This window comes from Maritimibacter sp. 55A14, assembly GCF_003122205.1.
GTDB lineage: Bacteria > Pseudomonadota > Alphaproteobacteria > Rhodobacterales > Rhodobacteraceae > QEYE01.
This window is the reverse complement of sequence record NZ_QEYE01000004.1, coordinates 1-54687: the sequence shown is the minus strand read 5'-3', so window position 1 is coordinate 54687 and position 54687 is coordinate 1. Positions and strand designations below refer to the sequence as shown.

Annotated in this window: 60 protein-coding genes, 1 tRNA gene and 1 pseudogene (1 of these 62 only partly in view); 27 read left to right on the top strand and 35 right to left on the bottom strand. The window is 63.6% G+C overall.

What is annotated here, in order from left to right:
• On the top strand, window positions 1-2761 hold the 3' portion of the coding sequence (gene addA / locus DDZ14_RS04510; RefSeq protein ID WP_109423755.1) for a double-strand break repair helicase AddA. The gene continues 629 nt to the left of window position 1, outside the view; 2761 of the gene's 3390 nt are visible here — the last part of the coding sequence; its start codon lies off the left edge, out of view; its stop codon occupies window positions 2759-2761.
• A 70-nt stretch (window positions 2762-2831) separates the two neighbouring features.
• Window positions 2832-3152: a thioredoxin gene (gene trxA, locus DDZ14_RS04505; protein ID WP_109423754.1), complete on the top strand. Its 321-nt coding sequence runs from the start codon at window positions 2832-2834 to the stop codon at window positions 3150-3152.
• Window positions 3153-3243: 91 nt separating this feature from the next.
• Here the strand turns inward: trxA and DDZ14_RS04500 are convergent, their stop codons facing one another.
• The 3 genes from DDZ14_RS04500 to DDZ14_RS04490 are packed head-to-tail and all read right to left on the bottom strand — an operon-like array spanning window position 3244 to window position 6432.
• Window positions 3244-4518 carry a folylpolyglutamate synthase/dihydrofolate synthase family protein gene (locus DDZ14_RS04500; RefSeq protein WP_109423753.1) on the bottom strand — a complete coding sequence of 425 codons (1275 nt, stop codon included), beginning with the start codon at window positions 4516-4518 and terminating at the stop codon, window positions 3244-3246.
• Window positions 4515-5477 (bottom strand): acetyl-CoA carboxylase, carboxyltransferase subunit beta, encoded by a 963-nt coding sequence (accD, locus tag DDZ14_RS04495; RefSeq protein ID WP_109423752.1) that lies wholly within the window; start codon window positions 5475-5477, stop codon window positions 4515-4517. The genes DDZ14_RS04500 and accD overlap by 4 nt, the downstream gene beginning before the upstream one ends.
• 58 nt (window positions 5478-5535) lie before the next feature.
• Entirely contained in the window at window positions 5536-6432 is an 897-nt protein-coding gene (locus tag DDZ14_RS04490) for a CPBP family intramembrane glutamic endopeptidase (protein WP_146193088.1), read from the bottom strand.
• 118 nt (window positions 6433-6550) lie between these two features.
• On the opposite strand from DDZ14_RS04490, the gene ilvD reads away from it, so the two are divergent.
• The 4 genes from ilvD to DDZ14_RS04470 are packed head-to-tail and all read left to right on the top strand — an operon-like array spanning window position 6551 to window position 10150.
• Window positions 6551-8314: a dihydroxy-acid dehydratase gene (ilvD, locus tag DDZ14_RS04485; RefSeq protein ID WP_109423750.1), complete on the top strand. Its 1764-nt coding sequence runs from the start codon at window positions 6551-6553 to the stop codon at window positions 8312-8314.
• Window positions 8295-8963, top strand: a complete 669-nt coding sequence (locus tag DDZ14_RS04480) for a hypothetical protein (RefSeq protein ID WP_146193087.1) — start codon at window positions 8295-8297, stop codon at window positions 8961-8963. The genes ilvD and DDZ14_RS04480 overlap by 20 nt, the downstream gene beginning before the upstream one ends.
• 4 nt (window positions 8964-8967) lie before the next feature.
• Window positions 8968-9741, top strand: a complete 774-nt coding sequence (locus DDZ14_RS04475) for a DUF6478 family protein (protein WP_109423748.1) — start codon at window positions 8968-8970, stop codon at window positions 9739-9741.
• A 13-nt stretch (window positions 9742-9754) separates the two neighbouring features.
• Window positions 9755-10150: a hypothetical protein gene (locus DDZ14_RS04470; protein ID WP_109423747.1), complete on the top strand. Its 396-nt coding sequence runs from the start codon at window positions 9755-9757 to the stop codon at window positions 10148-10150.
• Between the two features lie 25 nt (window positions 10151-10175).
• Here DDZ14_RS04470 and DDZ14_RS04465 read toward each other — a convergent pair whose 3' ends face one another.
• Complete coding sequence (locus tag DDZ14_RS04465; RefSeq protein ID WP_158275461.1) at window positions 10176-10622, bottom strand: DUF4396 domain-containing protein; 447 nt, start codon at window positions 10620-10622, stop codon at window positions 10176-10178.
• Window positions 10623-10740: 118 nt separating this feature from the next.
• Here DDZ14_RS04465 and DDZ14_RS04460 point away from each other — a divergent pair, with 118 nt between their 5' ends.
• On the top strand, window positions 10741-12774 hold the full coding sequence (locus DDZ14_RS04460) for an NADPH-dependent 2,4-dienoyl-CoA reductase (protein ID WP_109423745.1): 2034 nt from the start codon (window positions 10741-10743) through the stop codon (window positions 12772-12774).
• An 11-nt stretch (window positions 12775-12785) separates the two neighbouring features.
• On the opposite strand, the gene DDZ14_RS19850 is transcribed toward DDZ14_RS04460, so the two are convergent.
• From DDZ14_RS19850 to DDZ14_RS04420, 9 genes are all read right to left on the bottom strand, one after another.
• Window positions 12786-12938 carry a hypothetical protein gene (locus DDZ14_RS19850; protein WP_199221289.1) on the bottom strand — a complete coding sequence of 51 codons (153 nt, stop codon included), beginning with the start codon at window positions 12936-12938 and terminating at the stop codon, window positions 12786-12788.
• A 59-nt stretch (window positions 12939-12997) separates the two neighbouring features.
• A complete protein-coding gene (locus DDZ14_RS19630) occupies window positions 12998-13168 on the bottom strand; it encodes a hypothetical protein (protein ID WP_158275460.1) in 171 nt (56 codons plus the stop codon).
• A gap of 68 nt (window positions 13169-13236) precedes the next feature.
• Complete coding sequence (chrA, locus tag DDZ14_RS04450) at window positions 13237-14439, bottom strand: chromate efflux transporter (RefSeq protein WP_109423743.1); 1203 nt, start codon at window positions 14437-14439, stop codon at window positions 13237-13239.
• Between the two features lie 35 nt (window positions 14440-14474).
• The gene (gene pcaG, locus DDZ14_RS04445; RefSeq protein WP_109423742.1) at window positions 14475-15095 is read right to left on the bottom strand and encodes a protocatechuate 3,4-dioxygenase subunit alpha; all 621 of its coding nucleotides are present in this window, start codon (window positions 15093-15095) and stop codon (window positions 14475-14477) included.
• 3 nt (window positions 15096-15098) lie between these two features.
• Complete coding sequence (pcaH, locus tag DDZ14_RS04440) at window positions 15099-15818, bottom strand: protocatechuate 3,4-dioxygenase subunit beta (RefSeq protein ID WP_109423741.1); 720 nt, start codon at window positions 15816-15818, stop codon at window positions 15099-15101.
• A complete protein-coding gene (pcaC, locus tag DDZ14_RS04435; protein ID WP_109423740.1) occupies window positions 15815-16213 on the bottom strand; it encodes a 4-carboxymuconolactone decarboxylase in 399 nt (132 codons plus the stop codon). The genes pcaH and pcaC overlap by 4 nt, the downstream gene beginning before the upstream one ends.
• 53 nt (window positions 16214-16266) lie before the next feature.
• Window positions 16267-17436: a 4-hydroxybenzoate 3-monooxygenase gene (gene pobA, locus DDZ14_RS04430; RefSeq protein WP_109423739.1), complete on the bottom strand. Its 1170-nt coding sequence runs from the start codon at window positions 17434-17436 to the stop codon at window positions 16267-16269.
• Between the two features lie 63 nt (window positions 17437-17499).
• Window positions 17500-17880 carry a carboxymuconolactone decarboxylase family protein gene (locus tag DDZ14_RS04425; RefSeq protein ID WP_109423914.1) on the bottom strand — a complete coding sequence of 127 codons (381 nt, stop codon included), beginning with the start codon at window positions 17878-17880 and terminating at the stop codon, window positions 17500-17502.
• A 4-nt stretch (window positions 17881-17884) separates the two neighbouring features.
• The gene (locus tag DDZ14_RS04420; protein WP_109423738.1) at window positions 17885-19339 is read right to left on the bottom strand and encodes an aldehyde dehydrogenase family protein; all 1455 of its coding nucleotides are present in this window, start codon (window positions 19337-19339) and stop codon (window positions 17885-17887) included.
• A 180-nt stretch (window positions 19340-19519) separates the two neighbouring features.
• Between DDZ14_RS04420 and DDZ14_RS04415 the strand changes: the two genes are divergently transcribed.
• The 9 genes from DDZ14_RS04415 (at window position 19520) to DDZ14_RS04375 (ending at window position 30706) form a co-directional block, all read left to right on the top strand.
• A complete protein-coding gene (locus tag DDZ14_RS04415) occupies window positions 19520-20368 on the top strand; it encodes a flagellar motor protein MotB (protein ID WP_109423737.1) in 849 nt (282 codons plus the stop codon).
• 100 nt (window positions 20369-20468) lie between these two features.
• A complete protein-coding gene (locus DDZ14_RS04410) occupies window positions 20469-21770 on the top strand; it encodes a flagellar hook protein FlgE (RefSeq protein WP_109423736.1) in 1302 nt (433 codons plus the stop codon).
• A gap of 34 nt (window positions 21771-21804) precedes the next feature.
• Entirely contained in the window at window positions 21805-23262 is a 1458-nt protein-coding gene (gene flgK, locus DDZ14_RS04405) for a flagellar hook-associated protein FlgK (protein ID WP_109423735.1), read from the top strand.
• A gap of 3 nt (window positions 23263-23265) precedes the next feature.
• Complete coding sequence (locus DDZ14_RS04400) at window positions 23266-23745, top strand: hypothetical protein (RefSeq protein WP_109423734.1); 480 nt, start codon at window positions 23266-23268, stop codon at window positions 23743-23745.
• Entirely contained in the window at window positions 23742-24272 is a 531-nt protein-coding gene (locus tag DDZ14_RS04395; protein WP_109423733.1) for a flagellin, read from the top strand. The genes DDZ14_RS04400 and DDZ14_RS04395 overlap by 4 nt, the downstream gene beginning before the upstream one ends.
• Window positions 24273-24276: 4 nt before the next feature.
• A complete protein-coding gene (locus DDZ14_RS04390; protein ID WP_109423732.1) occupies window positions 24277-25386 on the top strand; it encodes a flagellar basal body P-ring protein FlgI in 1110 nt (369 codons plus the stop codon).
• Window positions 25387-26299: 913 nt separating this feature from the next.
• Window positions 26300-27184, top strand: coding sequence for an MBL fold metallo-hydrolase (locus DDZ14_RS04385; protein ID WP_109423913.1), 885 nt, complete (start codon window positions 26300-26302; stop codon window positions 27182-27184).
• Window positions 27185-27207: 23 nt separating this feature from the next.
• Window positions 27208-28881, top strand: coding sequence for a bifunctional protein tyrosine phosphatase family protein/NAD(P)/FAD-dependent oxidoreductase (locus DDZ14_RS04380; protein WP_109423731.1), 1674 nt, complete (start codon window positions 27208-27210; stop codon window positions 28879-28881).
• Window positions 28882-28972: 91 nt separating this feature from the next.
• Window positions 28973-30706, top strand: a complete 1734-nt coding sequence (locus DDZ14_RS04375) for a SulP family inorganic anion transporter (protein ID WP_109423730.1) — start codon at window positions 28973-28975, stop codon at window positions 30704-30706.
• 4 nt (window positions 30707-30710) lie between these two features.
• Here the strand turns inward: DDZ14_RS04375 and DDZ14_RS04370 are convergent, their stop codons facing one another.
• The 4 genes from DDZ14_RS04370 to dapF form a co-directional block, all read right to left on the bottom strand.
• On the bottom strand, window positions 30711-31319 hold the full coding sequence (locus DDZ14_RS04370) for a glutathione S-transferase (protein ID WP_109423729.1): 609 nt from the start codon (window positions 31317-31319) through the stop codon (window positions 30711-30713).
• Entirely contained in the window at window positions 31319-31603 is a 285-nt protein-coding gene (locus DDZ14_RS04365) for a hypothetical protein (RefSeq protein WP_109423728.1), read from the bottom strand. The genes DDZ14_RS04370 and DDZ14_RS04365 overlap by 1 nt, the downstream gene beginning before the upstream one ends.
• Window positions 31604-31730: 127 nt before the next feature.
• Window positions 31731-32990, bottom strand: coding sequence for a tRNA (N(6)-L-threonylcarbamoyladenosine(37)-C(2))-methylthiotransferase MtaB (mtaB, locus tag DDZ14_RS04360; protein WP_109423727.1), 1260 nt, complete (start codon window positions 32988-32990; stop codon window positions 31731-31733).
• Window positions 32987-33805 carry a diaminopimelate epimerase gene (dapF, locus tag DDZ14_RS04355; RefSeq protein WP_233252479.1) on the bottom strand — a complete coding sequence of 273 codons (819 nt, stop codon included), beginning with the start codon at window positions 33803-33805 and terminating at the stop codon, window positions 32987-32989. The genes mtaB and dapF overlap by 4 nt, the downstream gene beginning before the upstream one ends.
• A 143-nt stretch (window positions 33806-33948) precedes the next feature.
• Here dapF and DDZ14_RS04350 point away from each other — a divergent pair.
• From DDZ14_RS04350 to DDZ14_RS19345, 3 genes are all read left to right on the top strand, one after another.
• Window positions 33949-34024 (top strand) — tRNA-Lys (locus DDZ14_RS04350).
• 740 nt (window positions 34025-34764) lie between these two features.
• A complete protein-coding gene (locus DDZ14_RS04345; protein ID WP_146193086.1) occupies window positions 34765-35088 on the top strand; it encodes a hypothetical protein in 324 nt (107 codons plus the stop codon).
• 1 nt (window position 35089) lies between these two features.
• Window positions 35090-35428 carry a hypothetical protein gene (locus tag DDZ14_RS19345; RefSeq protein ID WP_146193085.1) on the top strand — a complete coding sequence of 113 codons (339 nt, stop codon included), beginning with the start codon at window positions 35090-35092 and terminating at the stop codon, window positions 35426-35428.
• 220 nt (window positions 35429-35648) lie between these two features.
• Here the strand turns inward: DDZ14_RS19345 and DDZ14_RS04340 are convergent.
• A pseudogene (locus tag DDZ14_RS04340) lies at window positions 35649-35882 on the bottom strand (transposase); the annotation flags it as partial.
• Window positions 35883-36219: 337 nt separating this feature from the next.
• On the opposite strand from DDZ14_RS04340, the gene DDZ14_RS04335 reads away from it, so the two are divergent.
• From DDZ14_RS04335 to DDZ14_RS19340, 5 genes are all read left to right on the top strand, one after another.
• Window positions 36220-36414 (top strand): AlpA family transcriptional regulator, encoded by a 195-nt coding sequence (locus tag DDZ14_RS04335; RefSeq protein WP_109423725.1) that lies wholly within the window; start codon window positions 36220-36222, stop codon window positions 36412-36414.
• A gap of 319 nt (window positions 36415-36733) precedes the next feature.
• Window positions 36734-38044, top strand: coding sequence for a hypothetical protein (locus tag DDZ14_RS04330; RefSeq protein ID WP_109423724.1), 1311 nt, complete (start codon window positions 36734-36736; stop codon window positions 38042-38044).
• Window positions 38045-38448: 404 nt separating this feature from the next.
• The gene (locus DDZ14_RS04325; protein WP_109423723.1) at window positions 38449-39057 is read left to right on the top strand and encodes a hypothetical protein; all 609 of its coding nucleotides are present in this window, start codon (window positions 38449-38451) and stop codon (window positions 39055-39057) included.
• Window positions 39058-39164: 107 nt separating this feature from the next.
• On the top strand, window positions 39165-39473 hold the full coding sequence (locus tag DDZ14_RS04320; RefSeq protein ID WP_146193084.1) for a hypothetical protein: 309 nt from the start codon (window positions 39165-39167) through the stop codon (window positions 39471-39473).
• Between the two features lie 84 nt (window positions 39474-39557).
• A complete protein-coding gene (locus DDZ14_RS19340; RefSeq protein WP_146193083.1) occupies window positions 39558-39899 on the top strand; it encodes a hypothetical protein in 342 nt (113 codons plus the stop codon).
• A 451-nt stretch (window positions 39900-40350) separates the two neighbouring features.
• Here the strand turns inward: DDZ14_RS19340 and DDZ14_RS04315 are convergent, their stop codons facing one another.
• The 10 genes from DDZ14_RS04315 to DDZ14_RS04280 form a co-directional block, all read right to left on the bottom strand.
• Entirely contained in the window at window positions 40351-40782 is a 432-nt protein-coding gene (locus DDZ14_RS04315; RefSeq protein WP_109423721.1) for a hypothetical protein, read from the bottom strand.
• A 16-nt stretch (window positions 40783-40798) separates the two neighbouring features.
• Window positions 40799-41302 (bottom strand): hypothetical protein, encoded by a 504-nt coding sequence (locus tag DDZ14_RS04310; RefSeq protein WP_109423720.1) that lies wholly within the window; start codon window positions 41300-41302, stop codon window positions 40799-40801.
• Between the two features lie 76 nt (window positions 41303-41378).
• Window positions 41379-41642, bottom strand: coding sequence for a CopG family transcriptional regulator (locus tag DDZ14_RS04305; protein ID WP_199221288.1), 264 nt, complete (start codon window positions 41640-41642; stop codon window positions 41379-41381).
• On the bottom strand, window positions 41635-42249 hold the full coding sequence (locus DDZ14_RS04300; protein ID WP_109423719.1) for a ParA family protein: 615 nt from the start codon (window positions 42247-42249) through the stop codon (window positions 41635-41637). The genes DDZ14_RS04305 and DDZ14_RS04300 overlap by 8 nt, the downstream gene beginning before the upstream one ends.
• A gap of 6 nt (window positions 42250-42255) precedes the next feature.
• Window positions 42256-42456, bottom strand: coding sequence for a hypothetical protein (locus tag DDZ14_RS19335; RefSeq protein ID WP_146193082.1), 201 nt, complete (start codon window positions 42454-42456; stop codon window positions 42256-42258).
• A gap of 133 nt (window positions 42457-42589) precedes the next feature.
• A complete protein-coding gene (locus DDZ14_RS04295; protein ID WP_109423718.1) occupies window positions 42590-42838 on the bottom strand; it encodes a ParB N-terminal domain-containing protein in 249 nt (82 codons plus the stop codon).
• Window positions 42839-42930: 92 nt separating this feature from the next.
• A complete protein-coding gene (locus tag DDZ14_RS04290; protein WP_109423717.1) occupies window positions 42931-44139 on the bottom strand; it encodes a site-specific integrase in 1209 nt (402 codons plus the stop codon).
• A 225-nt stretch (window positions 44140-44364) separates the two neighbouring features.
• Window positions 44365-45495, bottom strand: coding sequence for a tyrosine recombinase XerC (gene xerC / locus DDZ14_RS04285; protein ID WP_109423716.1), 1131 nt, complete (start codon window positions 45493-45495; stop codon window positions 44365-44367).
• Entirely contained in the window at window positions 45480-45653 is a 174-nt protein-coding gene (locus DDZ14_RS19625; RefSeq protein WP_158275459.1) for a hypothetical protein, read from the bottom strand. Before DDZ14_RS19625 ends, xerC begins: the two co-directional genes overlap by 16 nt.
• 16 nt (window positions 45654-45669) lie before the next feature.
• Window positions 45670-45909 (bottom strand): hypothetical protein, encoded by a 240-nt coding sequence (locus DDZ14_RS04280; protein ID WP_109423715.1) that lies wholly within the window; start codon window positions 45907-45909, stop codon window positions 45670-45672.
• Between the two features lie 109 nt (window positions 45910-46018).
• Here DDZ14_RS04280 and DDZ14_RS04275 point away from each other — a divergent pair, with 109 nt between their 5' ends.
• From DDZ14_RS04275 to DDZ14_RS04265, 3 genes are read left to right on the top strand one after another with little or no spacing between them, the layout of a single operon-like run.
• Entirely contained in the window at window positions 46019-46474 is a 456-nt protein-coding gene (locus tag DDZ14_RS04275; RefSeq protein WP_233252478.1) for a helix-turn-helix domain-containing protein, read from the top strand.
• 3 nt (window positions 46475-46477) lie between these two features.
• Entirely contained in the window at window positions 46478-46768 is a 291-nt protein-coding gene (locus DDZ14_RS04270) for a hypothetical protein (RefSeq protein ID WP_109423713.1), read from the top strand.
• Window positions 46769-46803: 35 nt separating this feature from the next.
• Window positions 46804-47703: an HNH endonuclease gene (locus tag DDZ14_RS04265; RefSeq protein ID WP_109423712.1), complete on the top strand. Its 900-nt coding sequence runs from the start codon at window positions 46804-46806 to the stop codon at window positions 47701-47703.
• A gap of 568 nt (window positions 47704-48271) precedes the next feature.
• Here DDZ14_RS04265 and DDZ14_RS19330 read toward each other — a convergent pair.
• The 7 genes from DDZ14_RS19330 to DDZ14_RS04230 form a co-directional block, all read right to left on the bottom strand.
• A complete protein-coding gene (locus DDZ14_RS19330) occupies window positions 48272-48634 on the bottom strand; it encodes a hypothetical protein (protein ID WP_146193081.1) in 363 nt (120 codons plus the stop codon).
• A 126-nt stretch (window positions 48635-48760) separates the two neighbouring features.
• The gene (locus tag DDZ14_RS19325; RefSeq protein ID WP_146193080.1) at window positions 48761-49912 is read right to left on the bottom strand and encodes a hypothetical protein; all 1152 of its coding nucleotides are present in this window, start codon (window positions 49910-49912) and stop codon (window positions 48761-48763) included.
• The gene (locus tag DDZ14_RS04250) at window positions 49896-50978 is read right to left on the bottom strand and encodes an adenylosuccinate synthetase (RefSeq protein ID WP_109423709.1); all 1083 of its coding nucleotides are present in this window, start codon (window positions 50976-50978) and stop codon (window positions 49896-49898) included. The genes DDZ14_RS19325 and DDZ14_RS04250 overlap by 17 nt, the downstream gene beginning before the upstream one ends.
• The gene (locus DDZ14_RS04245) at window positions 50957-52852 is read right to left on the bottom strand and encodes a ribonuclease H-like domain-containing protein (RefSeq protein WP_109423708.1); all 1896 of its coding nucleotides are present in this window, start codon (window positions 52850-52852) and stop codon (window positions 50957-50959) included. The genes DDZ14_RS04250 and DDZ14_RS04245 overlap by 22 nt, the downstream gene beginning before the upstream one ends.
• A gap of 131 nt (window positions 52853-52983) precedes the next feature.
• Window positions 52984-53589 carry a mobile mystery protein B gene (locus tag DDZ14_RS04240; protein ID WP_233252491.1) on the bottom strand — a complete coding sequence of 202 codons (606 nt, stop codon included), beginning with the start codon at window positions 53587-53589 and terminating at the stop codon, window positions 52984-52986.
• Window positions 53586-54047 (bottom strand): mobile mystery protein A, encoded by a 462-nt coding sequence (locus DDZ14_RS04235; protein ID WP_109423707.1) that lies wholly within the window; start codon window positions 54045-54047, stop codon window positions 53586-53588. The genes DDZ14_RS04240 and DDZ14_RS04235 overlap by 4 nt, the downstream gene beginning before the upstream one ends.
• Before the next feature lie 151 nt (window positions 54048-54198).
• Window positions 54199-54528, bottom strand: coding sequence for a hypothetical protein (locus tag DDZ14_RS04230; RefSeq protein WP_233252477.1), 330 nt, complete (start codon window positions 54526-54528; stop codon window positions 54199-54201).
• Window positions 54529-54687: the final 159 nt, after the last annotated feature.

Genomic DNA, 54687 nt, shown 5'->3' with positions numbered 1-54687 from the left:
CGCCTTCGGGCTGGAGCCGGATTTCGACGCCGGTGCGTTGCTTTCCGGCGTGTTCCTGGGCGGGGAGGCGGCGCTGATCGCACGGGCGGTGCCGGTGCTGATCGCGGGCGGCGGCAATGACGAGAAGGCGGCCCGCAAGTTGCAGGGGATCGACCTGGCCGCGCCCACGCCGCAGACCGTCGCCGAACTGGAGAATGTCTTCCTCCACGGTAGCGATACCAAGACCGCGCCGGATGCCGCCCGGATCGGCGCGCTGCCGAAGAAGGCCACACAGCCCGCATTCGCCCATCTGCAACCGGCATTCGACGAATTCATGTCCCGCGTGGAGTGGGCGCGGCCCCTGCGCCGGGCGCTGGAAGCCGCCGAACGCGCGCTGGCGCTCCACCGTTTCGCGGGGCTCTTCGTGGTGGAGTACGAGGCCCGAAAGCAGGCACATGGCTGGCTCGATTTCGACGATCTGATCGGCCGGGCGCGGGCGCTCCTGTCCACCTCGGACGTGGCGCAGTGGGTGCTCTTCCGGCTCGATGGCGGGCTGGACCATATCCTCGTGGACGAGGCGCAGGACACCAGCCCCGAACAATGGGAGGTGATCTGGAAACTGGCCGAGGAATTCACCGCCGGCACGGGCGCGCGGCCGGAGGTGGAGCGCACGATCTTCGTCGTCGGCGACGAGAAACAGTCGATCTATTCCTTTCAGGGCGCAGACCCGGCCGCCTTCGCGCGCATGAAAGAGCATTTCGCGGCGCATCTGGACGGAATCGGCAAGGCGCTGGAGACCAGCGATCTGCATTTCTCGTTCCGGTCCGCCGAGGCGGTTCTGCGCGCGGTGGACTGCACCTTCAGCGGCGAGGCGGCGCAGGGTGTCGCCCGGCAGGTCACGCACCGGGCCTTCAAGACCGACCTGCCGGGGCGTGTGGATGTCTGGCCTTTCGTCCCGAAATCCGACAGCGCGGAACCACCGGCCTGGTATCAGCCGGTGGACATGCCCGCCCAAGATGACCCGGCGATCACACTGGCGGGCCGGATCGCGGATGAGATCCGCGACATGCTCGACCGGGGCGAACGCATCACCCGGCAGGATCGCGAGGGCATCCATACCCGGCCGGTTACGCCGGGCGACATTCTGATCCTCGTGCAGCGCCGGTCGGAGCTGTTTCACGAGATCATTCGCGGGCTGAAGGCCGCGGGGCTCCCGGTCGCGGGGGCCGACCGGCTGCGGATCGGCGGCGAACTGGCGGTCAAGGATCTCACGGCGCTCCTGAATTTCCTGGCCACGCCGGAGGATGACCTGTCACTGGCCGCCGCCCTGCGATCGCCGCTTCTGGGGTTCTCGGAACGCGAGCTTTTCAGCCTTGCCCACGAGCGGCCGGGTTATCTCTGGCGTGCCCTGCAGGATCGCGGGGCGGCGTTTCCCGAAACGCTCGACATGCTGACCGACCTGCGCGACGCGGCGGATTTCCTGCGCCCCTTTGAGCTTCTGGAACGCATCCTGACGCGGCATGGCGGGCGCGCCCGGCTGCTGGCGCGGCTGGGGATGGAGGCTGAAGACGGCATCGACGCGCTTCTGGCACAGGCGTTGGGCTACGAGCGGGCCGAGGTGCCTTCGCTCATCGGGTTCCTGGGCTGGCTGGCCTCCGACGAGGTGGAGATCAAGCGCCAGATGGACAGCGCGGGCGATCAGGTGCGGGTGATGACCGTGCATGGCGCCAAGGGGTTGGAGGCCCCCGTGGTGATCCTGCCCGACACGGCCAAGCGGCCCTTCAGAATCAGCCAGCAGCTCTACCCGCTGGGTGATGGCGTGGCGCCGGGCTGGCTGCAATCGGTGGGCGACGCGCCGCCGATCCTGACGGAGGCGCGCGAGGCGCTGAAGGACCGCCAGATGGACGAGCGGATGCGGCTCCTCTACGTCGCGATGACGCGGGCGGAAAGCTGGCTGATCCTCTGCGGTGCCGGCGATCCGGGCAAGGAGGGCGAGAGCTGGTACTCGATCGCGCGCCGCGGCATACGAACCGCCGGCGCGGTAGAGGCCGAGATGCCCGGCGGCACCGGACTGCGGCTCGCGGCGGGCGACTGGCCCGAACCGGGGCAGGCGACGGGCGCGGCCAGGCCCGCGCAGACGGCGCTGCCGGATTGGGCCGGGCGGCGCGCGCCGGTGCCGCCGCGCCCGGCGGAGCCGCTCTCGCCCTCCGACCTGGGCGGCGCGAAGGCCCTGCCGGGGGAGACCGAGGGGCTGGATGAGGACGCCGCCAAGCGGCGCGGGCGGCAGATCCACCTGCTGCTGGAGATGCTGCCGGATCGCCCGCGCGCCGACTGGCCCGCGGTGGCCGAGGCCTGTCTCGCGCATGGACCCGATGCCGCCGCGCCCGAAACCCGTGCCGCGCTTCTGGCCGAGGTGACGGCGCTGCTCGACGCGCCCGCGCTGGCCCCGATCTTCAGGCCCGGCAGCCTGGCCGAGGTGGGCATCGCCGCACCGGATGCCGCGCCCGGCGGGGCGCCGATGCTGGGCTATATCGACCGGCTGATCGTCGAGCCCGGCCGGGTTCTGGCCGTGGATTTCAAGACCAATGCGGTTGTCCCCAACCGGCCCGAGGACACGCCCGAGGGTATTCTTCGGCAGATGGCGGCCTATCGCGCGGCGCTGGTGCGGATTTATCCCGGCCGCGAGGTGGAGGTGGCGATTCTCTGGACGGCCGCGGCCAGCCTCATGCACCTGCCGCACGACATTGTGAGAGTTCCGCCCATCGCGCCCCCCGCGTCTTGACCATTCCGGGGGGCGTCCATAGGTTCACGCTCAACTGACAGACAGACCCGATGCCCTCAAGGAGGCCCCAATGGCAACCGTTGCAGTAACCGACGACACTTTCGACGCCGAAGTCACCCAGTCCGACATCCCCGTGATCGTGGATTTCTGGGCGGAATGGTGCGGTCCGTGCAAGCAGATCGGCCCCGCGCTGGAAGAGCTTGCGGCGGAATATGACGGCAAGATCAAGATCGCCAAGGTGAATGTGGACGAGAACCCGAATTCGCCCGCGCAGCTTGGCGTGCGCGGTATTCCGGCGCTTTTCATGTTCAAGGGCGGTCAGGTTGTGTCCAACAAGGTCGGCGCGGCGCCCAAGGCGGCCCTGCAAAGCTGGATCGACGAGACGATCTGAGCCCCCGGCCCGGCCGGACGGATTGACGGGGCGCCCGCCGGGGCGCCCCGATTTCGTTTCCGGCCTTGGTTGCTGCGAGCGGCCCGCCCGCTCAGCCGTTCTCCCGCAGCACCCGCCCCGCGAGATAGAGCGAGCCGCAAATCAGGATGCGGGCCTCAGGCGCCTCCGCGGCGATCGCGGCCACCGCGTCGTGCAGCGATCCGGCCTCGGCCGCGTCGTGCCCCGCGGCGCGGGCGGCGGCGGCGGTCTGCGCAGCGCTCAGCGTGGCAGCCTCGCCGGGGATCTCCACCGCGTAGAGCCGCGCGGCGCGCCCCGCGAGCGGGCGCATGTAGCCGCCGACATCCTTTGTGTTGAGCATTCCGCAGATCATGTAAGTGGGGCGCGCGGGCAGGCGGCCCAGCGCCTCTGCCAGCGCGGCCCCGGCGGCCGGGTTGTGCCCGCCGTCGAGCCAGAATTCCGCCCGCGGTGCGGCGTCTGGCAGCGGGCCGCGTGTCAGGCGCTGCATCCGCGCGGGCCAGTCCGCGCGGACCAGCGCCGCCTCGCAGGCCGCGTCGTCCATGCCCAGCATACGCAGCGTGGCCAGCGCCACGCCGGCATTGATCACCTGATGCGCCCCGATGAGCCGTGGCAGCGGAAGGTCGAGCAGCCCGCGCTCGTCCTGATACACCAGCCGGCCGCGTTCCTCGGCGACGTGCCAGTGCTGGCCGTGGACCATCAGCGGCGCGCCCAGCGCCGCCGCGCGCGCCTCGATTGCGGCCAGACCGGCCTCCTCCTGCGGGCCGACGACGCAGGGCACGCCACGCTTGATAATCCCGGCCTTCTCGCCTGCGATCTCGGCCAGTGTCTCGCCCAGATATTGCTGGTGATCGACCGAGACCGGCGTGATCGCCGTGGCGGCGGGCCGGTCCACCACGTTGGTCGCGTCGAGCCGCCCGCCAAGCCCCACTTCCAGCAGGCACCACTCGGCCGGAGCGCGGCTGAAGGCCAGCAGGGCGGCGGCGGTCGTGATCTCGAAATAGGTGATCGGCGTGCCGCCATTGGCGGCCTCGCATTCCTCCAGCACCGCCGCCAGGTCGGGTTCGGAAATCAGCGCGCCGGCCAGGCGGATGCGCTCGTGAAACCGCGCCAGATGCGGCGAGGTATAGGCGTGGACGCGCCCGCCCGCGGCTTCCAGCCCGGCGCGGATCATCGCCAGCGCCGAGCCCTTGCCATTGGTGCCCGCGACATGGATCACCCGCGGCAGGCGACGCTCCGGATGATCCAGCGCCGCCAGCAGGCGCCAGACCCGGTCCAGCGTCAGGTCGATGATCTTGGGGTGCAGAGACATCATCCGTTCCAGGATGACGTCGCTATGTCCGGCGCTCACGGTTCGGCGCTCTTGTCCGGTTGGGGCTTCGGCTTCCGCTCCTTGGCATCCGCTTTGGGCGCCTCGGCCGCGGGCGCCTCGGGCTTGGGCAGATCGCCCGACACCGCGGGCGGCTCACCCAGCAGCATGCGGGTGATCGAGATAAGCTCGTCCCGCAGCGCGCGCCGGTCGGTGACCCGGTCGAGCATTCCGTGGTCGAGCAGGTACTCGGCGCGCTGGAAGCCTTCGGGCAGTTTCTCGCGGATCGTCTGTTCGATCACGCGCGGCCCGGCGAAGCATATGAGCGCGCCGGGCTCGGCAATATGCACGTCGCCCAGCATCGCGTAGCTCGCCGTGACGCCGCCGGTCGTGGGATGGGTCAGCACCACGATATAGGGCAGGTCGGCTTCACGCAGCATCTCCACCGCGACGGTTGTGCGCGGCATCTGCATCAGGCTGAGGATGCCTTCCTGCATCCGCGCGCCGCCGGCGGCGGAAAACAGGATCAGCGGCCGCTTGAGCTTCACCGCGCGCTGCGCGGCGGCGATGATCGCGTTGCCCACATACATGCCCATCGAGCCGCCCATGAAGCTGAAATCCTGAGCCGCCGCGACGATGGGCGTGCGCCCGATTTCGCCCTCGGCGACCAGCATCGCCTCCTTCTCGCCCGTGGCCTTCTGGGCCGCGCGCATCCGGTCGGGATATTTCTTCTGATCGCGGAAATGCAGCGGATCGGCGTTCGGCGCGGGGACCGGCACTTCGGCGAAGACGCCGCCGTCGAAGAGCGCATGGAACCGCTTGCGCGGAGAAATCGGCATGTGATGACTGCAATTGGAGCAGACATGCAGGTTGTCGGTCAGTTCGCGGTGGAACAGCATGGTCCCGCAGCCCTCGCATTTGGACCACAGGTTCTCCGGCATCTCGCGGCGCGAGAAGAGCGAGTTGATCCGGGGCCGGACATAGTTCGAAATCCAGTTCATGCGGGGCCTTTCACGACAGGAACGCCCGACAAATAAGCGGCGTGCGGGCGAAATGCAATCAGCGACGGATCGCCAGACGGCAGAGCGCCCAGGCCAGGATCATCATCAGGCCGTCCTGGATCAGCATCGGCCGCGTGACCATTACCTCGTCGGCGGAAAAGGGCGTCAGGTAGAGGCTGAGCCCGGTGATCGTGCCGTCCACCGCGACGATCAGCACCGCAAAGACGTTGTTGGCCAGGTGGAACCCGATCGCCGCGCCCAGATTGCCCGATTGCGCCGTCAGATCGGCGGCGATCAGGCCAAAGAGCGCCGCCGCGCCGACGATGACCCAGGCATTTGCACCGGCGTCCATCGGGTTGAAATGCGCCAATCCGAAGACCGCTGCGGGCAGCACCATCCAGACAAGGGGCGAACGGAAGCGCGCCGCAAGTTGGGTCTGGACGTACCCTCGGAAGATCATCTCCTCGGCGCTGACCTGAAGGATAAGCAGCGCGAAGGCTGGTGCCAGCCAGAGGAGCCAGGCCGAAAGCGGCAGGTTGGGTTTGAAGTCCATGCTTGCCGCCGCGATCACAACCGAGACCGTGAGCACAGCGAAGACCACCGCGAAGCACCGCAGCGCGTCGCGGCGCGTGCGCGCGGGATCTGGGCCGAAAAGCGTCGCCGCCCGGCGCTTGTGCAGCAGCCGCGCCGCCGCCGCCGTGCCCAGTGCGAGCCCCGCGAAGGTGATCAGCAGCACCAGCGTCTGCGGCGCCGATCCCTTGCCGGTGGCGCCTTCGAAGAACCAGCGCAGCGCGTCGGTGCCGCCGAAGACCCAGCCGCTGCCCGCGGCCAGCGCGATTACCGCCGCATAGATGGCCGCGGCCAGGATCAGCCCCACGATCAGGCGCCAGATTTGCGGGCGCAGGCGGGCCGGCGCGACCATCGCGTCGAAACGGGGCGGCAGGGGTCTTGTCATCGCGTTCTCCTCGGTCGCCAGGGACGCTACCCCGCCTGCGGGAGGCCTGCAATCGCGCTTGTGCCGCGCCGCCTGCTCGCCTATTCCCTGTGGGGTATTCTCGACTACGGAGGCCCCGATGAGCCAGAGCCGCTTCGACAAGTCCCGCCTTCCCTCCCGCCATGTGACCGAAGGCCCGCAGCGCGCCCCGCACCGGTCCTACTATTACGCGATGGGCATGACCGAGGAGGAGATCCACCAGCCGCTCGTGGGGGTCGCCACCTGCTGGAACGAGGCCGCGCCCTGCAACATCGCGCTGAGCCGTCAGGCGCAGGCCGTGAAGGGCGGTGTGAAGGAATCCCACGGCACCCCGCGCGAATTCACCACCATTACCGTGACGGACGGGATTGCGATGGGGCATGAGGGGATGCGCTCGTCTCTGGCCAGCCGTGACGCGATTGCCGACACGGTGGAGCTGACCATGCGCGGCCATTGCTACGACGCGCTCGTGGGGCTTGCGGGTTGCGACAAGTCGCTGCCGGGCATGATGATGGCCATGGTTCGGCTCAACGTGCCCTCGGTCTTCATCTACGGCGGCTCGATCCTGCCGGGCAAGGCGCCGCAGCTCGACGAGATACCGGAGGATTTCCGCACCCGTGACCTGACCGTGCAGGACATGTTCGAGGCCGTGGGCCGGCACCAGAACGGCACCATGTCCGACAAGGCGCTGGAGATGCTGGAGCGCGTGGCCTGCCCCTCAGCGGGCGCCTGCGGCGGGCAGTTCACCGCCAACACCATGGCTTGTGTGTCTGAGGCGATCGGCCTCGCGCTGATGAATTCGTCGGGCATGCCCGCCCCCTATGAGAGCCGCGACCAATATGCCGAAGCCTCGGGCCACGCGGTGATGCAGCTTCTGGAAAAGAACATCCGCGCCCGCGACGTGGTCACGTTGAAATCCTTGCAGAATGCGGCGCGGGTCGTGGCCTGCACCGGGGGCAGCACCAATGCCGGGCTGCACCTTCCGGCGATTGCTCATGAGGCGGGGATCGACTTTTTCCTCGAAGATGTCTGCGACATTTTCCGCGACACGCCTTATTTTGTCGATCTCAAGCCGGGCGGAGCGTATGTGGCCAAGGATCTCTATGATGCGGGCGGCATTCCGGTGGTGATGAAGGAGCTGCGCAAGGCGGGTCTGATCCACGAGGATTGCATGACCGCGACCGGCAGAGCCATCGGCGAGGAACTCGACCTGATCGAGCGAAAGGCCGATGGCAAGGTGATCCATCCGATCGAAACGCCTATCACCAAGACGGGCGGCGTTGTCGGTCTCAAGGGCAATCTGGCACCGACCGGGGCGATTGTGAAGGTTGCGGGCATTGCGCCCGAGCATCAGGTCTTCACCGGCCCGGCGCGGGTGTTCGAATGCGAAGAGGACGCGTTCGAGGCGGTCAAGGCGCGCCAGTACGAGGAGGGCGAGGTCATCGTCATTCGCAACGAGGGCCCGGCGGGCGGTCCCGGCATGCGCGAGATGCTGTCGACCACGGCGGCGCTGTCGGGTCAGGGCATGGGCAAGAAGGTGGCGCTGATCACCGATGGCCGGTTCTCCGGCGCGACACGCGGTTTCTGCGTGGGGCATGTGGGTCCGGAGGCCGCTCAATGCGGACCCATCGCGCTGCTCAAAGACGGCGACACGATCACCATCGACGCCATCAAGGGCGAATTGTCCGTCGATCTTTCGGACGAGGAACTTGCCAGCCGCAAGGAAGCCTGGGCCGGCCCGCGCGAGACGATCTATGCCTCCGGCGCGCTCTGGAAATACGCGCAGCTCGTGGGCGCGACCTACAAGGGCGCGGTGACACATCCGGGCGGCAAGGCCGAGGCCCATGTCTACATGGATATCTGAGACGCTCATGCGGCCGGTTCTGGCCGGCGCGATCCTGCTGGGGCTGGCCGGATGCCTGCCCGGCAACGCGGTGGAGACCACGACGCTCAACGTGGCCGACCGCAATGTCGTCGTAACCGGGCCGCCGGGCTTCTGCATCGACCCGTCCGCGACCCGCGCCGGGCGGGAAAGCGCCTTCGTTCTGCTGGGTAACTGCGCCGCCATTGCCGGGGTGCCGGGTATCCGGCAGCCGGAACTGCGGGCGCTTCTGGCGGCGACCATCGCGCCGGGCGGCGCGCCCGGTGTCGTGTCGGAGGCGCTGCCGGAACTTTCGGCCTTCTTCCGCTCCCCGGCCGGGCGCGCGGCGCTTAGCCGGTCGCGCCGGGCCGAGACGGTGAGCATCGTGGAGAGCTTCAGCCGCGACGGCGTTCTCTACATCCATGCGCGCGACCGCTCGGAAGCCTTGGCGCCGGGCATGACGGACGATTACTGGCGCGCCTATTTCGAACTGGACGGGCGCATCGTTTCGGCCTCGGTGCTGGGCTTCCGCGCCGCTCCGCCCGGAAAGGAACACAGCCTGGCCACGCTGCGCGCCTTCGAGAGCCGGATGCGCGCGCGCAACCCGGTGCGAGACGGCGCTGGACAGGCCCCGTCCGGCGGGTCAACCTGACGCCATGCTGGACCGGCTGAAACTTTCGCTTTCGGGGCTCGTTCACCGTGCGGCCCTGCGGCGCTGGGATCGCGCCATCCGAAGCGCCGAGCGGCTGGAGCCGGAACGGCTGCGCCGGCTCCGCGCCCGCGCGCGCCAGTTGCGCCACCGCACCGACAAGCTGACGCAAATCGCCGACAGCCGCCTGACCCTGCCGCTGATCGGCTCCAACGCCATCCAGAAACCTGCTGGCAGCGACTGGGGCTACCGCCCCGAACTGTGGCGCGGGCCGATCACGCCGCCGGGCGCCGCGGGCGTCGAGACACGCACGAAATTCGGGGCGGAGGCGACGCTCTTCCACGATTGCGCGATCTCCGAGATCACCATGCGCCAGATCCGCAACACGCGGCCGGAGGACCTGGCCCCGTTCGGCTTCCGCCTCGACGTGTTCCGGTTCGATGGCTCCTTCCTGTCGCTGGTCCTGGACATGCCGCCCGAGGCCGTCGAGGGGTTGAAGCGAAACTACCTGGTGCGGCTCGACACCACCGTGGAATTCGAGAAGCCGCTGGAGATGTTCGTGCGGCTCAACATCCGCCACGGCCCCAATACCGAGCAGATCGTCCGCGAACTGCCGCTGGGCGCCCGCGAGGTGATGGTGGAATTCGACCTCGCCTATACCAACCTGAACGAGAAGCGGATCGAACGGATGTGGCTGGATCTGATCTTCGAGGGACCGGAGATGAACCAGATCATCCTGCGCGACGTGACCCTGTCGCGCCGCCCGCGCGCCGCGCTGTGAGGGAGCGAGTGAGATGAACGAACAGAGCGGGCAGAGCCTGACCCTGACCAAGACCCGGATTCACGCGGGCATCTACGAAGGCGTTCTGGCCGATAGCAGCGGCGGCGAGGGAAAACCGCAGGTCATGGTGCTGCACCAGAGCCTGCCGCTGGACGGGCTGGTGCTGACCGAGCATCCGGACCGGGCACGCTGCTGGTATCTGAGCGTCCCGATCCCGGCGGAGGTGCTGGGCGACGGGGTGCAGACCTTCCTGGTGAAGGAGGAGACGACGGGCGACACGCTCGACGTCTTCAGCATCGTCACCGGTGCGCCGCTGGAAGACGACATCCGCGCCGAGGTCGAGTTGCTGCGTGCCGAACTCGACATGCTCAAGAGCGCCTTCCGCCGCCATTGCGTCGAGACCGCCTGAGGTCTGCGCGGACACCGCTCGGCGCTCAGTGATTGTGATGGCCGAGACCGCGGCGGATCATCATGTAATTGACCGGCAACGCCGCAGCGAAGCCCACCGGGATCGCGGCCAGCAGCGACCACCAGAAGAGCGGTACGAAGATGCTCGTCACCGAGGCGCCGCCGAGCAGGTAGTCGGCAGCGTTCATCGCCAGTTCCATCGCGGCGATGGATGTTGCCTCCCCCAACCAGATCATCCGGAAGGCGCGGCGGAGCGGAATGGACCGGCGCCGGGCCAGCGGCACCGTCGCCAGGCTGAGCCCGGTGACGAAAGCCAGCGCCGTGGCCAGACCCATCGACAACCAGGCGCCCAGCCCGAGCGAGATGCCGATGGCCAGCCCCGCCAACTCGCCGATGACACAGCCCAGCGTGCAATGCAGCGTGGCGTGCAGCGCGGTGCCGAACATTCCGCCCTGTTCCGTGTCATGTTCCATACCGTGCCAACCCCTTGCAGCCGTTTCGGGTTCCGTTTCCCGCGCTGACGCCGCGTCGGCGGGTGACAGGGGCGTCAGGATCGCCCATTCTGCACCGAACCGCGACCGGAGTCCGACCATGACCGACACGTTCTATCCGCATCTTCTCGCCCCGCTCGACCTGGGCCATGTGACGCTTCCCAACAGGGTGCTCATGGGCTCCATGCATACCGGGCTGGAGGAAACGAAGGACTGGAACCGGGTGGCGGAGTTTTATGCCACGCGGGCGCGCGGCGGCGTGGCGCTGATGGTTACCGGCGGCATGGCGCCCAATCCCGAAGGCGGCGTCTTCCCCGGTGCGGCGGGGCTTTACACGCCGCAGGATATCGCCAATCACCGCACGGTCACCGACCGGGTGCATGCGGCGGGCGGGCGCATCGCGATGCAGATCCTGCATGCCGGGCGCTATGCCTACAGCCCCGACTGCGTCGCGCCCTCGCCGGTGAAGTCACCGATCTCGCCGTTCCCGCCGCAGGAACTGGACGAGGCCGGGATCGAGAAGCAGATCGCCGATATCGCCACCGCCGCTGCCCGCGCCCGCGAGGCCGGCTATGACGGGGTGGAGGTGATGGGGTCCGAGGGATATTTCCTCAACCAGTTCCTCGTTACCCATACCAACAAGCGCACCGACCGCTGGGGCGGCGCCTATGAGAACCGGATGCGCCTGCCGCTGGAGGTGATGCGCCGGGTGCGCGATGCGGTCGGCGAGGATTTCATAATCATCTACCGGCTTTCGATGATCGACCTGGTGCCCGGCGGCTCGACCTGGGAGGAGGTTGTGCAACTCGCCCGCGAGATCGAGGCCGCGGGCGCCAGCATCATCAATACCGGCATCGGCTGGCACGAGGCGCGGGTGCCGACCATCGCCACCTCGGTGCCGCGCGCGGCCTTCGCCTGGGTGACGAAGAAGCTGATGGGCGAGGTCGGCATTCCGGTCATCACCTCCAACCGCATCAACACCCCCGAGGTGGCCGAGCAGGTTCTGGCCGAGGGCTGCGCCGACATGGTGTCGATGGCCCGGCCGTTCCTGGCCGATCCCGATTTCGTGGCCAAGGCCGCGCAGGGCCGCGCCGCCGAGATCGCGCCCTGCATCGCCTGCAACCAGGCCTGCCTGGATCACACCTTCTCGGGCAAGCTCTCGACCTGCCTGGTGAACCCGCGCGCCTGCAACGAGACCGAGTTGGTCTATGCACCTGCGGAGGCACCCAAATCCGTGGCTGTGGTGGGTGCCGGTCCGGCCGGGCTGATGACCGCCATCGTGGCGGCGGAGCGCGGGCATGCCGTGACACTCTTCGACAAGGCCGACCGGATCGGCGGGCAGCTCAACATGGCACGGCGGATACCGGGCAAGGAGGAGTTCCACGGCTTCGTGGACTGGTTCGGGGCGATGGTCCACCGCTCCGGCGTCACGCTCCGTCTCGGTCAGGCGGCGGATTCGGCCGCGCTTGCCGGGTTCGACGAGGTGATCGTGGCCACCGGCGTCCTGCCGCGCGATCCGGGCATTCCGGGGCAGGACGGACCGAATGTCCTCTCCTATGTCGATGTGCTGTCGCGGGGCGCGAAGGTCGGCCGCAAGGTGGCGATCGTGGGGGCGGGCGGCATCGGCTTCGACGTGGCGGAATTTCTGGTTCATGAGGGCGAGAGTCCGACCGAGGATCTGGACGCCTGGCGGCAGGAATGGGGGATCGGCGATCCGGCCGAGACGCGCGGTGGGCTGGCCGCCGCCGGGCCGCGCCCCGCACCGCCGGCGCGCGAGGTGGTGCTCTTGCAGCGCAAGGCCGAAAAGCTGGGCCGGGGCCTGGGCAAGACGACCGGCTGGATACACCGCGCCGCGCTGAAGATGAAGAATGTGCAGATGATCGGCGGCGTCAATTACGAACGGATCGACGCCGAGGGGCTGCACATCTCCTTTGGCGCGGCGCGGGAGAACCCGCAATGCCTGGCGGTCGATACGGTGGTGCTCTGCGCCGGTCAGGTGTCCGAGCGCGGCCTCGCCGACGCGCTGGCTGCCGACGGGATCACCGCGCATGTGATCGGCGGCGCGGATGTCGCCGCCGAACTGGACGCGAAACGCGCGATAGATCAGGGCGCGCGGCTGGCCGCGGCGCTCTGACCCCCCGGCCTTCAGGAGCCTTGCGGGCAATCGGGCGGACGCACATCCTGCACCGGATCGGCCGGGCCGCATTCATCGCCGCTGAGCGGATAATGTTTCTCGTCCGCGCAGCCCGCGACGGTCATCAGGGCGGCGAGCGCGGCCAACAGGGCAAGGCGTTTCATGAGTCACTCCTCTTTCTTGCTCCGGCCCGATATCGGTGCGCGCCGAATTCCCGAAAGCTCTAGGCGCTGGCGTGGGCGGCGGCTTTGACCTCGATCAATTTCGCGGAAATGGACGGCAGGTCAGGCAGATGCCCTTGATCGCCAGTTCCTGAAATCGCTTTTTGAAACCCGAAACCCGAAACCCTGGCCTGCCGGAGGAAGCGCCAGCGCCTGCCCTGCACGATCACCAAAACGTTGCGTCCAGCGACGCACTCCTGCCCGTACTGCACCGGCTTGCGGGCCCGCGGGCCGAGGTGCCTCAGACAAGCGCCAGCGCCGCGCCGCCGGCGGCCGCAAAGACGACCACCGCCCAGGCCGGAACTTTCCAGACCGTCAGCAGCAGGAACGCCGCCAGCGCCAGTGCGAAATCGGCCTGCCCCCGTACCGCGCCGATGAAAACCGGATCGTAGAGCGCCGCGCCCAGGATGCCCACCACCGCCGCGTTCCCTCCGCGCATCGCGGCCTGCATGGCGGGCCGGGTGCGCAACGCGTCCCAGAAGGGCAATACACCGACGAGCAGCAGAAAGCCCGGCAGAAAGATCGCCGCCAGCGCCAGCAGCGCGCCCGCGGCATGGCCGGGGCCCGGCGCCGCCAGCGCGCCCAGATAGGCGGAGAAGGTGAAGAGCGGCCCCGGCACCGCCTGCGCCGCGCCATAGCCCGCGAGGAAGGCGTCGGGCGTCACGAAACCGGGCCGCACGAGCCCCGCTTCCAGGAGCGGCAGCACCACATGCCCGCCGCCGAAGACCAGCGCGCCCGCGCGGTAGAAACTGTCGAAGAGCGCCAGCGCCGCGCCCCCGCCCGCCAGAAGCGGCAACGCGGCGAGGAGCAGGAAGAAGAGCGCCAGCGCCAGCACGCCGGCGCGCCGGGAGACCGGGAAGCCCACATGCCCCGCCACCGGCGCCCCCGCGCCGCGGCAGAGCGCCAGCCCCGCCAGCGCCCCCGCCGCGATGGCGCCCACCTGCCCGCCCGCGCCGGGCAGGGCGGCGACCAGCGCCACCGCCCCCAGCGCGATGGCGGCCCGCGGCCGGTCGGGGCAGAGCGCGCGCGCCATGCCCCAGACCGCCTGCGCCACGATTGCCACGGCGACGATCTTGAGCCCGTGCAGCGCGCCCGCCGCCAGCGGTCCCTCCAGCGAGGCCGCGCCGAGAGCGAAGGCGAAAAGCAGAAGCGCCGAGGGCAGGGTGAAGGCGGTGAAGGCCGCCGCCGCGCCCCAGGCCCCGCCGCGCCACAGCCCCATTGCGAAACCGACTTGGCTGGAGGCCGGTCCGGGCAGAAACTGGCAGATCGCGACCAGATCGGCATAGCCTTCTTCGGTGATCCAGCGCCGCCGCTCGACCAATTCCTCGCGAAAATATCCCAGATGCGCGATCGGCCCGCCAAAGGAGGTCAGGCCGAGTTTCAGGAAGGCCGCGAAGACCTCCGCGGCGCTGCCCGCGCCCTGGTGCGCTTCGCTCTGCTGCATGCTCCAAGCCCCCGTTTCCGCGATTGCGCCGTGCGTCAGATGTCGAGAAACACCGTCTCACCCTCGCCTTGCAGGCGGATGTCGAAACGGTAGGCGGGAACCTCGCCGGACTCCGTGGACGCGGCGATCAGCGTGGCGCGCCGCGCTGGTTCGGCTATCGCGCAGAGCAGCGGGTCGGTTGCGTTGGCCGCTTCCTCATCCCCGAAATAGAGCCGCGTGGAGAGCCCAAGGTTGATCCCCCGCGCCACGATCCAGAGATTGAGATTCGGCGCCCGCGGGCTGCCGTCCGGGCCCTCGACCGAACCGGGCTTGATGGTCTCGAAGGCCCATTCGCCGGTCTCGAAATCGCAAGCGACGCGTCCGAACCCGGTGAAGCCCGGCGCGGCCTGTGCGTGGCGCGGGTCGTCCGGATGGGGATAGATGCCCGCGGCGTCGGCCTGCCATATCTCGATGATCGCGTCGCGGACCGGGGTGTCGTCCGCGTCGATGATGCGCCCTGCAATCCGGATGCGGCGGCCCGGCGTGTCCGGCCCGGCGATCTGCTGTCCAAACTCCCGCGCATAGGGCGCGAAGCCGGCGGCGGAGGGGCTCAGCCCGATATGGAGATAGGGGCCGGCGGTCTGCGACGGGGTTTCCTTCAGGTCTTGCGCGGTCATGGCTCAGGCCCCCTCCCTGCGGTTCTCGAAGTGGGTCTGCGTCCGGCCACGCAGCACGATATCGAAACGGTAGGCGAGCATTTCGAAATCGACAGCGTTCTCCATGTCGAGCCGGGCGATCAGGCGCTCCACCGCGCGGGCGTCGGGGATGGTCGCGACAATCGGGCATTTCGCGATCAGCGGGTCGCCTTCGAAATACATCTGCGTGATGAGCCGCTGCGCGAGCCCGCTCCCGAAGACCGAGAAATGCACGTGCGCGGGGCGCCATGCGGGCTCGTGGTTCTGGAACGGGTAGGGGCCGGGCCGGACTGTGCGGAACCGGAACTGGCCCTCGGCATCCGTGAGGCACCGGCCGCAGCCACCGAAATTCGGGTCGAGCGGTGCGAGGTATCCATCCGTCTTGTGCCGGTAGCGCCCGCCCGCATTGGCCTGCCATATCTCCACCAGCACATGCGGCACCGGGCGGGCGTCCTCGTCCAGCACCCGGCCATGCAGCAGGATGCGCTCGCCCACCGGCGCGTCGGCGCCGGCGAAATTCCGCAGCAGGTCGCCGTCCAGCGGCCCGATGGCGTCCGCGCCGAAAACCGGTCCGGTCAGCTCCGACAAGCCCTGGGGCACGGCCACCAGCGGATGGCTTGGCGCGCGGGCGAGTGAGGATCGGTAACTCGGCGCGCGGGCCGGCGGGTGCCAGGCGTGGTCACGGGGGCGGAAGGGTGCGGTCATTGTAACGGGTCCTCCCCGGTCTCCTGCGCCATGGCGGCATAGGTTTCCCGCGCCATCCGGATCGCCGTGTTCGCCTTTGGCACCCCCGCATAGACGGCGACATGGCGGAACGCCTCCATCACGTCGCGGGGGCTGGCCCCGGTCCGGGCGGTGGCGCGGATATGCATCGGGATCTCGTCGAAGCTGCCGGTGGCGGCCAAGAGCGCCAGCGTCAGCATCGAGCGTTCGCGGCGCGGGATCGCGTCGCTCGCCCAGAGCGTGCCCCAGGCGCCTTCGGTGATCATCTCCTGAAAAGGCGCGTCGAACGCGGTCTTCGCGGCCTCGGCGTGATCCACGTGAGCGTCGCCCAGCACCTCGCGCCGGATGGCCATGCCGGTGGTGTAGCGGTCTGGCATCTAATTCTCCTCTGTCGCGGACCATCAAAGCGCAGCAGCGGCGCGCGGTCCAGTCAGTAGGGCAAGCCGACGTAATTCTGCGCCATCGCGGCCTGTGCGTCGGAATTGTCGCGCAGGAAGGCCAGTTCGGCGCGCTGGATGCGCAGGTCGAACCCGGTCTGTTCGGGGAAGCGGTGCAGCATGTTGGTCATCCACCAGCTGAAGCGCTCGGCCTTCCAGACCCGCGCCAGCGCGCGCTCGGAATAGGCGTCGAGCCCCGCGTCCTCGCCGTCCTCGTAATGTTCCATCAGCGCGTGATAGAGGTAATGGACATCCGAGGCGGCGGTGTTGAGCCCCTTGGCCCCGGTCGGCGGTACGATATGGGCCGCATCCCCGCAGAGAAAGAGTCGCCCCCAGCGCATCGGCTCGCAGACGAAGGAACGCAGAGGCGCGATGGATTTCTCGACCGAGGGGCCGATGACCAGGGTCTCGGCATGTTCCGCCGGCAGGCGGCGGCGCAACTCGCCCCAGAACATCTGGTCCGGCCAGTCGTCGGGCGTGTCGGAGAGCGGGCACTGAATGTAATAGCGGCTGAGCGCCGCGTTGCGCATCGAGCAGAGTGCGAAGCCGCGCGGCGAGTTGGCGTAGATCAGCTCGTGATGGATCGGAGGGGTTTCCGACAGGACGCCGAGCCAGCCGAAGGGATAGACCTTCTCGAATTCCCGCCGCCGCGCGACCGGGATTGTCTGGCGGCTGACGCCGTGGAACCCGTCGCAGCCGGCGACGAAATCGCAGTCGATCCGGTGCTGCGTTTCGCCTTGCCGGAATGTCACATGGGGGCGGGTGCCCTCCACATCCAATATCTCGACATCCTCGACCTCGAAATGGATCGGCGCGTCCGCCGCCTCGCGCGCGTCATAGAGGTCACGGGTCACTTCGGTCTGGCCATAGACGACAACCGGCACTCCGGTCAGGGCTTTGAAATCAATGCGGAACTCTTCGCCGTCGCTGGCGATGCAGGTGCCGTCATGGGTGATCGCCTCGCGCTCCAGCCGGGCCGATAGCCCGGCCTCGCGCATCAGTTTGACCAGGCCCTGCTCCAGGATGCCCGCGCGGATGCGCGAGAGCACATGCGCGCGGGTGCGCCGCTCCAGCACCACGGTGTCGATGCCCCGCCGGTGCAGGAGATGGCCTAGGAGCAGCCCCGAGGGCCCGCCCCCTATGATGACGACCTGGCTTCGCATGTTCCGTCCTCCCCGCCGGCAGATTGGCGGGACCGACGCGGAAAGTAAATCTCCGGCTTGCGGTCAGCCCTCGTCCAGCACCCGCCGCGCCACCCGGAAACATTCCAGCGCCTGCGGCACGCCGCAATAAATGCCGACGGCATGGATGATCGCACGGATTTCCTCTCGGCTGACGCCGTTCGTCACGGCACCACGGCAATGGATCTCCCATTCGTGCATCTTGCCCAGCGCCCCGATCATCGCGAGGTTCATCATCGAGCGCGTCTTGGGGTCGATCACATCGTCGCCCCAGCCGAAGCCCCAGCACCAGGCGGTCATCGCCTCCTGGAAGGGCCGGGTGAAGTCGTCGGCAGCCGCGAGGTTTCCTTCTACGTATTCCGCCCCCAGCGTCGCCTTGCGCTGTTCCAGCCCCTTGAGAAACAGGTCTTCGTCGAAGACGCTCATCATCCTATCCTTTCAGCCGTATCGCCACGTTCTTGGTCTGCACGTAATTCCAGAGCGCCTCGCGCCCCTTTTCGCGGCCGTAGCCGGATTTGCCATAGCCGCCGAACGGGGTCTCCACGCCGCCCGCGAACCACTCATTGACGAAGACCTGCCCGGCGCGCAAGCGGCGCGCGGCGCGGGTGGCGCGGTCGAGATCGCGGGTGAAGACGCCGCCGACCAGCCCGTATGGTGTGCCGTTGGCGATCGCGATCGCCTCGTCCTCGGTCTCGAAGCGCATCACCGACAGGACCGGCCCGAACACCTCCTTGTTGGCGATCGCCATCTTCGGGGTCACATCGGCCAGCACGGTGGGTTCCAGGAAGGCGCCGGGGATGTTCATCCGGTGCCCGCCGGTGACGAGGCGCGCGCCCTGCCCGGCGGCGTGGGCGACCATGCTCTCGGCCCGGTCGCGCTGCTTGTCCGAGACCATGGCGCCCATGTTCATTCCAGCCTCGCGCCGCTCGATGCCGGGGCCCACCGACATCGTCTGCGCTACGCCCGCGACCCGCTCCACCAGGTCGTCATGCAGGCTCTCGTGCACGATCACCCGGCTCATTGCCGAACAGACCTGTCCCGCGTTGAAATAGATGCCCCAGCGCACGTCGTTCATGAAGGCGTCCAGATCCGCGTCGTCATGCACGATCGCGGCAGACTTGCCGCCCAGTTCCAGCACGCAGGGCACGACATTCTGCGCCGCCGCCGTTGCGATGGCGATGCCCGTGGGCACCGAGCCGGTGAAGACGATCTGGTTCACGTCCGGATGCGCCGCCAGAGCCGCGCCGGCCTCATGCCCCAGTCCGCAAAGGATGTTGACCGCCCCAGCGGGCAGGCCCGCGGCCTCGGCGGCACGGGCTAACCAGGCGTTCGAGAGAGGGGTGAGTTCGGGCGTCTTGACCACGCAGGCATTGCCGGTCGTCAGCCCCGCCGACAGCGACCGCGCCGTCATCTCGACGGGATAGTTCCACGGGATGATCTGTGCCGAGACGCCATAGGGCTCGTGCATGGTGAAATCGAAATAACCCGCGCCGAGGGGGATCGAGCGACCCTCCACGGTTTCCGCCTGGTTGCCGTAATACTCGAAATAGCGGGCGGCGCCCTGCACCTCGCGCCGTGCCTCCCAGAGCGGCTTGCCCTGTTCGGAGGTCAGCACCGGAGCGATCTCGTCGATATGGTCCAGCAGGTAGCGGCCCATCGCCTGCACCATGCGGCCGCGTTCGACCGGGCGCAGGTCGGTGAGCGCTCCTGAAAGATGCACCCGCCTGGCCGCCTGCACCGCGCGGTCCACATCCGCCGCGTCCGCCAGCGCATGTTCGGCGAGCGCGGCGCCGCTGCCCGGATCGGTCACCGTCAGCCGGCCGGCGCCGCCATCCGTCCAGTGCCCGTCCACGTAATTACGCCAGTAAGGTGCGATCCCAGCCATTTCCGGCCTCCCTGAATGATGGCCCTGTCCCAACATGAGGCGCAGACCCGGTCCCGGTCCGCTTTCGCCCCCCGCGACATGGCCGGGCCGGTCCCCGACGCGGACCGATCCCGTTAAACGGTGATTCACTCCCCGCTGCTATCGAGTCTGCAGGGAGTGGCTTATTACGAGGGTAACCGGATGAGCGTGGGGGACAATAGCCGGCCGATCATCATCAAGCGCAAGAAGGTGTCGGGCGGAGACGGCCATCACGGCGGCGCCTGGAAGGTCGCCTATGCCGACTTCGTCACCGCGATGATGGCCTTCTTCATGCTGATGTGGCTGCTCAACGCCACGACCGAGAAGCAGCGCAAGGGCCTAGCAGACTACTTCAACCCGACCATCTCGGTGAACCGGGTCTCAGGCGGCGGCGACGGTGCCTTCAGCGGCGACAGCATCTTTACCGAGGAAACGCTGGTGCAGACCGGCACCGGGGCCAGCGCCAGGCATCCGACTGAGATCGACAAGGCGCGCGGCGCAACGGGCTCCGACCCGCTGGCCGATGGCGGGGTTGCGCTGCAGGACGCCGCACTCAAACGGGTCGAGGAGGCCCTGCGCGGCAACAGCGGCGAGAGCCAGGTGGAGGACGAGTTGCTCGTGCATGTGCGCACGCGGGTCAGCGACGAAGGGCTGATCGTGGAACTGTTCGACCTGCCGGGCCAACCGCTCTTTCTGGATGACGGCACCGGCCCTGCGCCGGTCCTCAGGCAGTTATCGGCCATGCTCGCGGAGGTTTTCGCGCTGGTCAGCAACGATGTCGCGGTTGCCGCGCATACGCGCTCGCGCGCCATCGTGCTGCTGGAGAACCCGATCTGGGATCTCTCCGCCGGGCGCGCGCAGGAGATGCGCCGCCTGCTGGAGGGCGACGGCTTCCCGCCCGCGCGCGTGCAGCGGGTGACGGGGTGGGCGGATCGCAGACTGACCGATGCCGACCCCATGGCCGGCCGCAACGACCGGCTGGAGGTGACGCTGCTGCGCGCGGATCGCTGAGGCCGGAATTTAGCGCGGATTTTATCTGTTAGCGCGCTGTTAAGCCTGGCCCCGGATAGTCGGCTCCGACCATGCGGGACTTTGCACAGAAAGGCGCAAGATGACGATTTCCTCCTCGCTCAATTCCAGCGTTGCCGGACTCAACGTGAACGCCACCCGGCTAGCCACCATCTCCGACAATATCGCGAATTCCGGAACCTTCGGGTACCGCCGGGCGGTGGCCGATTTCCAGTCGCTGGTCAATGGCAGCGTGAACGGTTCCTTCTCGGCGGGCGGTGTGCGCGCCACGACGACCCGGATCGTCGATCAGGGCGGCTCGCTGGTCACCAGTAACAACCCCACCGACCTGGCGATCGGCGGGCGCGGCTTCCTGCCCGTGACTGCCGCCAGCGCGGTGGGCAACGCCGGTGGCCCGCTGCCGGTGATGATGACCACGACCGGATCCTTCCGGCCCGACGCGAGCGGCGTGCTGCGCACCGAAACCGGGCTGGTCCTGCTGGGCGTTCCAGCCAGCCCGGACGGCACCATCCCCGCTTTCCCGCGCGATTCCTTCGACGGGCTGGAGCCGGTGCGGGTCAGCCTCAACCAGTTCGCCGGAAACCCCACGACCGAGGTCGGGCTGGGCCTGAACCTGCCCGCCACCGCGACCGAGGCCGGCGCCACCGGCGCGCCCTTCGACCTGTCGGTGGAATATTTCGACAATCTGGGCACCTCGCAGTCGCTCGACCTGACCTTCACCCCGGCCGTGCCCGCCGCCGGCAGTTCCAACCAGTGGACCCTGACCCTTGCCGACAGCGCGTCCGGCGGCGCCGTGGTGGGCGAATATACCATTGACTTCGACCCGAACCGGGCCAGCGGCGGGACCATCGCCGCGGTCACGCCTGTGACCGGCGGCCCCTACGACCCGGCCACGGGGCTCTTCACCGTCAACGCTGCGGGCGGGCCGATCGACGTCAGCATCGGCCAGCCCGGCAGCCCGGACGGCCTGACCCAGCTTTCCGACAGTTTCGCGCCGGTCTCGATCACCAAGAACGGCTCGCCCGTGGGCAATCTCAGCGGGGTGGAAGTGGATGAGAACGGCCTTCTCCACGCGATTTACGACAGCGGCTTCACCCGCACGATCTACCGCATCCCGCTGGTCGACGTGCCCAACTCCAACGGCCTGATTTCGCTCAGCAACCAGACCTACCAGGTCTCCCCCGAAAGCGGCGCCTCCTTCCTGTGGAATGCCGGCGACGGACCCGTGGGGGACCTGATCGGCTTCGCGCGGGAGGAATCGGCGACCGACGTGGCCGGGGAACTGACCCAGTTGATCCAGACGCAGCGCGCCTATTCCTCGAACGCCACGGTGATCCAGACGGTGGACGAAATGCTGCAGGAAACCACCAATCTCAAGCGTTGATCCGCGCCGCGGTTCGGTCTGACGGAGCCAAAAGATGAGTTTCAGCACTGCCCTATCCAACGCCCTCTCGGGGCTCACCGCGACAACGCGGACGATCAACGCGATCTCCTCCAATGTCGCCAACGCCTCGACACCGGGCTACGGGCGGCGCGAGGTGCTGCTGTCCAGTCTCGCCATCGGCGGGCTGGGCGGCGGCGTGCGCGTGGACGGCGTCGCGCGGATCACCGACCAGGCCGCGATCGCCGACCGGCGCGCGGCGGATGCGGCGCTGGGCGACGCGGCGCTGCGCACCGATTTCCTGGCGCGGGTGGAGGACGTCACGGGCATTCCGGGCTCGGGCGGTTCGCTGTCGGACCGGTTCACGACGCTGGAGGTGGCGCTGGTCGATGCCGCCGGCCGCCCCGACCAGCCCAGCCGGCTGATCGCCATCCGCGATGCCGCCGTGGCGCTCGTCGGGCAGTTCAACCGTATCTCCGACGACATCCAGGCCCAGCGCGCCGCCGCGGATGCCGGGATCGCGCGCCAGGTCTCCGACCTCAACGGCGCGCTTGCGCGTGTCGCCGATCTGAATTCGGCGATCCGGGCGCGGCAGGGTGCCGGAACGGATACCGGCGCCCTGGCCGACGAGCGCCAGCGCCTGATCGACGGCATCTCCTCCATCGTGCCGGTGCGCGCGGTGGCGCGAGACGGCGCGCAGATCGCGCTTTACACGACAACCGGCGCGGCGCTGGTGGATGGAAGCGCCTCGCGGCTGGACTTCTCACCCGCAGGGTTCATCGACCCGGCAATGACGCTGGCGGGCGGCGCGCTTTCGGGTCTAGCGCTGAACGGCAAGCCCGTTGCCACGAGTGGCGAGCGCGCGACGTTCGCGGGTGGCGCGTTGGCCGCGAATTTCGCGCTTCGCGACGATCTGGCGGTTTCGGCCAATGCCGGGCTGGATGCGCTGGCCCGCGACCTGATCGAGCGTTTTGCCGATCCGGGCGTAGATCCCACGCTTGCCCCCGGTGCGCCGGGGCTCTTCACCGATGCGGGCGCCGCCTTCGTGGTCGGGACCGAGCCCGGCCTGGCGGGCCGCATCGCCTTCTCCGTGCTCGCTGATCCGGCCAGCGGCGGCGACGTGGCGAGGCTTCGCGACGGTCTCGGCGCCGCCGCCCCCGGGCCGGTCGGCAATTCCGCGCAGCTCACCGCCATTGCCGCTGCGCTCGCCGCCCCGCGCGTGCCCGCCAGCGGAGGCTTCGGCGGCATCGCGCGCTCCGCCCCGGAACTTGCGGCGGATTTCCTTTCCCGCATATCCACGGCGCGGCAGGCTGCCGAGACCGACCGCAGCTTCGCCGCGGCCCGGCAGCAGGCCTTCACGGCCGAGGAACTGCGCGCCGGTGTCGATACCGACCAGGAACTCCAGACCCTCCTGGTCGCCGAACAGGCGTTTGCCGCCAATGCCCGCGTGCTCCAGACCATAGACGACATGATGGCCACCCTGCTGAGGATCTGATCCATGCCCCTGACTTCGATCGGCGACCTGGCGCAGAGCCACCTGCTGCGCCTCAACAATACCCGGCTCAAATCGGCGCTCGACGGCTTGACGGGCGAACTGGGCAGCGGCCGCAAGGCCGATATCGGCAAGGCGGTGCGGGGGGATTTCCGGCCGCTGGCCGCGCTCGACCGATCCATCGGTCTGCTGGACCGGTTCCAGCAATCCGTTTCCGAAGCGAGGCTGCGCGCAGGCACCATCCAGACCCTCCTCGGCGGCCTGCAGGAGGCGAGCGACCGGTCGGCGGGGGCGCTGACAACCGCCGGAACGCATGGGGGGGGCCGGAACTGGCCGTCGCGTCGCGCGCCGCGCGGGGAGATTTCTCTGCCTCCGTCGCGGCGCTCAACACCCGCGTTGCAGGCGCGGCGCTTTTCTCCGGTCTGGCCACGGACCGTCCGGCGCTGCCGGATGCCGGCACCCTGCTGGCCGAACTCGGCACGTTGACGGCGGGCGCCACGACCGCAGCGGATGCCGCCGCAATCGTCGAGGCCTATTTCACCGCGCCGTCCGGAGGGTTCGAAGCGGCGTATCTGGGCGATCCCGCTTCTCTGGACCCGGTCTTGCTGGGCGAGGGGGAAAGTGTCGATCCGGGCCCCACCGCGCTTGCGCCGGAATTGCGTGCGGCGCTTTCAGGGCTGGCGATGGGCGCGCTTCTGGACGGCGATCTTCCGGGTCTGGCCGGGTCCGAACGCGGGGCGCTGGCACGCCGCGGGGGCGAGGCGCTTTTCGGTGCCGCGGCCGGGCTGGTGACGCTGCGCGCGCAGACCGGCGTGGCGGAGGAACGGATCGAGCGCACCGGGGCCGAGAACGCAGCGCAACGCACGGCGCTGGAAACCGCGCGATCCGGGATCACGGATGCGGATCCGTTCACCACCGCCACGGAACTGGAGTCAGTGACGGCGCAACTCGAGATCCTGTTTTCGCTGACCGCGCGCGTGTCGCAGCTCTCCCTGTCCAGTTTCCTGAGGTGATCCGATGCGCCTGTGCTGGTATGCCGGCCTGATCTTCTGCCTGACCTTCTGGGCTGGCGGCCTGAACGCTGCACCGATCCGGATCAAGGACCTGGTCGCCTTCGACGGCGTGCGCGGAAACGACCTGGTGGGCTATGGTCTCGTGGTGGGTCTGAACGGCACCGGCGACGGCCTGCGCAACGCGCCCTTCACCGAAGAGATCATGACAAACCTGCTGGAACGGCTGGGCGCCAATGTCACGGGCGAACAGTTCCGCCCCAAGAATGTCGCCGCCGTCTTCGTCACCGCCCATTTGCCGGCCTTCGCGCGCTCGGGCAGCCGCATCGACGTGACGATATCGGCGATCGGCGATGCCAAGAGCCTTCTGGGCGGCACGCTTGTGATGACGCCGCTCAACGCGGCCGATGGCCAGATCTACGCGGTGGCCCAGGGAACTGTGCTGGCCGGGGGGGCGACCGCGTCCGGGGATGCCGCGGAAGTTACCCAGGGCGTGCCGACAGCGGGCGGTATCCCCGCGGGCGCCTATGTCGAGCGCGAGGTCGCCTTCGCTTTTGGCGACATGACGTCTGTGCGCCTTGCGCTCAGGGAGCCCGATTTCACCACCGCGCTGCGGATCGAGGAGGCCATCAACGGCGCCTTCCCCCGCCCGGTCGCGCGGATGCTGGATGCGGGGACGGTACGGCTGGATATCGCCGCCGCCCGCCAGCCGTCGCCGGCCCATGTCATCAGCCGGGTGGAGAACATCACCGTCCAGCCCGAACAAAGGGCGCGTGTTGTGGTGGATCAGCGCTCGGGCACCATCGTGATGGGGGCGGATGTGCGGATATCGCGCGTCGCCGTAGCCCAGGGGAACCTGACCCTGCGTATCCGGGAGACCCCGATCGTGGTGCAGCCCAACCCGTTCTCGGAAGGCGAAACCATCGTGGTGCCGCGCAGCGAGGTGGCGCTGGAGGAAGAGCCGGGCCTGGGCCTGGCGGAGCTTTCGGACGAGACCTCGCTGTCGGACGTGATTGCGGGGCTCAACGCGCTGGGTATATCGCCGCGCGATATGATCGACATCCTCAAGACGATCAAGGCCGCGGGCGCGCTGCACGCGGAGTTCATCGTGCGCTAGTGGGGAGGGGTCGCGCCTCGGCCGGTATTCGCGCCGGCAGCGCTTTGAATCCCTGCCGATGTGCTGTGCGCGGTGCGGCTGGAAGCGGCAGTCGCAAGGGGAACGGGGGCTCCGCCCCCGGACCCCCGGAGTATTTTTGGGAAAGATGAAGGAGGCCGTGTTTGTGCCACTGAAGTGGCGTCTGTGACAAGTACGGAAGGCCTGGATAAGGGCCAGCGACCCGGCAGGGACGAGGTGCGGGGCATCTTGAGAGCGTCCTCGGGCGAGCCGGACCCATGAGCAGGGGTGACGTGAAGGCCGGTACCTTGGTTCCGGCGGCCTCCCTGAGTTCCGCGGCGGTACGGGTCCGGGGCCAGGTGGAGCAGTGCCTTCGGCGGGAGCGCGATCGCGACATTGCGCCCGCGCGACGGCCCCGCCCGCGTGGGGCGCCATCCGGCGTCGGGCTTTCGGGGCAGGGCATATTTCGGCCGCAATCTGTAGAAAAAAGCGCATCTCCGGCCGCAAACAGGCGGCCACCGCCCCGGAATCCGTTCGAATTCTGCTGCCCGACGAGGGCTGGCAGGCGTGTAATTCGCCCGGTCGAAGTATGATTCGACACCTTTCGGAGGCTGCGAGGCGCTGGCGGTTCACATCCATGCGAGAGGGGACGGAACTGGACGGTCCGGCATGTCACCGGTCCCTGTCGCACCGGGCCGCGCCGCACCCGCGGATGCATTTGGTGACTTTGTCACAGAAGCGATCTCACGGGAATGTTATCTCTTGACGCAATTCCCGGAAGGCGGCCGGCACGGACAAGGCGCCATGCCTCCGGTCGCGGAGCCAAGCGGCGCGTCCCGCAGACCATGGCCGCCCATCCGGATCATACCGTCAACAGATGCGGGCATGCCCGCATTTCATGGATGCGGAGGAAACCATGAAAGACTACCCGATCGCTATGGACGTCAAACCGCAGGTCAAGGCGTTCTTCGACCCCGACACCAACACGATCAGCTATGTCGTGAAGGACCCCGAATCCGATGTCTGCGCGGTGGTCGATTCGGTGATGGATATCGACTATGCCGCCGGGCGGATCACCTATGACCATGCCGACGAGATCATCGCCCATATCCGCGAGAACGGCCTCTCGCTGGAATGGCTGATCGAGACCCATGTTCACGCCGACCACCTGTCCGCTGCACCCTACATCCAGGAAAAGCTGGGCGGCAAGATCGGCATCGGGGAAAACATCCTGATCGTGCAGGACACGTTCGGCAAGGTCTTCAACGAGGGCACCGAGTTCCAGCGCGACGGCAGCCAGTTCGACCGGCTGTTCAAGGATGGCGACACCTACACCGTCGGCGGCATGACCTGTTTCGCGATCCACACGCCGGGGCACACGCCCGCCTGCATGACCCATGTGATGGGCGACGCGGCCTTCGTGGGCGACACGCTCTTCATGCCCGATGGCGGCTCAGCGCGGGCGGATTTCCCCGGTGGCGATGCGGGGACGCTCTTTGACAGTATACAGAAGGTTCTGGCGCTGCCCGACGAGACGCGGCTCTTCATGTGCCACGATTACGGCCCGAACGGGCGCGACATCCAGTGGGAGACCACGGTGGCCGAGGAGAAGGCCCACAACATCCATGTCGGCGGTGGCAAGACCCGCGAGGAGTTCATCAAGTTCCGCACCGAGCGCGACGCCACGCTGGACATGCCGCGGCTGATCCTGCCCTCGCTCCAGGTCAACATGCGCGCCGGCGAGGTGCCCCGCGACAAGGACGGCAATCCGATGCTCAAACTGCCGGTCAACGCGCTTTGACCGGGCGCGGGAAAGGAACCGACATGGATATCAGGACCATTTCCAAGGCGCTCGGGGTCAGCCCGCAGATCGCCGTGGACGACATCCCGGCAATCGCGGAGCAGGGCTATCGCGCGATCATCTGCAACCGCCCCGACGGCGAGGGCGCCGACCAGCCGACCTTCGACGAGATAGAGGCGGCGGCCAAGGCGGCAGGGCTCGAGGCGCGTTATATCCCTATCGTCGCGGGCAAGGTGCGCGACGAGGATGCGCGCGAATTCGGCGAGGCGATGCAGGCATTGCCAAAACCCGCGCTGGCCTATTGCCGGACGGGAACGCGGTCGGCCACGCTGTGGTCACTCAGCCAGGCTGAAACACTGCCGCTGGCCGACATCCTGGCAACCACCAAGACGGCGGGTTACGACATGGCCGGGGTCGTGCGGCGGATCGCCAATGGAGGGCGCACGCCGACCGATACCGCCGATGCCGCTTTCGACGTGGTGATCGTGGGCGCCGGCGCGGCGGGCATATCCGTGGCGGCCAGCCTGCGCAGCCGCAAGCCGGATCTGGAGGTCGCGATCATCGACCCCGCGGACATCCATTACTATCAGCCCGGCTGGACGATGGTCGGCGGCGGCATATTTCAGGCCAGCGACACCGCCAGGACGATGGGATCGCTCATCCCGCGCGGGGTGCACTGGATCAAGTCCGCCGTCGCCGCCTTCGAGCCGAAGGACGACGCGGTGATCCTCGATGGCTGCCGGGTGGTGAAGTACAAGCGCCTGGTGGTCTGCCCCGGCCTGAAGCTCGACTGGCACAAGGTCGAGGGGCTGGTCGATACGCTGGGCAAGAACGGCGTGACCTCGAACTACCGCTACGACCTGGCGCCCTATACCTGGGAATTGGTCCAGGGGATGCGGCGGGGCCGCGCGCTCTTCACCCAGCCGCCGATGCCGATCAAATGCGCGGGTGCGCCGCAAAAGGCGCTCTACCTCTCCGGCGACCACTGGTTCCGGACCGGCGTGCTCAAGGATATCGACATCCAGTTCCACAATGCCGGCGGCGTGCTTTTCGGCGTCAAGGACTACGTGCCCGCATTGCAGCGGTACATCGACAAATACGGCGCGACGCTCAACTTCTTCAACAATCTCGTCGCAGTGGACGGAGCGGCGAAGAAAGCCTGGTTCGATGTGGCCAAACCCGACACGCCGGTGGAACGCATCGAGGTGGAGTTCGACATGATGCATGTCTGTCCGCCGCAATGCGCGCCGGATTTCATCCGCGTCTCGCCGCTGGCCGATGCCTCCGGCTGGGTCGATGTGGACCAGACCACGCTGCGCCACAAGGAGTTCCAGAATATCTGGAGCCTGGGCGACGTGATGAACGCCCCCAACGCCAAGACCGCCGCGGCCGCGCGCATCCAGGCGCCGATCGTGGCCGAGAACCTGGCCGACGACATCGACGGGCGGTCGCCGCGGGCGATCTATAACGGCTACGGCTCCTGCCCGCTGACGGTGGAGCGTGGCAAGATCGTGCTGGCGGAGTTCGGATATGGCGGGGTCATGCTGCCCAGCTTCCCGAAATGGCTGATCGACGGGACCAAACCCACCCGCGCGGCCTGGCTGCTGAAGGAACGCCTGCTGCCGCCGGTCTACTGGAAGGGCATGCTGCGCGGCCGCGAATGGATGGCAAAGCCCGAGAAGGTCTCCGCCGGGTGAGAAGCACCCGACGCGGGCGGCACGGCGAAGGCCGCCAGGCCTGGCCGGCGGGGGCGTTCCGCCGGGTTTTTTCATGCGACAAGGCCCCGACATGACCCTCCGCCCGCTCCAGCGCTACCTGCCTGTTCTCGACTGGGGACGTGGCTATGGCCGTTCGGCGCTGACCAGTGACCTGATCGCGGCGGCGATCGTGACGATCATGCTGATCCCGCAATCGCTGGCCTACGCGCTCCTGGCCGGATTGCCGCCGGAAACGGGGCTCTATGCCTCGATCGCGCCGATCGTGCTCTACGCCGTCTTCGGCACCTCCCGCGCGCTTGCCGTGGGGCCGGTTGCGGTTGTTTCGCTGATGACGGCCGCGGCCATCGGCGATGTCGCCGAGGCGGGCACCGCCGGTTACGCGGCGGCGGCGCTGACGCTGGCGGCTCTGTCGGGGGGGATGCTGCTGCTGATGGGGGTGTTCCGGCTGGGATTCCTGGCGAATTTCCTCTCCCATCCGGTGATCGCGGGCTTCATCACGGCCTCGGGCGTGCTGATCGCGGCGAGCCAGCTCAGGCATATCCTGGGGATCGAGGCGCATGGCCACACCCTGCCCGAGATCCTGCTCTCGCTGGCCGCGCATCTGCCGCAAGCGAACCTCGCGACCCTGGCCATCGGGGTTGCCGCCACCGGGTTCCTCTTCTGGGTGCGCAAGGGGCTCAAGCCGTTGCTGCGGTCGCTGGGGCTGGGTCCGCGGCTTGCCGATATCGCCGCCAGGGCCGGGCCGGTGGCCGCGGTCGCCGCGACAACGGCGGCGGTCTGGCTGGGCGGGCTCGACGCGTCGGGCGTGGCCATCGTGGGCGAGGTGCCCCAGGCGCTGCCGCCGCTGACCGTGCCTGCTGCCACGCCCGAACTGATCCGCGCGCTCGCCATTCCGGCGCTGCTGATCTCGGTGATCGGCTTCGTCGAGTCGATCTCGGTTGCCCAGACGCTCGCCGCCAAGAAGCGCCAGCGTATCGACCCCGACCAGGAACTCATCGGGCTGGGAGCGGCCAACCTGGGCGCGGCCCTCACCGGCGGCTTTCCGGTCACCGGCGGCTTCTCGCGCTCGGTGGTGAACTACGACGCGGGCGCCGAAACCCCCGCCGCCGGCGCCTTCACCGCCGCGGGGCTGGCCATCGCCGCGCTGGCGCTGACCCCGCTCATCCATTACCTGCCCAAAGCGACGCTGGCGGCGACGATCATCGTCGCGGTGCTCAGCCTGGTGGATTTCTCGATCCTGCGCCGCGCCTGGGGTTACTCGAAGGCCGATTTCAGCGCCGTCGCCGCGACCATCCTGCTGACCCTGGGCTTCGGGGTGGAGGCCGGCGTGTCGGCCGGCGTGATCCTGTCGGTGGCGCTCTTTCTCTACAAGACCTCGCGGCCGCATATCGCCGAGGTGGGCCTGGTGCCTGGCACCCAGCATTTCCGCAACATCAACCGCCACAAGGTGCTGACCGATCCGGGGCTTCTGACGATCCGCATCGACGAGAGCCTCTATTTCGCCAATGCCCGCTATCTCGAGGATTTCCTGCTGGACCGGATCGTGGCCGACCCGGCGCTGCGCGACGTGGTGCTGATGTGCTCCGCGGTGAACGAGATCGACATGAGCGCGCTCGAATCGCTGGAGGCGATCAATGCGCGGCTGGCCGATATGGGCCTGACGCTGCACCTGTCGGAGGTGAAGGGCCCGGTGATGGACCGGCTCCAGCGCACGCACTTCCTCGATGCTCTGACCGGCAAGGTCTTCCTGTCGCAATACGATGCCTACCGGCGGCTCGCGGGCCGCGTCCGGGCGGCCGAATGAGCCGTCAGCCCTCGGGACGGGTGGCGACCATGCTGTCGCGCGCCGCGAAATCCGCCTCCCAGGCCGCCAGCGCGTCGTGAGCCTGCCGCCAGTCGCGGCCGCCGTGGCGGAAATCGAGATAGCCCAGCGCGCAGCCCAGCGCGATCTGGCCCATGTCGAGCGGGCCGGCCAGATGGCCCGGCCAGCGTGCCTCCAGCGCATCGAGCGCGCGCGCGACCTTCGCCCATTGGCCCTCCACCCAGGCCGCGACTCGCATCGCCTCGGGGCGGCAGCGCGCCTCGTAGACCATCAACACGGCGGCATCCATGATCCCGTCCGCCGTCGCCTCTAGCGTCAGCACCTCCCACAGACGCGGCGGCGCGGGATAGAGCCCGGCCCCCGCCCGGTCGTCGAGATAGCGGCAGATCACCCGGCTGTCATAGAGCGTGCCGCCATCGTCGCGGACCAGCGCGGGGATCTTGCCCAGCGGGTTGTGGGCGACAGGCATGCGCGACGGATCGGTGGGCGCGCCCACCGCGGGGATGCGCTCCACATCGGCACTCTGGCCGGTCTCGTGCAGCAGCACGTCCACCTTGCGGCAGAAGGGCGACGCGGGGTTGTCGAAAAGCTGCATCACGGGCGGCGCAGCCGGATGCGTCCCAGCGCGGTCGCGTCTATCTCCAGGCCCGGCCCGTCCTCGCCCAGCCGGATCACGCGGCGGAAGCGGGCCGAAGCGTTGGCCTGCCGCCGGTCGCGCGGGCGATGTGCGCAGATGCCCTCGGGCACCCGGTCGAGCGCATCCTCCGCACCCTGGTCGGTTGCCGAGCGCCCGACGCGGCGGCTCAGCGCATATGCGGCGAGCGCCAGCGTGCCATAGCGCAGCGCGACACCGGCGATGGGGGCAAGGGGCAGGGCCATGACGCATCCTCCTTATGGATGTTCCTGAAGCTAGTCCGGCGCCGCGGGTCTGTCCATGTCCCGCGCAGGGCCGCCCGTTCTTCTTGCTTGAAATATCCCCGCCGGAGGCATGAATCCTTCTATGCGCTCAGGCCACCAGCCGCGTTCCGCTATGGCCCGTCACCAGGGCCTCCACGATCCGGCCTTCGGGCCGGTCCGCGGTGAAGGCGACCTCGGCGAACTGTTCGGTCCGGCCCATGCGCGGGCTTTCCATCAGTACCTTGTGGCGCCGCCCGGTCTGGCGGGCGAGATGCGCCTCCACCTGCCCGGCGCCGGCCGCGCGCAACCGCGCCGCGCGCTCGCGGATCGTGCCGCCCGCGACTTGCGGCATCCGTGCCGCGGGCGTGCCCTTGCGCGGCGAATAGGGGAAGACATGCAGCCAGGTCAACCCGCAGTCCTCCACCAGCCTGAGCGAGTTCTCGAACATTCGCTCGTCCTCCGTCGGGAAGCCGGCGATGATATCCGCGCCGAAGACGATCTCGGGCCGCAGCCGGCGCGCCTCGGCGCAGAAGGCGATCGCGTCGTCGCGTGAATGCCGCCGCTTCATGCGCTTGAGGATCATGTCGTCGCCCGCCTGCAATGACAGATGGAGATGCGGCATCAGCCGCGCCTCGGTCGCGATGGCCAGCATCAGGTTCTCGTCGGCCTCGATGGAATCGATGGACGAGATGCGCAGCCGCGGCAGATCCGGCACCAGCCGCAGGATGCGCATCACCAGATCGCCCAGCCGCGGCGTGCCGGGCAGGTCGGTGCCCCAGCTCGTCAGGTCCACACCGGTCAGCACGACCTCGTTGAAGCCCTTGTCCGTCAGCCGTCGAATCTGCTCCACGACCACGCCCGCGGGGACCGAGCGCGAATTGCCCCTGCCGTAGGGGATGATACAGAACGTACAGCGGTGATCGCAGCCGTTCTGCACCTGCACATAGGCGCGCGAGCGGCTGCCGAACCCATCGATCAGGTGGCCCGCGGTCTCGCGCACGCTCATGATGTCATCGACCTGCACCTTCTCGGTGCGGCCGACAAAATCGGGCCCGCGCGCCAGCCCGGCCCAGGTCGTGCCCTGCATCTTCTCGGTATTGCCGATCACCCGGTCGACTTCGGGCATGGCGGCAAAGGTGCCGGGTTCGGTCTGCGCCGCGCATCCGGTCACGATCAATGTCGCGTCGGGGTTGGCGCGCCGCAGTCGGCGGATCTCCTGGCGCGCCTTGCGCACCGCCTCGGCGGTCACCGCACAGGTATTGACCACCACGGCGTCTTCGAGCCCGGCTGCAGCCGAGAGTTCTCGCATCGCCTCGGTCTCGTAGGCGTTCAGCCGGCAGCCCAGCGTGGTGAAGACCGGCGCGCTCATCGCGCGGCCTCCAGGAAATCCGGGGTCAGCACGCCGTCGAAGACATGGGCACTGGGGCCGGTCATCCAGACGCCATCGTCGCGCCAGTCGATCTCCAGCAGGCCGCCGTCGAGCTCGATCGTCAGCTTGCGGGAGGTCAGCCCGCGCCGCGCCGCCGCGACCCCCGCCGCACAGGCCGACGAGCCCGAGGCCAGCGTCACGCCCACGCCCCTCTCCCAGACCCGCATGCGCAGCCGGTCCGGCCCGGTGACCGAGACGAACTGAACATTCGTGCGCTCCGGGAAGAGCGGGTGATGCTCCGCTTCGGCGCCGCGGGTCTCCAGCGCGACGGCCTCCGCGTCCTCGACGAAGAAGGTGCAATGAGGGTTGCCCATCCCGGTGGCGGTGGGTCCGCCCTCGATCGGCAGCGTCAGCGTGTCGGTCTCCTCCGCCAGCGGGATCTCGTCCCAGGCCAGCAGCGGGGCGCCCATGTTGACCGATGTCAGGCCGCCACCGGCATCCACCGCGATCAGCGTGCCGCGGTCGGTGGTCAGTTCCAGCCGGTCCCGGCCGGTCTCGCGCATCAGATGGCGCGCCACGCAGCGGGTGGCGTTGCCGCAGGCCTGCGCGACCGAGCCGTCCGCGTTGAAAAAGCGCAGCCGCGCGTCGCCCGCCCCGGCCTCGATGACCGCAAGCTGGTCGAAGCCCACGCCCCGGTGCCGGTCCGCGATCGCCCGGATCAGCGGCGCATCGAGCGCAACGGGCCGTGCGCGCGCGTCGAGCACGACGAAATCGTTGCCCAGCCCATGCATCTTCATGAACGCGATGCCGTCCATCCCTGCCTCCATCCGACGCGCAGGCATATAACCGCCCCGCGGCGGTTTGACCATATCGCGCCGGCGCGCCGCGGGCTGCAAGAAAACTCACGCAAACCCTCTTGACCGCCCCCGCCGCCCTCTGTACCTAGCGGGCCTCGAGTGGGCCGTTAGCTCAGTTGGTAGAGCAACTGACTTTTAATCAGTGGGTCGCAGGTTCGAATCCTGCACGGCTCACCACTGAAATCAATAACTTAGCAGCTAACAATCACCGCCCTAACGCGGCATCCTGATTTATTGGGGGACGTATGGGGGACAGAGTGGGGCATTTCGTCCCTCTAGGATTGCGCCGCCCCCGCAAGATGACTGGCGTCGAACCTATCCCGGATACGGCATGCGCGTTCACCGGCTATCGTGCGATTGCATGTACTGGCTCCCGCCCGCTGGATTGGAAGACTTGCTACCTAATGTATCAACCGCACCACGGAACTCATACAGGATTCCAGTCGGTTGTGTTGGGCGTGGCCCAGGTAGGGCAGGTCCAAAGATAATGCGCTTCTCGGGCTGAGGCGGCAGGGCGTAACGCAGAGCAAGCTGGCGGAAGTGCTGCTGGACATGCGGGGCATAGAGGCGCTCGCGTGTTACCTGAACAGCCCGCTAAGGCGGGGCGAGACCAAGCGGATCGTTCTGAACGCGCTCAGGGACGGCCCAAAGACCAACACGCAGCTAGGCGGGCCATTCGAAGGGTCAGGCCGGATATAACCCCAAGGGCGGCGGCAAACCGCTCGTATCAGGCGTTGCTGCGGCTGGAAGACAAGGGCCTGGTCAGGCGTGAGGGGCGGGTGTGGGTCATTCTGGTTTAAGTTGGGTATATGTTAGTATATAAAATCACTAGAGAGTTAGGTTCCTGGGTAGGATTCAGTAGTAATTATCTTACATGCCTCACGGAGCGAACCCCTAGAGCGAGCGAGGACCAAGCCTTGAAGAAGGTCAAGTTCTATTACTTTAAATCTCAATCCCATCAAGAGATTAAGGTTGATGGGGCCATTGGTGGCCCATCACCGGCTGGCGACCGCATATCTATGTCTGTATACACAGAGCGACACGCCATCCCACAGGTAATTGTTCAAGAGGTGACAGAAGAAGGCACGCTGGGCAATGAAATAAGGGACGAGCGCGAAGGGAAAGACGGCATAGTTCGCTCAGTGCAAGCCACACTCCACATGGACTTGGGGCAAGCACAGGCTGTATACGATTGGCTTGACAAGCAGATCAGTGAGATAAAAAAGCAAAAGGATAAGTGAAATGTCGGTCGCCGAAATAATACCGCACTCTCCGAATGCAAAGTACTCTCCAGCGCATAATGATAACATTCGTGATGGAGCTTACTGTGGCGAGGGGGAAATCACTGACACGCGCAGCAATAGTGGCAATGAGCGCATCTACTCTACGGCAGTAATTGCTCCGTTCTGGTCTGGTCTGGTCTTATTGCTTCTAAGCGGAACATTTTCTCTAGCTGGGCTTGTGTTCGAGTATAACCCAGCTTCCTTGATTGGCGCTGCCCTACTACCTGCGGCGTTGTTCTCGCTGGTGTTATGGATTGCGCGCGCGAATGGCGAACGGCAAAAGAAAATGGATAGATAGGCTTACAGACAGGGCTCTGGACGCTGGCAGCATCCCGATGTTTCGGGGGGCTGCTGGAAGTGGTTTATCAATCGCTTTGATTAGCGCAACGCGCGCTGTTCCAGAGGCGTGGGAGATGTACTATCAATTGGGGTGCTTTCTCCTGTTTTTGGCGGGATTAGTTAGGATATTTGTGGCAATTTATTGGAAGTAATACGCCTGCCAGACATAAGTCACGCGTTCAGGCCGTACGCTGCCAATACCCCTTCCAGTTCCGGCTGACCGGCGCACCCATCGCGTTCGATACCATGATATGCGTCAGCGTCCCGTTGTCGGTGCGGCGGTTGTCTTCCAGCCACGCCGCCTGATTGGCGTACTGGTGCAGGTACTGCGGGCTGACATGGTGGTGCTGGCCGACGACCATGCGGCGCAGCCGAGAGAAGTAGCTTTCCGCCATGTTGGTATGCTTGCTTTGGGCCGAGCGTACTCATTGGCAGCGGCTCGCGACATTATTGAAATCCTAAGAACACAACATATTGATCCATCAGGACGCGAATGCACCATATATGTGCACGCGATTGGGATTCATACTCTGTGGCACAGAACATGACATTTGCAACGGCCGAGAAACTTCGGAATAGTTCGGGTACAACGGGATGAATGCGGTTTCCCGTAGTGTTGCTCTGACCGCGTCAACGGCCAGAGCAACGGGAAGAGGACAAGTCGCGAAACCGATCCTCTCCCTCAATCGCAAAATTTCGGCCTCCGCGCAACGAGAATGGCGGAGACCGACCATGTGAGCGAGGCATCTCATGCTAAACAAGCACCTACGTCGTCGCGATGTTGAAGCCCTCACGGGTCTAAGTCGCAGCACAATCTACGACATGATGGACCGCAATGAATTTCCACGGCCGGTTCGCATAGGCCGCCGCGCCGTTGCCTGGCCGCAAAGCGCAGTAGATGCCTGGCTCGCGGCGCGACCGGAAACAAGCCGAGACCGTGCCTAAACCAACTGCCGCCTCTTAAACTCTAAGAGGCGGGTGCTGTGGAAGGTCGCAGCACATGGTTACCTTCAAGCGCTTCGAATAGCGATGAAGTAGCTCATGAACATTAACGTCACCCTGAAGGGCAGCGACCAACCTCAATGTTGGCAGCATGCAACGGATTCGCCGGAAAGCTATCGAGACATGGTTATCCAAAAATGAGTCGAGAGCAAACGCCGACACCGCACACAATGAAGCCGAAGGCGCGGAATCGCTGCATGTGAAACTAAAAAACCCACGCCAGCGAACGCATGGCAGGGCAAGATCGATCGAGTAGAAACATATGACGAAGAAGACTAGGAGCAAAGGCTTCTTTGCACTGGACGTTCACCAGTTCGAGGGTATCCGCCAGAACGGCTTGGGGGTAGAGGAAGCCGCTACCTATCTTTCTCTTCTGAAAAGCACCGATCAGGGTAACGTCGTATCAAGCGGCGGCATTCGATCGGTCATGAACTATTCCGGCCTATCACGGGCAGAAGTAAAACGGGCAATCCGTAATCTTGAATGTAGGGGCTTGATCGAGTGCCTAGAGGTCGAGCGCGAGCGGGCGCGGAAGGCAGAGCGATATAACCTGCCGATCTATGATAGCCGTCGATCGCTTAGCCTAAAGGAACGCGGGATTGTGGACGCCATCGAGGCGGAGCAACAGCCTGCCGCGAACAGCGATATTCAAGCCGCGCACCGGGCCGCGTCTAAGGGTTGGGTCGAAAAACTGTCTGATGGCTGGCACATCGTTAAGCATTCTAACACGGTCGCTTTCATCCCGAACAGCTTTGTCCAGGTCAGTGAAGGGCAATCCCCGCTTTACCGTCTTGTGAATGTGGGCGAGTTGGGACCGATCATGTTGGCGGCTGAGTTGTATCAGCTTCAGAACCTCATGGACGAGCGGGGTGTGCCGCTGGACGTGGTCCGGGGATATTTCCACGCCGAAAACGAGGAACGGTGCCACAATCACCGCATTCACCATCTCTATCCAGGGCGTCAGCACAAAAACGACGAAACCGGCCAAACCGAGAGTTTCGCCACGGCGCATCGTCGCCGTTGGTGGTCCGGTGAGGGTTTTTGGGACAATCTTCGCGCCCTAGACGCGGCACACGTTACGGAATGGGCTGTCTACAGTGCGAACGGGAAAACACCCGAACACGACGAATACGCCTATAACCGGCCCCAGACCCCGCTCGGTGTTCTTAGGAATGGTCGGCAGGTTCTCAAGACACCCGAAAGCCGCCCCGCCTTCATGGCTTACCTTGTGGCGCGATTGCATGAGGCGGATGGGCAGATCACGGAAAGCCTGCCCCAGTTGATTGAGGAATGGCGCACCGCGTCACCTGTCATTGCCTTTGAAAATGCCTCTGTCTCGCATGTCGAAGGTGTCAGCATTCTTCGCTTGACGCACCGCGCCGCAACCGAAAACGCGAAGGTTTGGTATCATGATTTGTGCCAGGAGTGCGACAAGGCGTTTTTTTTCGTGGAAACGGTCGCGCGGTCCTATTTCCCGCAAGTATCTGGTATCGTTCAGGAAATACAGAACACGCCAGATTTCAAGGAAGCTATCTCAATGAAGATCAATGAATGCTCAATGGCAGTTCAATGAACGATCAAACCTGTGAGAAGAAGGCATCGGCGCTCCGCGCCTCTCTGCTGGGGAAACGGGATATGGGGCTAGCTGAATCTGTAGCACTTCTACGGCAAGCGACAACGCTAGCTGAGGTGTTAGATTGCTTAGAAGATAAGAAGGCTTCGTCTGAGGCAACGTCGCGCCCCACCCCGAACGTGGTTTCCCTTTGCCAGTATCGGCAACAGAGTCGCCAGGAAGTCCCATGAGTGCCTTGTCTGAGAAAACCTGCCGAAACCCCGACCCGAAATCGCCTAACGGCGCTCAGTGGCCTTCTCAGCGCCTCTACGGGCGTGCGATTGGCAGGGAATTTGGGAAGCGCCCATGCGCGAACCGATACCGGGCAACTTTCCAAATGATTTCGGCAAAATCTGAGGTGGGTCATGGGCGGTATCGGTAGCGGGCGACACTGGCAATTCGGGGCAGACACAACGGACGATTATCGCTCGATCGACATTCGGTGGTTGAAGCGTGAGGGGCTTCTGGATTCCGGGATCAGTCGCCGCATTACCTGGTCGCGCGGTGGCGAGGTGACAGGCTCGATCAATGTTCAGTCAGAGCCGGGGCGCGTGATCCTGGACTATCGCCATCGGGATCGAGGCGGGGAATGGCAATCCGAACGCTATCCCGTCTATCTCGATACCACGCCCTGCCACATGGGCGGCGAGCGGCATTGGTTCCTCTGCCCAGCTCGGGGCTGCGGTCGGCGCGTTGCCATCTTGTACGGCGGGGCCATCTTCGCCTGCCGCCATTGCTACCGGCTGGCCTATCCCTCTCAGCGTGAGGCTGACCGTGATCGAGCTGCACGGCGGGCAGATCGCATCCGCGACAAGATGGGCTGGCCTGGTGGCATCCTGGAAGGCGGCGATTGGGGCAAGCCCAAGGGGATGCACTGGCGCATCTATGAGCGGCTTTGCCGGGAACACGACGCCCTGTCAGATCGCGCCCTGGTCGGGATCATGGATCACCTGAACCGCCCAGTCGGGTTGTGAGTCGCTCCTAGAAAACAGCCGGAATAGATGAGCCACGCTGGTTGGTCATTGTCGAACTGAGGCAAAAAGCATAACTTAAGCATAGTGCGGCCCAAAGGATAACAGACATGGCGATTGCAGCTGAAAAGCCCGACCGAGCGCCCCTAGAGGGTTTTTTCCACGCGGCATCGTACGCCACTGGCTTTATGGCGGTCGGAATTATTGTCCTGTACTTTTCTGGAGGCGATGAGGTGGTCGCGCAGCTCAATGCTGAAATAAGCTTCTTTGCCTGGGGCGTGCTCGCGGGCATCGCGCTTTGCCTCACCATACTTAGCATTGCGTCCATTTTTGCAGTTCGCCGATTGAGCAAGCTGGTGGAACGAGACCGCGAGCAAACAAAACAGGCTATCAAATTATACAACGATCTTCCCGACTGACTTAGTTGCTCGCACGTGCCTCTACCCAACCCATACGACCGTGAAGAATTCGAGCGGCACGCAATTAGTGTGAATCCTAAGGACATGACGCCTGATGCGATCAATCGTGAGTTTAGGCACATAGGTACGGAGTTAGAAAAAGTCGAAGAAAACTTACCTGAACCGACACTCGGTCGTGATTGGTGGATCAGAGGAACAGCGGGGGTCTTGTTTCTCGTTGGCAGCGGCGTCGGGTTCTTTGTGCTTCCCCTAGGAGTTGCAGCAACGCTAGGCAGCATCGCATTGTTCTTTTACGGCACTGCTGAAGATATTTTGCGCGCTCAAGCAGCATTCTCTCATACCGCCGCCAGGAATCGGCTGCACCGGAGACGAAAAGCCCTTGAAAACGAAGCAACGCGGCGATTGCGAAAGCAGCCGCCTGAATGATGGACCACCTGAACCGCCTCTCAGGCCGTTTCTAAAATAGGCCGATTTAGGAGGGTGAAGATGGCAAGAAATAGGAACGTTAACTTCACATGCAGGCGGGCCGCACCTCTGCCCGGTTGTGTCTGAGGCCGTGCGAAGGTGGCAGGAAATAGGGGGGTCTTTCTTCGCATACCAGTCAGCTCGAAAACCGGCTGATTTTCCAAGGCATAACCCGTTCTAAAATGAGCTTGCGACCTTGGCAGGATATGGCGCTAGTATGCGCGTTTTGTCCGGCCTTCCCTCAGACGGAAAAAATGCATTTTTCAGTGTAGCAGAACGCCCCAAACCGCCCCGATAAATGGGGTCGGTTCGGCTTGGGGCTTTTCCGTTATCAAGGAAAGGTCAGGAGTGGTTTTTCCTAGGTCTCAGGCGGTGCCAGGTTAGGTGTGAAAGTTGCACAGTAAGCACTCTGTCAAATGTCCTCATCATCCGCGTCTGGAGGGGGTGGAGGGGCGCGAAGCCTTGCCTCGCGGGCTTTCCAGTCGCCAATGCTTTCGGCCCATGTCAGGGCCAAGCCATATCCGATCCATCCGATCACAACACTGTAGATCGCAACATGCAGATCCATGATCCAGTTGATGATCCGATTGACTCCCACCCAGTCTGTGGGGCCCACAGACTCCGGCCTGCACCATCCTTCGCCGCAGTCATAAAGGGCATATAACCAGAAACCATCGCGCGGCGAAGCAATGCCGTCCTGTAGCCATTCCAAGGCTTGTGCAGCAAGGGGAAGCGCAAGCCCAACCATAACCACGAACCCAAGAGCGAGCACATACGCCCAGAATGCAAACTGGGTGATCAGGATCAAAAAATCCTCAAACAAGTTCGAAATCTTTTCCATCATTCCATGAGACTCGCAGCTATCTTAAATCGTCGTTAATCTCCGCCTCGTGCCGCTTTCTGAAACGGCTGATTGCATCAAGCTCCCAATACTCTTGAAGCTTCTCTTCCGTCCGGGAGAATGGCACGCCCTTGCCTTCTTGTTTGATCCAAAGGCCATCAGCGTTCTTCTTCCACTCTCGGGAATAGTTGACCCAAGCGAAGGCAATGATTGCGCCGCCTATGACATACCCGACAAGCGGGGAGAACCATCCAAGTTCGCGGTATGCCAAGAAGATCACAATTGCGCCTATGCCGGTCAGCACGAAAGCTTTTGTAGCAACGCCTTCCTGTTTTGCCTCATAAACCGCAAGTTCGAGTTCGCTGAGGTAGCCTTGAACCTCTTCGGGCAAGTCCTCAACAGCCACCGCCGGGTGTTTCTCTTCGAGGCGGAAGGAATCGAGGTGCCGCTTCTCTTCTTCGGTTAGGTTGCCCTTGTATTCTTTGCGACGATACCAGGGCGTCCAGTCTTGCTCTTTCGCCATTGTGACTCCGAGGGGGGTAAAATCGGACCGTCTTTGAAAATCAGGCGCTTAGGTAAGCAGGCGCGGATTTACGTAACTACGTATTTGCGCGCTTGAGGTATTCCGCAAGGGCGGCTTCCAAAATGGCCTGGTGCGTCTGGTCGGTTTCGGCGGCATGAAGCCTGAGGCGCTTGTAGGTCTCGCCATCGCGGGCAAGCGTAAGCCGCTTCTCACCTGGGCGCTTCGCCGGTTTCTTGTCTTGAACTTCACCCTGCCCTGCCCCGCGTTGCGGTATGCCGGTGTCGGTCGGGCGGCTTTCGGTGTTCAACAGGCCATCGAGGGCCACGGGTTTCTTAGCCATCCAGAATCCCTTTCACGTAATCCCACACGGCGGCAATCTCTGCCCCCGCCTTCTGGTCGGTTGTTTCTGACACCCCCTGCCCGGTCGCGCCGGTTTCGGCATAGGCGACACGCTGCGCGATATTCACTGGGGTAACGCGGCCATGCTGCGCCAGGACGCGCGCGGCTTCCTCTGTGATCCGCGCACGCGGCGTTTGAGACAGGGCAAAGACAAATGGCACCTTAGCTTCATTCACGGCGGCAATGGTGGCCCCTACGGCTCGCAGGTCCTCCGGTGATGGGCGTACGGGGATCAGCACCAGGTCAGCGGCTTCCAGAGGCTCATTCAGCCATTCCGGGTGAGCTGGCGGCGTGTCGATAATGCAGAAATCGAATTGCGCCCTGGCGGCGTCCAACGTGGCGCGTAGCGCATGGGGGGCAGGGTCGCGCTCCAGCATGGCCGGGGTGTCAGCTTCCCGACCTTCCCACCACGCCCTGAGTGAGCCTTGTGGGTCCAGATCGAGGCAAAGCACCTTCCGGCCATCCAGAGCGGCGGCAACGGACAGGTTGCGGGCCAGTGTCGCTTTTTCGGCCCCGCCTTTTTGGGGGGCTATGAAGGTCGGTTTCATAGGTGCTTACTTCCTTAACAGATCGGCTATCGCTGCCACCACGGCGAATAACACAGCCCCGCCAAATGCCCCTCCGATCAACCTCCCGACAATCCGCGCAACCGGAACCAAATGAATATCTGAAAATCCGATGATTACAGAGAAAGCCATTCCGAAAAACACTCCATAGAGCGCCGCCTTTTGGACATTGAGCTTGCTAGGTGCCACTTAAGCCTCCGCTTCTGTCACCTTCTCACATTTGAGCGAAGCCGCAAACGCATAGCTCGGGCAGCTCGATGCGGCGCAGGAACGTGGCGAGCCGTGAATCAGACCTGAACGCTGAAATCAACGCATCCTGACCCTAGTGCATGCGCGCCTGGACGAGATATCCCTCAACACTATCCTCACCTAGGGCTCTAAGCGCTTCTAGGCGATGCAACCCTTCGAGCAGGACAAACCTGCCCTTGCCTGCCCTGAGCCGTATCGGCGTCGTCTGGCCGAGTTCGATAATGCTCTCGGCAATCTCTTCCACCTTTGCTGGGTCCAGCGTCTTCTTACGCTTTGCGGGTACATAGATTTCAGCGATGGGAAACTTTCTCTTTTTCAGCATACGCAAGCCATAGCATGGCTACGGTGAGAGGGCACTGGCCTTTACGTGATGCAGACAGCCGTATTGTTGGCGCGACGGTCTGCGTCCTGTGCCTAGAGTGCCGCTCCAATAACCATATCGGCCCACTGGTCCAATGCGGCAGCTCTTTGGGGCAACAAGTCACTCTGCTGGTAAACCCGTGCCACAGCGCTGGGCGCGCTGCCGGATGCCGCGTGGTTCTGGATACGGTCCACTACACCCTCAGAAACGCCAGCTGCGGCCAGCGCTGTAGCCATAGACCGCCGGAAATCATGCAACCGCCACGCTTTGAAATCTGGCCTCAAAAGGCCACCAAGTCGGGTCTTTGCCTTCGATATACCGGAGGTTGGTGTCTTGCCCGTGGTGGTAAAAACAAAGTCGCTTTCGCCGCGCTCAAGGTGCAGAGCCTCAATTTCTGCAAGGGCAGGCGGCGATAGATGCGTGATATGAGGGCGGCGGTTCTTTGTCTGCCGTCCGGTTAGCTCAAGGCAACGCCCGGTAATGTTGACGTTTGACCATCGAAGGGCGGCAATCTCGCCGCGCCTCTGGCCCGTCAGGATCAAGAGACGAAATAGTGGGCCAAAGAGGGGACCTAGTTCAAAGGTAGCGGTAAAAATCGCCTGAATTTCGGATAGACTCAGAACGCGGTCGCGCGGCATTTCACGGCCCGCACCCTCCAGAGCAAACCCGATATCACCCTGAATATAATCCCGCCGCGATGCCCAACCGGTGAAAGTACGCAGATATGCGCGGGTGCGATTGGCGTAAACGATACGCCCAGCGCTCGCGTGGGCATCGATTGCCGCCTGCAAATCCGCGCGAGTTAAATCCGTTATCGCCCTGTTGAGGTGCGGGCCAAGCGCCTTTCTCAACTCCCGTTCGACGGATTCCCCTGTGGCGAGGTTGGCGAGCCTTAGATCAGCGTAGCGCTCAATAACCTGTTCAACGGTCAGCAACGCAGCGGCGGCGCGTTCCGCGTCCAATTTGGCGCGATGAGTATCTGCTATCCGGTCTATTCCACGAGTGGCCTCGCTCTCGATTTCAAGCGCAGCGGCGCGTGCTTGCGCCAGACTCGTACCGGGCCACGCCCCAAGTGTATGCTTGCGTTTCGGGCCACCTTTGACCCGTTTCTCAAAAACCCAAGCTGCCTTGCGCTGTCCCACCCTCAGATGAAGGCCAGGACGCAGTGTGTCGGAGTATGTATCTCGACCGACCTCAGGTCGCTTGATGCTTTCGAGGAAGCGGTCTGTAAGTTTCCGTCGGTTCTTCGAAATGGGAGACATATGGGGGACAAAAATCGCTGGCTTCTACTGGATGGATAAGGAACACTCTAGATCAATATTGAATGGGGGACAATCATTTCTCCTCTTTAAAATAGGCAAAAATAGCGGCTTCCATGGAAGCAATAGGACGTCGCTGGACGAACAAAGGTTAAGGCAGCGCGCGGTATGAAAATTGACTTTTAATCAGTGGGTCGCAGGTTCGAATCCTGCACGGCTCACCACTTCTCATAAATTATCCTTTCCCTGCTTGGGGTTGGTGTCGGATTTGACGAACCTCTTGGGAAGGTTCGCCAAATTGCGCTCGCCGTTCGGGCGGGCGATGAGTTTCTCGATAGCGGAATCGGCCATGCCTTCGCGGCCAGCGGCCTCGGTGTAGCGCTGGATGAGCGCCAGCGTTTTGTGCCCGGTGACCGCGCCGATCTCATGCGCGGTGGCCCCGGCCTCGGCCAGACGGCGGGCGCAGGCTTTGCGGAGCCCATGGGCGGAACACTGGGGCAGCTTGGCATCTTCCGTCCAACGCTGCATGAGATTGCCCAGACCACCGGCAGAGCGCATCGTTCCCTTCTGCGTGGCCAGGAACGGACGGTCCTTCGGAAGCCTGTCCAGCACCTCGGCCAGGTCCGGGTGGATCGGGACGGAAACCAGCACACCGCCAGAGCGTTGCGTCTTCTGCCGCCGATACTCGATCTTGCCGTTTCGGATGTTCTTTGGCCCCAGCTTCACGGCATCGACGCGGGCCGCGCCAGTGTAGAGCATCAACGTCACCGCCGTATGCGCCAGCGTGCCGGGCTTGTGGGTCTTGAAGAACTGCGCCAGCTCGTCCTCGTCCCATGTATGGAAGCCATCGCCACCAACGCGGAAAGGCTTCGTCGCCCGCGCCGGATTATCGCCGCGCCAGTCCAGCGTGACCGCGAAATCCATCAACTGGATCAGCCGCTTGCGCAGGTTGTTAGCCGCCGTGGGGGTTTCGGCCTTCTCGGCCAGGATCGTCTGCACATGCCGCCGCTGCATCAGCCGCACCGGCTTGTCTCCATGCTCCTCCCGGAACTTCTCGACGATCCCGCGATAGACCTTCTGAGTGCTCGGCGCGAGATCAAGGAACTCGGGCGAGCGATACCAGAGCGCGACAAGCTGGCTGACACTGCAGGGCTTGGTCCGGTCCGCCCCAATCAAACCGCGCGTCTTGTGGCCGTTCACGGCGTCCTCGTAGCGTCGGATAAAATCCTCCGACCCGTAGTCGCTTCCAAGCTCCGCCGAGAACCCACCCTTTCGAAACCGCCAACGTCGCTTCCCGTGCCGGTCGAAATAGGCCGTCGCGCCGGGAAACTGCTTGCGGCGCTTCACGGGCGATCCCATGGGTTGTTGACCTCGTCGGTCTGCTTCTCGGTGCTGTAGATCACTACCTTACCGTCGCGGCTGATCTCGGACCGCACGACCGGAATGCCCGCGTCCCTGTACGCCTTGAGGTATCGTGTCAATTCGCACTGCGTCAGCGTCGCACGGGGCATGGCCATGGGGTTTCCTTCCACGTTAGAGGCTTTGGTGCCGCGGCTCGCCCAGGGGCAGGCTCGACTGGTCGCTGTCAGGGCGTTTGACCTTGGTCGCGTTGCGCTGGAACCGCTCCCAACCACTCATGGTTAGCAACTTGGTCTTCGCAGAAATCTCTACGAATTCCAGCCGACCGTCGTTCATCAACGCGCGAACTTGCGCGGCGCTCAGTCCAATGAGGTCACCAAGCTCTTTCGGTGAAAGCAGTTTTTCCTGTGCCAAAACCCTCTCCTTTTCATAAGGTAGCGCGAATCGGGTTGAATGCGCTCAAGCGTCATGGTCCGATAACGAAACACAACGAATAGCGTTCATTTGTGCGCATAGCATTCATATGGACGCAGCCGCAAGTGGATTGCTGTCGAAAATGGCGGATCGTCCGTATGACTACCTGAGCGCCTTAGGCGCGCGCATCGCGATTGCGCGCAACGAGCTTGGTATGTCTCAGGCGAAATTGGCCGAAGCGCTCGGAATCTCGCTCCGCGCCTACCAGAGCTATGAACTGGGCAAGCGCTCGATCCCGGTGGAAGCGCTGGTCGAACTGCACCGCCAGTACCAGGTGGACCTGAACTGGATCCTCTTGGGGGCCGAAGCCGTGCGACTGGAGCATGACCTGACCGCACTGGAAGAATTCGAGGTCGCGCTGGACAGGTACCTGTCCGGCAGCGGAACCAAGCTGAAAAGCGAAAAGCGCGGGGCGATTGCGGCGCGCTGGTACCGGTCCTTTCTGGAAGGGAAGGAAATCGCCATGGACGACGTCCACACCTGGATCGAGCTGTTGAGAGAGTAACGAATGGACCTGAGGCAACCCGAGGCGTGGCAGCGCCACCAATTGGCGACAACCGAGCGAATGCAGGCCGATATCGGTCGCTACACGCGCCCGGTGATGAACATTATGGGCACCGTTTCACTGGTTTACTTGCTGACCTGGGGGCCACTCTGCGTGTTTTGGGAGGTGGGAAACATGCCCTGGCTCCCCCTCCTGACCACCGCCCTCTCCGGCCTCGTTGTGGCGATGACCTTCCCGGCCTTCGCATTGGCGGTCGGGATCGAAAGATACTTCCATCACCGCCTGAAGGCATAAACAAATCGCAACCAAGGCAGTATAAGTCAGAGAACATGGCGTTTGGAGTTTTCATTCATCGGACCGATTCAATCTATGATGACGTTCCCTCGGAACGATATCAGTTTCCGAAACAGTACCTGACGCGCGCTCAGCAGTGTGAGGGTGACTGGATTGTCTATCTCGAACCCAGCAAGGTCCAGAACACCAAGGGCTATTTCGCGGTAGCAAAAGTGCAGGAAATCATTGGCGATTCCAGGGCTAAAGACATGCACTTGGCCATCATCGAACCTGGTACATACCTCGATTTTGGTGACTCAGTACCCTTTCGCAAAGCCGATGAAATTGTTGAGCAAGGCCTGCTGAATGATTGCGGTAAAATCTCAGGTCGCGCTCAGGCCGCTGTACGGACGGTTTCTCCAGAGGACTTCATTCGGATCCTTGAACGTGGCCTCGGGCGGAATGACGATGTTCTGCCGCGCATCGATCAGGGCTTGCAAACCGGTGGTTTTCATGAAGCCCAAGACCCCTTTCATCACCTTTCAGCCCGCGACCGCATCAATCAACTGACCAACCGAGCTGTCCGAGACCGGAACTTCAGAAAGAACGTCCTTCGCGCCTATGGCGAACGCTGTGCAATAACAGGATTGCGGTTAATCAATGGTGGTGGTCGCGCTGAAGCGGAGGCGGCACATATCAGGCCGGTGGAGCATGAAGGCCCGGACATTGTAAGCAACGGACTCGCGCTGTCTGGAACCGCCCATTGGATGTTTGATCGAGGATTGGTCGGATTAGCTGACGACCTCACCATCCTTGTTTCCCGTCAGAGCAACGATCTGGATACAGTTAGGGGTATGATAAACGCTTCCGGCAGATTATTGGCCCCGGAACGCCTTGCAAACCGACCCAGGTCAGAGTTTGTGACTTGGCACAGGGAAAACTGTTTCAAGCAATAGCGGCCGGGGCCAAACACTTGCCAAGAGCCTGAATGCCGCGCTGTGGGTTTCGCGATGTCGCCACGCCTGCGCCGCGCAGCATTACCATCAAGGTAAAGATCGGTTCGGGAAGTCGACATTTGCATTGAGAGGATCATCAAATGCGCTTTCGACGACATCAGGGGCGTTGGGATTTGGTTCATCGACATTGACTGTAACCAATCATTAGGAACGTTTTAGGCTTTTGGAGGCTCTATTGCAGGATCGATATGTGGGTGATGTCGGCGACTTTGTGAAGCTCGGGCTGTTGAGGGCTATATCTCCGGGGCGAAAGCTCGGGGTGATTTGGTACAGGTATCCGAATGAAAATCATAACAAGGATGGGCGGCATGTTTCCTACCTTGAGCAACCAGATCGGTATTCTCACCTTGATCGAGAGCTGTTTGATCACCTGGGACAGCTGGTCGCTGAGAGCCGTACAATCAAATCCTTGCTTCCAGCGCTTGGGGACGTACGCTCGTTCGATGAAAGTATAGACCTCGCGAGCGTTCCTCCACGCGAAAGACGAGAGTGGCGGAATGAATGGCTGTCACGGGCGCTCGATGAAGTTTCGGGCTGCGACGTTGTATTCGCCGACCCGGACAACGGTATCGTAGACGATGCGGATTGGCGAAAAGGACAAGCCAAGTTCGGGAAGCAAATGCCCCTTGGGGAGGTTCGTGCCATCGCTCAGGGGCGGTGTGCTGTCATCTACCACCACAACACGCGGCGGGCTGGTGGTCACGACGCAGAAGTGGATCATTGGCTGGAACAGTTTGACACGCCGGGTATCGCGGTTCGGGCGACTGCGTACAGCCCGCGCACTTTTTTTGTGCTCAACCCCGATCTGGAAATTGAGGAGCGGGTAGAAGAATTTTGTACAAAGTGGAGAAGCATTCGAGTCCGACTTCACGAAGTCTTTGGGAGGTGAAAACGAGAATTGAGTCTAATTGAGAAACCCATTTCCACGAGACAAGCACACTTTTCGGTAGCTTTCAAACTTTTGGCACTTTGCATCACGTGCAGCCCAACCTACCCGCTATTTGTCAATCAACGGTTCGTCAAGACGCTGTCGTAGTTCGATGATCATCGCCGCCTGGCTATCGATCTCGCGCTGAAGGTTTTCCACGACCGCCTCAGTGTTGGATAGTTTAGTAGAGATCCCTGAAATATCGCGTGTAGCTTGGGCCGACAACGAACGTATATTGTCCTCATACTTGGTCACGGCGTCACGATAGGACCCCCATAAGCTGAAAATTGCTAAAAAACCAAAAACAGTCGTTGCCAAGCCAAAACCAGACAAAATTCTCACTAAGTTTCTTGATTCCTTTGCAGCCTTTGCAGCAGATTTCGCAGTGTCCCGCAGCTCTCTTAAAACGCTCGCAATTGAACTACGGATTCCGATTTTTCCAGGTTTTTTTTGAAATTTTCTCCACCAAGCCCGGTCAACATTATCGATGACAGCACGGTAGGGTCTCGAAGACTTCCTTATCGCCTCCTCAATATCCTCAAGTTCCGAGTTTGACGGTGGCTCTCCAAGCAGTGGGTGTGAGGTTGTCTTTGTGAACTCGATCCAGATAAGCCCTTCATCTGTAGGAACCTCGTAATCTTCATCGGTTAGATTGTGTATTGGAATACACAATTTACCCCAATAACCAGGATCGACCAACGGACCAGTTCCAAGAAGAAGCCCACGATGCACATGGCGTATCTGAAGATTGAACCTAACTGCAATGTAGGGCGGCAGACGAAAGTAAATGTCGCTTTCAACAAATACGATCGAATTCGCAGGAAAAGTAAGGAACTTGCTTTTTCTTGATAGAACCGATTTTGGCTCAATTTGGCCAGGATCGAATTGGTAAGCTTTCTCACCAATACGTCCTTCGTAAGAAGCACCTTTCAGCCTGTGAACGCCCTTGGGTTTTTCACCGGTTACTCTCTTTTCAAAACTGAAAGGGTAAATCATACCCGTTTTTTCGAAGTATCGGGCAATATCATCCGCCGAGAGAAGCGACGGTGGTATATCCTTTAGCGGGTCAGAAACCCCGCCACCTTTCGGCGGCGCTCTATGTTGCGATGCTCGGTCGATAACGGCCCTTTCGGAGTCATCCCGTAGGAACAATTCGAGCCGATCCTTTTCACTATGTGTGAGGGGCTCCCAACTTTTCTTCGCCTCATTCACTTCGGGCATTTGGAAGATCGTATGTTTGCGAGTTCAGGTTTTCCAAAACTCCGAACACCGAGAACCCGAGCCAATCAACTGTGCGACTAAGATCGGTCTCGACCTGCGCCACAAAACGAGAAAGCTGACTGCTCGGATCTGTTAGGTCTTCCGGCAAACCTACATAGTCTAAATGATTCATAACCAAACGAGTTGGCCTGTTTGATTGGATGGCACGCTTTACAACTTCGGAATCGAACTTACCCACACGACGCAGATTTTTCGTTACGGTCGTATACTCCCTCAAGTCTTCCGACCGGCCGGTTACGTTGGCAACTTCGTCCCAGCTGATTTCGTTCTTGAGCGGCCCTGACTCGCCAGCAACTCGGATTGGGAACGAACGTGTTACCAGGGTAACATCGTCAACATCTAATGGACTTAGGCCAGTTTCCGCTAAAGCTCCTGCTGCTGTCGTCGTCCTCGCGGTCGCTTTGGGCCAATAACCCCCATCGAGCAAGGAAAGCCCGAAGCCCTGTGAGCCTTCTACGATGATCCGGTCTCCGCGATCAGCCTTTGCTCTCAAAAGCTCAGTTGTATCACAGACCGTAGCAGGCATGTTTTCCCATGACTTGGCTTCCAGAGCGGGGATGGCATGTAGGGCAATGTTGCTTGCCCCCCGAGCAACACGAGCCATCACAGCGGCCCCAACGCCGCTGCCGGTTGAGCCGATTGCGCCAATGAGGTCTGCATTCGCTTCCCAGAGCTTGTGCTCTTCCGTGATGATCTGTGCGTTTTCGCTGATGAATATGCGGTCTTCTGGGTAGTCTAGAGCCTTGATTTCCTTTCGCAAAACATCAAGGTCCAAGTAAGATCCGGCAGGAAACACAACGTCAACATTTCGATCTATGCAACCGGCTGGTAGCTGCCTCAGGGCGAACCTTTTGCCTTGCTTGTCATAGCCGGTGTGGCCCGAGTTAGGGCCCCCGACCCGGACAAGAGTGACATCAGTTTCCTGTGATCTTCGCGCGAGCTCTAGCGCTACTTTGCCTTTGCCCTCTGACCCAAACTGACCGCCTACGACGATTGAGACAGGCATGGATTTTCCCCGAAGTACTGCTCGATTGCGCGAATCATAGCACGTTCCGAATCGCCTTTTCCAGCATCGTTTGAGATCGTGATGTGCGCGAGGTCGCGCAGAGTAGAGACCTCGCGTTCTACTTCGGAACTGGATGCCACCTTGAAAGAGGTCCGTTCCGCTGCTTCATCAGCCTTGCCTCTTAACACAAACCGATGCTCTCGGGTCTTTTCGTCGGTATCCACGAATAAGTGCATGAAATTAAGCCCGAATCTCTCGACAAGGTATGAGTGATCGGTGGCGAAGCGAAGGCCGTCGACAACAATCCGTTTGCTGCCCTTGACCCTTTCCAAGGTGCGTGCAGCGAGTTCTCTTTGGCGACCGCTTTGGTTCAGCTCTGCGCCGATTGCCTGGCGGTTTGATCTAGAGAGCTCTAACCCCCGCTCGATAAGGAGCTCATCGATGACGAGGCTGAACCTTGTGTACGCGTAACCATTTTGTTCGAGAATTCTCGCCAAGGTCGTTTTCCCAGCGGCAATCGGACCACTGATACCGATCACCACTGGTCGATCCTGGCACTTCAAGGCCGGAATCACTAGTGGCGGTTCATTTTGGGTGCCGAGTTCCTCAACTAGTCCGGCAAGGTGGAAGGTGCCCACTAGAGCTGACGTTACCGCATCCAGTTCATCATGAGAGACAGTATCCGAGGTAAACTCGCCATCCAGGCCAAATTCTTGAAGGCCTTCTTGAAGCCATTGAATGCCTGCACCCTTGCGCGGAATTCGCATGATGTCCTGTGCCGCACCAGGGTAGCTTTCAATTACCGGTATCCCCATTTCTCTAAGAGTTTCGGCAATCAATATTCCACGGGCTGTTAGTTTCTGCATGCTTGGCAGAAGACAAGGATAGACGTTGACACCTCTGCGTTTCAATTCACGTTCGCATTCACGCATGATGCCGATTTCTTCCCTCTTGGGATCATCGTCGAACACTGAGGTACGACCGTACGGTAGGCACAATGGTGAGTCGATCGAGACCAAATCCGGCTTGGCGTTCACTGTTTTAGCTAAAATTTCTTGATCCGAACGGATTAATTCGGTCTTAGTCTTCCTGCCATCGAGTAGGCACCAACCGCTGGCTCTGGCTTCAGAGCCGGTCAAGTCGATCCCTACAATGCGCGCTTTAGCTGCGGAACAATCCGAAAAGATATCTTCGAAGGTGTGTCTGATCGTGAGGTTTCGATTTTTTTTGATCGTTTTTGGGTCGATTTCTGTCCAGTTCTGAGGGGCCGCCCAGTCGGAGAATCTTACATCTTGGCTGAAGAGATCCTTTTGCACCCCAAGGCGGTTGAGCACTTTATCAAGAATATATCCCATCGCTGCGATATCAGCGCGGTTGTACTGAAGAAGTTGCTTTAGTGCTTCGTGGTCCCCTCTCAAATACCGATGCCAGAGTAGTACGGCAGCGAAACCGTCAATCCCATATATTGAATGACGTATCGATATGCCCAGTTCCTGCTCAATCGCTTTCTGCCCGCCTGTTAGGCCAACACGTCGCGCCAAGTACATTAGGTCGACGTGTCGGGGCGGTAGATTGACCCCGGGGAATTCATTTCGGATGAAACGTTCGTCAAAACGGATTCCGTTGAAAGTGATCATTACCTTCGCTCTGTCGAATGCTCCGCATAGCGAGGCATCCGCGTCACCTTTGACGAAGCTATGGCTGCGTCCACCCAAGCTCCAACCAATGACAGTGATCTCATCGTAGTAGTGGCTTAGTCCGGTGGTTTCGATATCTAGAAAGAGAACCTCGTCTGGGCGATGAAGGCACATAGCAAGCGTGTCCCTAAGATACTTGGACAGTTTCGAAGGAGGTTTCGGTTCAGTTCGGGTCATGTAGTCTTTGTAGCTCGCTAAAGTTTGCTATCTTTTTCGATGAGTATTGGCCTTTTGAAGGCACTACTGTCAGCATTACACCATGTGCGCCCGATCCAGAAATGGTGCATGAACTGCCATTCCGGGCCATCCTATACGGAAAACTCCCTGATAAGCTTGATCAAAGGTTCAGCTTCATGGCGATCTGCCGCCCGAAGTGCCGCGATGTAGCGCGCGCGGTGGTCGCTGTCTGCTGTGAGTGTCCCGCCGCCCGACCAGTCTAGGAAGATATCCGGATCAATCGTGGCCAGGTAGGCATCTGCCATGATCCGCGCCCAACGACCGTTGCCGTTCGCGAACGGGTGGACCCAAACCAGCTTGTGGTGGAAGCGCGCAGTGGCCTCCAGCGGCTCGTAGGTGCCGTTCTCGCGCCAGTAACGGGCATCGTCCAAGCAGGTGCGCATCTCAGTTGAGATGTGCCAGACCGGCACGCCGATGTTCTTCTCGGTCAGGCGACAAACGCCCGCCCAGTCCCAGACCTTGCCGAACAAGCGCTTGTGGACGTCGCGGGCGGCATCGTCGGTCAGGACATCGAAGGACTTGGGCCGCCTCTCCAGCCAGGTCAGCCCTTCGATGATGTTTTCGCCTTCCAGCTCGTTCAGCTCGCCGCGCGTGGTGATGTGCTTGGCCTTGAGGCCAAGCAGCTCATCAGGTGTGAGCGGGGTCGCGCCGGTAGGTTCGTGCAATTCCAGAGTCACTTCCAAAAGTCCCTCGGCATCTCACGGGCGATTTCGACCGCCAGTTCCTCAATCATTTCTTCCTGGCTGCGCAGGCCTTCGGCCTGCTCTTCCAAGGCCATGTGCGCGCGGGTGCGCTGGATGATACGCTTGGCCTTATTGCGCGCTTGGGCCATGACGATGTCGTCGACCGTCCCCTCGCGCGGGACGATCGCATAGACGAGTTTGCCGCCCATGGCTTCAGCCATCTTGTCGAGTTGGTTCAAGGAAATAGTACCTGCCTGTTCGTTCTGGATCGAGCTGTAGACACTGTTTCGCGATATTCCCAGTCGCTCGGCCAGAGCGGCCGCACTCATGCCGATTGCCTCCTGGAAGGTCGCAATCCAGCCACCCAGTGGCTTTTCGAAGGCGGAAACCGCTTGGGCGGCCCGATTGATTTTGCCTTCGGCTTGTCGTTGTTTTGCGCGCGAGACGGACATTTGCCAACCTATAGCATTGCATTCATGCTAATTTTGTAATACCGATATATGGCATTGGCATGAAATATACAATACTAAAGTATTGCAAAATAGAGTATTTCATCATACCACAGCTTGGCAATCTGACCCATCAAGCTTTGCCGATCACATTCTAAACCGCGCTTGCAGGCATTTGCACTTTCTCCCCGACCGTAAGTTCCTTCGCATCCACGCCCAGTTCCCGGATCACGTACCCGTTGCTCCACTTGCGGATATTCCGCATGTAGCCATTCCCTTCGGCGTCCATGAACAGGCAGCGGATATTCTGATAGTCGCCCCAGACGCCCGCGATGGCAACGAGCGGAACACCTTCGGGCAAGCTGTCCACCTTATCAAAATTGCGATAGTCGATGCCGTAGTCGCGGGCTTGATGATAGCTCATGGTGAAGTGGTCGTGTGCAAACCTCATTGGTTTCCCTTTCTCGTTAAAGTCCCAGGCCATGGTTGTGGCCCCGTTCGATCTGCTGCTCCCTCAGCTCCGTCTCAGCCTCTCTTCGGCGGCCTTCGCTAAGCTCAAGCTCTTCTGCAACTGATCGTCCAGCGCGTTGTAGGTCGCCTCTTCGTTCAACAAGCCCCGCAAGGCCGTCATTGATGCGGCCTG

Bases quoted from the DNA above. Each gene is read 5' to 3' on its own strand.
- DDZ14_RS19345 (WP_146193085.1), top strand. From the start codon at position 35,090: ATGTCGGTCGCCGAAATAATACCGCACTCTCCGAATGCAAAGTACTCT.
- DDZ14_RS04265 (WP_109423712.1), top strand. From the start codon at position 46,804: ATGGCGTTTGGAGTTTTCATTCATCGGACCGATTCAATCTATGATGAC.
- DDZ14_RS04420 (WP_109423738.1), bottom strand. From the start codon at position 19,339: ATGGCTGGGATCGCACCTTACTGGCGTAATTACGTGGACGGGCACTGG.
- DDZ14_RS04325 (WP_109423723.1), top strand. From the start codon at position 38,449: ATGGGCGGTATCGGTAGCGGGCGACACTGGCAATTCGGGGCAGACACA.
- DDZ14_RS04245 (WP_109423708.1), bottom strand. From the start codon at position 52,852: ATGACCCGAACTGAACCGAAACCTCCTTCGAAACTGTCCAAGTATCTT.
- DDZ14_RS04380 (WP_109423731.1), top strand. From the start codon at position 27,208: ATGGATATCAGGACCATTTCCAAGGCGCTCGGGGTCAGCCCGCAGATC.
- pcaC (WP_109423740.1), bottom strand. From the start codon at position 16,213: ATGCCAGACCGCTACACCACCGGCATGGCCATCCGGCGCGAGGTGCTG.
- DDZ14_RS04475 (WP_109423748.1), top strand. From the start codon at position 8,968: ATGCTGGACCGGCTGAAACTTTCGCTTTCGGGGCTCGTTCACCGTGCG.
- DDZ14_RS19325 (WP_146193080.1), bottom strand. From the start codon at position 49,912: ATGCCCGAAGTGAATGAGGCGAAGAAAAGTTGGGAGCCCCTCACACAT.
- DDZ14_RS04470 (WP_109423747.1), top strand. From the start codon at position 9,755: ATGAACGAACAGAGCGGGCAGAGCCTGACCCTGACCAAGACCCGGATT.
- DDZ14_RS04330 (WP_109423724.1), top strand. From the start codon at position 36,734: ATGACGAAGAAGACTAGGAGCAAAGGCTTCTTTGCACTGGACGTTCAC.
- DDZ14_RS04460 (WP_109423745.1), top strand. From the start codon at position 10,741: ATGACCGACACGTTCTATCCGCATCTTCTCGCCCCGCTCGACCTGGGC.
- trxA (WP_109423754.1), top strand. From the start codon at position 2,832: ATGGCAACCGTTGCAGTAACCGACGACACTTTCGACGCCGAAGTCACC.
- DDZ14_RS04305 (WP_199221288.1), bottom strand. From the start codon at position 41,642: ATGGCTAAGAAACCCGTGGCCCTCGATGGCCTGTTGAACACCGAAAGC.
- chrA (WP_109423743.1), bottom strand. From the start codon at position 14,439: ATGCAGCAGAGCGAAGCGCACCAGGGCGCGGGCAGCGCCGCGGAGGTC.
- DDZ14_RS04400 (WP_109423734.1), top strand. From the start codon at position 23,266: ATGCCCCTGACTTCGATCGGCGACCTGGCGCAGAGCCACCTGCTGCGC.
- ilvD (WP_109423750.1), top strand. From the start codon at position 6,551: ATGAGCCAGAGCCGCTTCGACAAGTCCCGCCTTCCCTCCCGCCATGTG.
- DDZ14_RS04480 (WP_146193087.1), top strand. From the start codon at position 8,295: ATGTCTACATGGATATCTGAGACGCTCATGCGGCCGGTTCTGGCCGGC.
- DDZ14_RS19625 (WP_158275459.1), bottom strand. From the start codon at position 45,653: ATGGCCATGCCCCGTGCGACGCTGACGCAGTGCGAATTGACACGATAC.
- DDZ14_RS04250 (WP_109423709.1), bottom strand. From the start codon at position 50,978: ATGCCTGTCTCAATCGTCGTAGGCGGTCAGTTTGGGTCAGAGGGCAAA.
- DDZ14_RS04415 (WP_109423737.1), top strand. From the start codon at position 19,520: ATGAGCGTGGGGGACAATAGCCGGCCGATCATCATCAAGCGCAAGAAG.
- DDZ14_RS19850 (WP_199221289.1), bottom strand. From the start codon at position 12,938: ATGAAACGCCTTGCCCTGTTGGCCGCGCTCGCCGCCCTGATGACCGTC.
- DDZ14_RS04295 (WP_109423718.1), bottom strand. From the start codon at position 42,838: ATGCTGAAAAAGAGAAAGTTTCCCATCGCTGAAATCTATGTACCCGCA.
- DDZ14_RS04465 (WP_158275461.1), bottom strand. From the start codon at position 10,622: ATGGAACATGACACGGAACAGGGCGGAATGTTCGGCACCGCGCTGCAC.
- pcaG (WP_109423742.1), bottom strand. From the start codon at position 15,095: ATGACCGCGCAAGACCTGAAGGAAACCCCGTCGCAGACCGCCGGCCCC.
- DDZ14_RS04275 (WP_233252478.1), top strand. From the start codon at position 46,019: ATGGACGCAGCCGCAAGTGGATTGCTGTCGAAAATGGCGGATCGTCCG.
- xerC (WP_109423716.1), bottom strand. From the start codon at position 45,495: ATGGGATCGCCCGTGAAGCGCCGCAAGCAGTTTCCCGGCGCGACGGCC.
- pobA (WP_109423739.1), bottom strand. From the start codon at position 17,436: ATGCGAAGCCAGGTCGTCATCATAGGGGGCGGGCCCTCGGGGCTGCTC.
- DDZ14_RS04290 (WP_109423717.1), bottom strand. From the start codon at position 44,139: ATGTCTCCCATTTCGAAGAACCGACGGAAACTTACAGACCGCTTCCTC.
- DDZ14_RS04365 (WP_109423728.1), bottom strand. From the start codon at position 31,603: ATGGCCCTGCCCCTTGCCCCCATCGCCGGTGTCGCGCTGCGCTATGGC.
- flgK (WP_109423735.1), top strand. From the start codon at position 21,805: ATGAGTTTCAGCACTGCCCTATCCAACGCCCTCTCGGGGCTCACCGCG.
- DDZ14_RS04315 (WP_109423721.1), bottom strand. From the start codon at position 40,782: ATGATGGAAAAGATTTCGAACTTGTTTGAGGATTTTTTGATCCTGATC.
- DDZ14_RS04310 (WP_109423720.1), bottom strand. From the start codon at position 41,302: ATGGCGAAAGAGCAAGACTGGACGCCCTGGTATCGTCGCAAAGAATAC.
- mtaB (WP_109423727.1), bottom strand. From the start codon at position 32,990: ATGAGCGCGCCGGTCTTCACCACGCTGGGCTGCCGGCTGAACGCCTAC.
- DDZ14_RS04390 (WP_109423732.1), top strand. From the start codon at position 24,277: ATGCGCCTGTGCTGGTATGCCGGCCTGATCTTCTGCCTGACCTTCTGG.
- DDZ14_RS04270 (WP_109423713.1), top strand. From the start codon at position 46,478: ATGGACCTGAGGCAACCCGAGGCGTGGCAGCGCCACCAATTGGCGACA.
- DDZ14_RS04230 (WP_233252477.1), bottom strand. From the start codon at position 54,528: ATGGCCTGGGACTTTAACGAGAAAGGGAAACCAATGAGGTTTGCACAC.
- DDZ14_RS04385 (WP_109423913.1), top strand. From the start codon at position 26,300: ATGAAAGACTACCCGATCGCTATGGACGTCAAACCGCAGGTCAAGGCG.
- DDZ14_RS04320 (WP_146193084.1), top strand. From the start codon at position 39,165: ATGGCGATTGCAGCTGAAAAGCCCGACCGAGCGCCCCTAGAGGGTTTT.
- DDZ14_RS04490 (WP_146193088.1), bottom strand. From the start codon at position 6,432: ATGACAAGACCCCTGCCGCCCCGTTTCGACGCGATGGTCGCGCCGGCC.
- DDZ14_RS04235 (WP_109423707.1), bottom strand. From the start codon at position 54,047: ATGTCCGTCTCGCGCGCAAAACAACGACAAGCCGAAGGCAAAATCAAT.
- DDZ14_RS04370 (WP_109423729.1), bottom strand. From the start codon at position 31,319: ATGCAGCTTTTCGACAACCCCGCGTCGCCCTTCTGCCGCAAGGTGGAC.
- DDZ14_RS04425 (WP_109423914.1), bottom strand. From the start codon at position 17,880: ATGAGCGTCTTCGACGAAGACCTGTTTCTCAAGGGGCTGGAACAGCGC.
- DDZ14_RS19340 (WP_146193083.1), top strand. From the start codon at position 39,558: ATGACGCCTGATGCGATCAATCGTGAGTTTAGGCACATAGGTACGGAG.
- DDZ14_RS04410 (WP_109423736.1), top strand. From the start codon at position 20,469: ATGACGATTTCCTCCTCGCTCAATTCCAGCGTTGCCGGACTCAACGTG.
- pcaH (WP_109423741.1), bottom strand. From the start codon at position 15,818: ATGACCGCACCCTTCCGCCCCCGTGACCACGCCTGGCACCCGCCGGCC.
- accD (WP_109423752.1), bottom strand. From the start codon at position 5,477: ATGAACTGGATTTCGAACTATGTCCGGCCCCGGATCAACTCGCTCTTC.
- DDZ14_RS04300 (WP_109423719.1), bottom strand. From the start codon at position 42,249: ATGAAACCGACCTTCATAGCCCCCCAAAAAGGCGGGGCCGAAAAAGCG.
- DDZ14_RS04335 (WP_109423725.1), top strand. From the start codon at position 36,220: ATGCTAAACAAGCACCTACGTCGTCGCGATGTTGAAGCCCTCACGGGT.
- DDZ14_RS04375 (WP_109423730.1), top strand. From the start codon at position 28,973: ATGACCCTCCGCCCGCTCCAGCGCTACCTGCCTGTTCTCGACTGGGGA.
- dapF (WP_233252479.1), bottom strand. From the start codon at position 33,805: ATGGACGGCATCGCGTTCATGAAGATGCATGGGCTGGGCAACGATTTC.